We start from the raw sequence: 57,384 nt of genomic DNA, 5'->3' as shown, positions 1-57,384 counted from the left end.
CCAGTCCCGTTCCCGCCTCCAGCCGGGCACGGTCCGCCGCCGCGCGCAACTGCTCTACCCCGCAGGTGACGCATTCGATCAGCACCTGCTCTTTGTTGCCCAGATAATGGTAGATGGTGGGCTTGCTCACCCCAAGGCTGGCGGCGACATCCTCCAGCGCCGTTGCGTGGAACCCGTTCTCGTTGAACCGTCGCACCGCTGCCAGAAGCAGGGCCTGGCGCTTTTCCTCACGATCGGCAAGGCGCTCCTCCGCCGTGCGAAAAGGCGATACCATGCTGCCCAAATCCTTCTTGCCGTAATGATTGACGCGATGCGCAGCCTGCGCAATATACCCGCCAGTAGATATCCGACTCCTGGGTTTTAACAATCCCCGGAGCGCTAACAAGAGCCGTCCCCTGATCGGGCCTGACGGACGCAGCACAGGAGCAGAACCATGCCGGTAGCCGATCCCGTCGTTATCGCCAGCTATGCCCGCACGCCGATGGGCGGCTTCATGGGTGAGCTGGCGCCGCTAAAGGCCACGGAACTGGGTGCCACCGCCGTCAAAGCGGCGGTCGCGCGCGCGGGTGCGGCACCCGATCTGGTCGAATCGATCGTGATGGGCTGCGTCCTGTCAGCCGGGCTGGGCCAGGCGCCCGCGCGGCAGGCGGCGCTGGGCGCGGGGCTTCCGCTTCATGTCGAGGCAACGACGATCAACAAGATGTGCGGATCGGGCATGCAGGCCGCGATCCTGGCGCATGACGCGCTTGCGGCGGGCAGTGCCGATGTGATCATCGCGGGCGGCATGGAAAGCATGTCCAACGCGCCTTATGCCATGCTCAAGCATCGGGGCGGTGCCCGCATCGGTCATGATCGCGTGTTCGATACGATGATGCTCGATGGCCTGGAAGACGCCTATATGCCCGGCAAGCCGATGGGCTTTTTCGCGGAAGAGGCCGTGCGGCTCTATGGCTTCACGCGCGAGGCGCAGGACGCCTTTGCACTGCGGTCGCTGGAGCGGGCGCGGGCCGCGATTGCAAGCGGCGCATTCGTCGATGAAATCGTGCCTGTCGAGGTGCCGGGCCGCGCGGGCAGCGTCACGATCGCGATCGACGAGCAGCCCGGCAAGGCGCGCCCGGAAAAGATTCCCGCGCTGAAACCAGCCTTTGTCGAGGATGGGACGATCACTGCGGCGAACGCATCCTCGATTTCGGATGGCGCGGCGGCGCTGGTGATGACGCGCGAAAGCGTGGCGCGCGCGCGCGGCATGACGGTGTGCGCACGGGTGATCGGCCATGCGGCCCATGCCCATGAACCCGGCATGTTCACCACCGCGCCCGTACCCGCGCTGCGCAAGCTGATGGCGCGGATCGGCTGGACGGTGGAGGATGTCGACCTGTTCGAAGTGAACGAAGCCTTTGCGGTGGTGGCGATGATCGCGGCGCGCGAGATCGGCATCCCGGATGCGAAGCTGAACGTAAATGGCGGTGCCTGTGCGCTGGGTCATCCGATCGGGGCGTCCGGCGCGCGAATTCTGGCGACCCTGCTGGCCGCGCTGAAGGCGCGCGGGCTGAAGCGCGGCATGGCGAGCCTGTGCATCGGCGGCGGCGAGGCGACCGCCATGGCCGTCGAGCTGGTCTGAGCGCGGCTCATGGCCTTGCCAGCGCTGTTCGATCGGCTGCGCCTGCCGGTGATCGCATCGCCGATGTTCATCATTTCGGTTCCCGAACTGGTGATCGCACAATGTATTTCGGGGATTGTCGGTGCGTTTCCAGCGCTTAACGCGCGGCCGCAGAGCCAGCTTGACGAGTGGCTCCACCAGATCACCGAAGCGCTCGCCGCCTGGGATCGCGATCATCCCGATACGCCGTCCGCGCCCTATGCGGTCAACCAGATCGTTCACCGTTCCAACCCCAGGCTGGACGAGGATGTCGCGACCTGTGCCAAATGGAAGGTGCCAATCGTCATCACCTCGCTGGGCGCGCGGCCTGAACTGAACGTTGCCGTGCAGGGCTGGGGCGGCATTACGCTGCACGACGTGATCGACGATGGTTTCGCGCACAAGGCCATTGAGAAGGGAGCCGACGGCCTGATCCTGGTGGCGGCGGGTGCCGGTGGCCATGCCGGGCGGCTGAGCCCATTCGCGCTGGTGCAGGAAGTGCGCCAATGGTTTGACGGGCCGGTTGCGCTATCCGGCGCGATCGCCGCGGGCAGCTCGATCCTTGCCGCGCAGGCAATGGGCGCCGATCTCGCTTATATCGGATCCCCGTTCATCGCGACGACCGAGGCGAATGCGGCGGCGGCGTATAAACAGGCGATCGTCGATGGGCGCGCGGCGGACATCGTATATTCCAGCCTCTTCACCGGCGTTCACGGCAATTACCTGCGCCAATCCATCCGCGCCGCCGGGCTCGATCCCGAAAATCTGCCGGAAGGCGACGCCAGCGCGATGGATTTCGGCAAGGCGTGGAAGGATATCTGGGGGTCGGGGCAGGGCATCGGCGTGGTCGATGCCGTCGAACCGGCTGCAGCGCGCATTGAACGCCTTGCCCGTGAATATGCGGCGGCGCGCGCGCGATTGCTGAATCACGAACCATAGGGCGCATCCCGGCGCAGGGGGAAGGGCGCCAGGAGATCGCCGGGATTGCGAAAAGGAAATGGGATGACCGAAAACCCTGTGCTGCTCACGCGCGACGGCGATGTCGCCATCGTCACGTTGAACCGACCGGATCGGCTGAACGCCATGTCGGGCGCGTTGCTCAGCGGCGCGCTGGCCGCCGTGAACGAAGCCGCCAGAGATGCGCGCGCGCTGGTGCTTACCGGGGCGGGGCGGGCCTTTTGTAGTGGGGCGGACTTGCAGGGCGATGCCCTGGTCAATGCCGCCGGCGACGCCGGGCAGGTCGTTGAGGCCGGGCTCAATCCATTGCTGGAGCGGCTTGCGGGATTGCCGATTCCGGTGATTGTCGCCGTCAACGGCGCGGCTGCGGGGGCGGGCGCGGGGCTTGCGCTGGCGGGCGACCTGACGCTGATGGCACGATCGGCCTATTTCCTGCTGGCCTTTGCCAAGGTGGGGCTGGTGCCCGATGCCGGGTTGAGCTTTCACCTTCCCCGCCTGATCGGCCGCCAGCGCGCCATGGCGCTCATGCTGCTGGCGGAGCGGCTGCCCGCCGAGACGGCGGCGCAATGGGGCCTGGTGCACCGGATGGTGGAGGATGCGGCGCTGCTCGACGAAGCGCTGATCCTGGCCCGGCAATTGGCCGCCGGGCCGACCCGCGCCTATGCCCTTATCCGCGAAACCATGCGGCGCTCGCTCGACGCGACCTTCACCGAAGCATTGCGCTTCGAACGCGAAGGCCAGCGCGCCGCCGGGCTGACCGAGGATTTCGCCGAAGGCGTCGCCGCCTTCACCGAAAAACGCAAACCCGCTTTTCGGGGGCGCTGAACCCGGACGGACGACGCATTCCGCAAGAGGGAGAGAAACACCGTGGCCGAAGCATATATCGTCGAAGCGATCCGCACTGCGGGCGGCAGGCGCAACGGCCGGCTGTCCGGCATCCACGCCAATGACCTGGGCGGGCTGATCCTGAGCGGTGTCGTGGCACGCACGGGGATCGATCCGCGCGCGATCGACGATGTCATCATGGGCTGTGTCACCCAGGCGGGGGAACAGTCGGCGCATATCGCGCGCAATGCCGTCCTGGCCTCCACCCTGCCGGTGAGCGTTCCGGCGGTGTCGATCGATCGCCAGTGCGGCAGTTCGCAACAGGCGCTGCACTTCGCCGCTCAGGCGGTGATGTCCGGCACGCAGGACGTGGTGATCGCCAGCGGCGTGGAAAGCATGAGCCGCGTGCCGATGGGCAGCGCGACGCTGGCCGAAACCGGGGCGGCCCCCTTTTCCGTCAAGGTGCTCGAACGGTTTGGCGTCCCCGGCTTCAGCCAGTTTCACGGCGCGGAAGCGATTGCGCAGAAGCATGGCTTCACCCGTGAGCAGCTCGACGCCTTCGCGCTCAACAGCCATCGCCGCGCCGCCGCCGCCGCTGCGGCTGGCGCGTTCGACCGCGAGATCGAGCCGGTCGAGACGATCACCGCCGACGGCACCCCGATCACCCACCGTGCCGATGAAGGCGTGCGCGCCGATGCCAGCATGGAAGCGCTTGCCGGGCTGAAGACGCTGATGCCCGGCGGCGCCGTCACCGCCGGCAATGCCAGCCAGATCTGCGACGGCGCATCGGCGGTGATGGTGGTTTCCGAACAGGCGCTGAAGGATCATGGCCTGACCCCGCTGGCGCGGATCGTGGGGCTTACCGTCACCGCTGGCGATCCCGTAATTATGCTCGAAGAGCCGCTTTATGCGACCCTGCGGGCGCTGGCGCGGGCAGGGCTCAAGATCGACGACATCGATCTTTATGAGGTCAACGAAGCCTTTGCCTCGGTCCCGCTGGCCTGGCTGAAACATGTCGGTGCCGATCCGGCGCGGATGAACGTGCAGGGCGGCGCAATCGCGCTGGGGCACCCGCTGGGCGCCAGCGGCACCAAGCTGATGGCGACGCTGGTCCATGCCCTGCGCGTACGCGGCGCGAAATACGGGCTGCAGACGATGTGCGAAGGCGGCGGCATCGCCAATGTGACGATTATCGAGGCGCTGTAGCGCGACGAAATGCGGGCCGTGCCTGTGGCGCTGGCCGATCAACGACAGAGCAATGCAGGAGGGCCGCAGGATGGGCGACACAGGGCAGTTTTCGATCGAGAACGGGATCGGCATCATCATGATCGATTCGCCGCCGGTGAACGCCCTGGGCCATGCCGTGCGGCAGGCGCTGGCGGCGGGATTTGACGGTTTCGCGGCGGACGACGCGGTCCGGGCGATCGTGGTGCTGTGCGCAGGGCGCACCTTCTTCGCCGGGGCGGACATCACCGAATTCGGCAAGCCCTTTGCGCAACCGGACTTTGACGCGCTGTTTTCGCGTATCGACGCCAGTGCCAAGCCGGTGGTGGCGGCGCTGCACGGCACCGCGCTGGGCGGCGGTTTCGAACTGGCGCTGGCCTGTCACTATCGCGTCGCGGTAGCCTCGGCACGGGTTGGGCTGCCGGAGGTCCATCTGGGGCTGTTGCCCGGCGCAGGCGGCACCCAGCGCCTGCCGCGCATCGTCGGCGCCGATAGCGCGCTGGATCTGATGACATCGGGGCGGGCGATTCCCGCCGCCCAGGCCCATGCGCTGGGCCTGATCGATGCGATCGTCGCCGAAGGCGAATTACGCGCCGGCGCGATTGCGTTCGCGCAGGATCTGGTCGCGGCGGGGAAGCCGCTGGTCTGTGCCCGTGACCGCGAGGACAAGCTGGCGGCCGACCGGCAGCGCCCGGACCTGTTCGACACGTTCCGCCAGAAGAATGCCCGCGCCTTTCGCGGATTTCGCGCGCCCGAAAGCATCGTGTGCGCAGTCGAAGCGGCGGTTACCTTGCCGTTCGAAGAGGGGCTGGCGCGCGAGCGGACGTTGTTCGAGGCATTGATGGCCTCCACCGAATCGGCGGCGCAGCGCCACATGTTCTTTGCGGAGCGCGAAGCGTCGAAAATTCCCGACATTCCCAAATCGGTGCCGACGCTGCCCATCGCCTCTGTCGGGGTGATCGGCGCGGGCACGATGGGCGGCGGCATCGCGATGTGCTTCCTCAACATCGGAATCCCCGTCACCCTGGTCGAACTGCGGCAGGAGGCGCTGGATCGCGGCATCGCCGTCATTCGCCGCAACTATGAAGGGTCCGCGAAGAAGGGCCGCATGACGGCGGAACAGGTGGAGCAACGCATGGCGCTGCTCACCCCCGCCTTGTCGCTCGATGCGCTGGCGCGCGCCGATCTGGTGATCGAGGCGGTGTTCGAGAGCATGGCCGTGAAGCAGGATATTTTCGGCACGCTGGACCGGCTGTGCAAGCCGGGCGCGATCCTGGCATCGAACACGTCCTTCCTGGATCTCAACACCATTGCGGCGGCAACCACGCGCCCCGAATGGGTGGTGGGAATGCATTTCTTCTCGCCCGCCAATGTGATGCGGCTGCTGGAAGTGGTGCGCGGCGCCCATACGGCCGCCGATGTGGTGGCGACGGCGATGGAATTGGGGCGCCGGATCGGCAAGGTGAGCGTGCTGGCGGGCGTGTGCCATGGCTTTATCGCCAATCGGCTGATGGAGCCCTATATGAAGCGCGGCGACCTGCTGGCAATGGCCGGGCCAAGTCCGGCGGAAATCGACAAGGCGCTGTTCGATTATGGTTTCGCGATGGGGCCGTTCCAGATGGTGGATCTGGTCGGGCTGGACGTGATCGGCCGTGACAATGCGGAGCGGACGCTGAGCGGCGATCTGGTGGCGCTGGGCCGGTTGGGCCAGAAAAGCGGCGGCGGCTTTTACGATTATGACGAAAACCGCCGTGCCGTGCCGTCGCCGGTTGCCGCGCAGGTCATTGCCGAACTGGGCCGGGCAAAGGATATTGCGCCGGCTGGCCCGCTGACTGCCGACGCGATTGTCGCGCGGCTGCTCTATCCGGTGGTGAATGCGGGCGCCCGCATCCTGGAGGAGGGCATCGCCCTGCGCGCGTCCGACATCGATGTGGCCGCGATCCTGGGCTATAACTGGCCGGTCTATACCGGCGGGCCGATGTTCTGGGCGGACACGATCGGCCTGGAAACGCTGGTGGAGGGGCTGCGTACGATGGGGATCGAGCCTGCCCCGCTGCTGGTGCGGACGGCACAGGCGGGCGGGCGGCTGAGCGCGCTCTGATCGGCTATTTACGGGCTCCGATATACAAGTTAGACAGGTTGCAAATCGGTTGCCAACGAATGCTGGCGGGCGTGCATTTTCGATGCCGCAGAAACCGAACAGGATGCAGGAGAGCCGATCATGGCAGCGCCCCACCACTATGATTTCGTCGTTGCGGGCAGCGGCGGGGGCGGGTTGGTCGCCGCCATCACCGCGCGGATGCGGGGGCTTTCGGTGCTGTTGCTCGAAAAGGAGGCGCTGCTGGGCGGTTCTTCTGCGATTTCGGGCGGGATCGTGTGGATTCCCGACAATCCGGTGATGAAGCGCGAAGGCCAGCGCGACTCAGTGGCGGAGGCGATGCGCTATGTGGAGAATTTCACGCAGGACAACGGCCATGTCTCGCCGCCTACGCGCCGCCGCGCCTTTCTGGAAGCAGGCCCCCGGATGGTGACACTGCTGGAAGACTGCGGGATGCAGTTTGAATATTGCGCCGAATATGCGGATTATTATGCGCATCTCCCCGGCGGTCATCAAAGCGGGCGATCGCTGCAGGGGGCATTGTTCGACCTGAACGATCTGGGGCCGTGGAAGGCGCGGTTCCGCATCAACCCGAGCGCGCTGCCGGTACGCACCTCCGAAGGGCGGCATCTGTTCCTGATGAAACGGACGCTGAAGGGCGCGGAAACCGCGACCCGGCTGGCGACGCGCGTGGCCAAGGAAAAGGTTCGCGGCACCAAGGTGGTCGGCTCGGGCGGATCGCTGATCGGGCGGCTGTTGCAGATCGCCATCGAACGGGGTGTCGATATTCGGGTGGACGCCCCGCTGACCGACTTCGTGATCGAAGACGGTCGCGTGGCGGGCGTGCAGACGGTGCTGGACGGCGCGCCGGCCGAGGTGCGCGCGGGCCATGGCGTGCTGGTCGCAGCGGGCGGCTTTGCCCGCAATGCCCAGATGCGGGCGCGCTACCAGCCGCAACCTTCGTCGGTCGACTGGACCAAGGCCAATCCCGGCGATACCGGCGAGGCCATCGAACGGATGGAGGCGCTGGGCGCCGAACTCGCCTGCATGGATCAGGCCTGGTGGATTCCCACCTCGATCCCGCCGGGAATCGGGCCGGTGCATAATGTCGCCGATATTTCCAAGCCGTTCGGCATATTGGTGGATGCGGCGGGCAATCGCTTTGCGAATGAATCGGCGTCCTACATGGAAATCGGCCATGCGATCTATGCCCGCAACGCGACGGCATCGACGATGCCCGCCTGGTATGTGATGGATGCGCGGCACCGCAGCCACTATCCGTGGTTCCGCACCCCGCCGGGCATGACTCCGTCCGAATGGACCGAAAGCGGCTGGATGAAGCAGGGCCGCACGATCGAGGAACTGGCGCTTGCCTGCGGCATCGATCCGGCGGGATTGCAGGCGACGGTCGCCCGGTTCAACGGCTTTTGCAAGACCGGCGTGGACCTGGACTATCATCGCGGCGAAAATGCCTATGCGCGCTATTTTGCCGATCCCACGGTGAAGCCCAACGGCAATCTCGGCCCGATCGAAAAGGCGCCGTTTCAGGCGATTCCGATCTGGCCGGGGGACGGCGGCACGGCGGGGGGCGTGATCGCCGATCCGGCGGCGCGGGTGCTGCGCGCCGATGGGACGGCGATCGACGGCCTGTATGCGACCGGCAATTGCACCGCGCCGGTTTATGGCCCGCATTATACCGGGGCCGGATGCAGCATCGGTGCGTCGTTCGTCGGCGGCTATCTGGCCGCGATGGACGCTGCGGATCGGGCACAGGGCGCAGCGGAATAGCGCTGAGCCCACGCTTCATCGCGCCGGGCCGGGCGTGCCGGGGGGCACCCCAGCCCGCAACTTCAGCGCAGCAGATCGCGGGCGATGACCAGGCGCATCACTTCGTTGGTGCCCTCCAAAATGCGGTGTACCCGCAGATCGCGCCAGAACCGTTCGATCGGATAGTCGCGCAGATAGCCATAGCCGCCGAAGAGTTGGAGCGCCTTGTCGACGATGACCGAGCCATTGTCGGAGGCAAGCCGCTTTGCCATGGCGGAAAAGCGCGTTTTGTCCGGCGCGTTCGCCGTGACCTTTGCCGCCGCCAGATAGAGCAGCGCGCGGGCGGCTTCGAGATCGGTTGCCATATCGGCCAGCGTGAACTGGGTATTCTGGAAATCGGCGATGGCGCTGCCGAACTGGCGGCGATCCTTCACATAGCCGATCGCCTCGTCCAGGCAGCGCTGCGCCCCGCCCAGCGAGCAGGCGCCGATATTGATGCGGCCGCCATCCAGCCCGGCCATCGCAAAGCGGAAACCGGCGCCCTCTTCGCCAACCCGGTTGGCGACGGGCACCCGGACATTGTCGAACATCACCTGCCCCGTCGGCGAAGCGTTCCAGCCCAGCTTGCGCTCCGGCACGCCGAACGAGACGCCGGGCATGTCCTTGTCCACCACCAGGCAGCTAATGCCCTTCGCGCCTGCGTCGCCGGTGCGGACCATCACCAGATAGACGTCATTATATCCGGCGCCCGAAATGAACTGCTTCGTCCCGTTGACGATATAGGCATCGCCGTCGCGGCGGGCGCTGGTCTTGAGCGCAGCGGCATCGGAGCCGCTTCCCGGTTCGGTGAGGCAATAGCCCGCCAGCCGGTCCATCGTCACCAGGCTGGGCAGATAGCGCGCCTTCAACGCGGCATCGCCGAAGCTGTCGATCATCCATGATGCCATGTTGTGGATCGAGATAAAGGCGCTGGTCGCGGGGCAGCCATAGGCCATGGCCTCCATGATGAGCGCCGCCTCCAGCCGCCCCAGCCCGCTGCCGCCGCTTTCGGGGGAGACATAGATCGCGCCGAAGCCGAGCTGCCCCGCCGCCTTCCACACATCGACCGGATAGTGGTGCTTCTCGTCCCATTCCGCCGCGAACGGCGTGATCGCGTCGGCGGTGAAGCGGCGCGCGGCGTCCTGGATGGCGATCTGATCTTCGGTGAGGTCGAATTGTGCGGTCATGCGTCCTGTTCCTTCTTTCGGGCGGTGCGCGGCACCCCCGAAACGCGCGTCAGCAAAGCAGCGAAGATCCCGCCGCGACGATGCACGCCGCCGTTTCCGCGTGGCTGGGGCCGATGGTGCTGCACAACATCGCGCGCTTGAGCAGGCGGTGGCCGATATTCTCGCACGTCACGCCGATCGCTCCGTGATTGACGATGTTGACCTTGGCATTTTCGACGGCGGCCTTGTCGGTCAGCCAGCGTGCGCTTGCCGTCTGCAATTCCCAGCCGGGCCGGCCATCGCGCAGGCAGATCGCGGCGAAGAACAGCACCGAACGTGCCGCTTCGCACCGCACGGCCATATCGACGCAGCGATGGCGGACCACCTGGAAGCTGCCGATCGGCTTGCCGAACTGCTCGCGCTCACGGGCGAAGGCGAGGCTTTGTTGCAGCGCCGCCTCCGCCAGCCCCAGCCGATAGGCGGACAGGAGAAGCTCGAATTGCGCCAGGGTTGCGGCCGATAGGGTATCGGCTTCCAGCGTCAGCGCGGACGTGCGGCGCACCGGCGTTGCCGGGTCCAGGCCGGGATGCTCCGGGGCAGGGCCGGACAGGCGCAGGAGCTGCAACCGGCCCTGCGCAGGCGCCAGAACGATGTCGCCGCGCCCCATCAGGCTGCGCGTGCCGTCCGCATCGTCGCCAAAGCCGATCGCTACCTGTTCGGTGCCCGCCACCAGCGCGTGCGCCAGCGCTTCGTTGCCCGCATCCATCGCCACCAGTGCCGCTGCGGCTGCGAGCGGCACCGACAGCGGCAGGATATACCGCCCCGCCTCGCGCTGGACCAGCAGCGTATCGTCGAGCGCGGCGCCCGATCCGCCCGCCGTGGCGGGCACGCCGAAACCGATCAGCCCCATCTCCGCCGAAAACGCGATCAGCCGCGCCTCGTCGGCGGCCTCGTCAAAATCATGCGGGAACAGCCGGTCATAGGCGGCTTCCTGCGCCAGCATGGACCCGATCGAATCGAGGATCTGCTGCTGGTCGTCGCTGATTGAAAAATCCATGAGACCCTACCGGCTGCGGGGGAGTTCGAGAACGCGATCGGCAACCACTTCGCGCTGAATATCCGTCGTGCCGCCACCGATGGCGTTGATGATCGCCTTTTGGAAATCATAGGCCCAATGGGCGTGTGCGCCGTGCAGGTCGAAGAGCTGATGGCCCAGGATTTCGTTCGCCAGATCATAGAGATGCTTGGCGCATTCGGTGGTCATCAGCTTGGTGATCGATGATTCCGCCCCCGGCTGCGTGCCCTTGGCATAGCGCGAGAGATTGGCATAGTTCAGCGCGCGCAGCCCCGCCAGTTCGGCGCGCACGGCGGCGATCTTTTCGACAATCGCATCACCGTGGAGCGCGGCCCGATTGCTGCCCGGCAACGGGTGATCGCGCGCGTGATCGATCAGTTTTTCCAGCGCGACCGTCATCTTCATCGCATCGGCGACGAACGTGGTGCCGCGTTCAAAGCCCAGCGTCGCCATCGCCGTGGCCCAGCCACCGTCGATCCCGCCGACCACATTGGCCAGCGGAATGCGCGCGGAATCATAGAATACCGTCGCGAAATCATTTTCGCCGGTCATCTTGCGGATAGGCTGAATCTCGATGCCGGGCGTCGCCATGTCGCAGATCACCCAGGTCAGCCCCCGGTGACGCCCGCCCGGTTCCCCGGTGCGGACGAGCAGTTCCTGTTGCTGCGCGACCTGTGCAAAGCTGGTCCAGATCTTTTGCCCGGTGACCACCAGATCCTCGCCGTCGATCACCGCACGGGTGCGCAGCGCGGCCAGGTCCGATCCGGCCGACGGCTCTGAAAAGCCCTGGCACCACAAAGATTCCCCCGTGAGAATCGCTTTCAGATGCGCCTGTTTCTGCGCATCGGTGCCGCAGGCGATCAGCGTGGGGCCGGCATGGTTCACCGCGACGAACATCGCGCCGGGCGCGGGCGCCCCGGCCATGGCGTGTTCTTCATGCCAGATAAGCTGCTGGATCAGTCCCAGCCCGCGCCCGCCATATTCGACGGGCCAGTTGATCCCGGCCCATCCCCCGTCAAACTGGGTACGTTGCCACGCGCGATCAAAGGCTGCGGCCTCGCCAGTTGCCGAAGGGCGGCGTTCCGACGGTTTATGGGCGTGCAACCACTCCCGCACTTCCTGCCGGAACTGTAGATCCGCGAGTGTCCAATCCAGGTCCATGATCCGCTACTTTGCCTGCTTTGCCTTCACAAGATCACCGTGGCGCTGCAGCATCTGCGTGGCGCGAAGCTGCAATTCCGCCGGCACATCGGGCAGGATAACCGGCCCGTTCGCGCGGCTGGGAAGGGCGATTGTCGCGCGGCAGATGGTGCAGACCACGTCGCGCTGGCTCTTGCTCTCGATTTCGACGTCCACCAGCCAGCGGCCCTGCTCCTCGCGCTTGTCCACCACCTTGCCGGTGAAGATCTGCACGTCGCCCATATAATTGAACTTCCGCACCTCGTCATACATCCGCACGATGAACCCGTCATCGCCGGTCCAGTCCGACAGGAAGTGATAAAGCCAGGTTTCCCGCATCACGCCATAATCATAGGGCAGGGGATTGCCGGTGGTCTGCTGGGACAGTTCGGTATCCCAATGCACGCGCTGTGCGGTATCGGGCACGCCCATCGCATTCTTCATGTAAAAGGCGGGGATGCGCTGCCGGTTCCGCCAGCCCAGCCGATGGCTGAGCAGTCCATAGGGCACAAAGCCATAGCCGCCGGCATGAAAGACGATGATGTCGGTGACGGTCAGCGGACCCTTTGCCATCGTGCCCATCGCGTCACCGATGGCGACATCCTCGAAATAGCGCGGTTCGGCGCCGCGCGGACCTTCCTGTTCGAAGATCGTGTCGATTGCGGCGATAGCATCGTCGGTCCATTGCGCGGACTCGATCGCGCCATATTTGCTCTTTTCCTTGGCTGCCTTGCGCTCGGTAAGGATCGAACGCTTGCGATAGGTGGCAACCACTTCGCCATTCTGGTTGAGCTTTACCGTGCGCAGGAACTTATTGACCGTCCGTCCGGCAAATTCAGAGGGCTTTACCTCGATACCATCCTCGCCTTCGAAGCTGTAGATCTTGTCGCCGGGGCGGATCGGGCGATACCATTGCCATTCGCTGCCCGACACGAAGACGTGAATGCCGCGAAACAGCCCCTTTTTCATGGCCCGGAGTTCGGGCGGCAGCGGATCGCCCAGCATCGGGCGGTTCATCACCGCCGCCATGATGCCGGGCGCGACCTGGCCACCCCAGCGCGTTGTGGCGGCATAGTCGGGATCGGCATAGAGCGGGTTGTCGTCGCCGGCCGACTGGGCGAAATTGCGGATCGAATCCTCGGTCGCCTCGGTGATATACTGGCGATCACGCACCGCGACATCGGCGCCGATCAGCGCGCGGGCGCGATCCAGATCGTCATCGGTGATGACTGCCAGCGTGTGCTCGGCTGCCTCTTCAGGCGCGGTTGTAGCCATTTTAGGATCCTTCGGCGAACATGGTCAGCGGTTGGCAAACAGGGCGCGCACATCGGGCCGACTGACCTTCAGCGACACGGTGCGCGGCAATTTGGCGACGATCAGGAATTGTGCGGGCACCTGATAGGCAATCAGGTGCTTGCGGGCGAATGCCTCCAATTCCTCGGGCGTGGGGGGCTCTACGCCTTCCTTGGGCTCGATTGCGGCCACCGGCACTTCGCCCAGCCGCGCGTCCGGCACGCCGATCACGGCGGCTTCATGGACCCGATCATGCTGGTTGAGCACCTCCACGACCTGGCTCGCCAGGATCTTGAAACCGCCCCGGATGATCGCATCGTCGGCGCGGCCCGCGATGAAGAGGAACCGATCGGTATCGATCCGGGCGAGATCGGTGGTCTTCAGCCAATCGTGCGATTGCACGCGCGCGCCGCGAACCTCCAATATGCCGATTTCGCCCGGCGCCACGGGCTCGCCCGTTGCGGCATCGACCACGCGCATATCGGTATCGGGGCTGATCCGGCCCACGCTGCCGCGCTTCGTGTCGATGAACGTCTTATGATCGTTGAGCGTCCAGCGGGCGAGCGCGCCCATGAATTCGGTGGCGCCATAGGTGATGAGCACGGGAATGCCGAAGCGATCCTCGAACTGCTTCTGCGTCGCCGGGGCCAGCGGCGCCGTTCCGCATCGCACCGCCAACAGGCTCGACAGTTCTTCGCGGGTCATGTCGCTTTCCAGCACCATGCGCAGCATCGGCGGCGGCAGGCTGAGGAAACGGGGCCGGTGTTCGGCCATCGCCGCGCGAAATTCGGGAATGCGGAACTTGTCGAACAGGATCGTCGGGCGCGCCTCAAAGGCCGACAGCAACAGCGCGAACGTTCCGCCCGCATGACCCAGCGGCGCGAACAACAAGGTGGGCGAACGCTTCACCCGCAAATGGGCGACGGCATAGGCGCTGGCGCCTTCCTTCATGCTGCCCATGATAAGGTCGGCGCGCAATACGATCCGCTTTGGCGTGCCCGTCGTGCCGCTGGTCTGGATTTCGATCGCGGAGCCGGGGGCGACGCGGTGGTAATCCCCAGCCCGGACCACCGTTTCTGTATTCGCCGTCATGTCGCCGCTGGCGGATACCCGCGCCGCGACGACGCCCAGCCGATCCAGTGCGGATTGCAGGCCGTCGGTAAAATCCTCAGCGGCACCCAGCAGGATCGCCGGGCGGACGCCAGTGATATCCGACACCAGCTTGTCGATCGGCTGGAGCCCGTTGAAATAGACGGCGCAGCGTCCGCTCGACAGCGTGGCGAGGATCGCCAGCGCATTGGGCACGGCGTTGCGCACCAGGATGCCGATCGCCGAACCTTCGGGCAGATCCAGCGCGGCAAAGATCCGTTCGGCTTCCTGTGTCGCGTGGCGCAATTCGGACCACCGCGCCCGATCGCGCCCGTCCGCGACGAGCAGCGCGTCGCCGCCGATCCGGGCGACGGCCTGAAGATGCTGTTGCAAGGCATTGCTCAAGGGCGTGGCTCCCCGTGAAGAAACTGCGACCTGGACTGAAAGGGGGCGCCGCCGATCACCATCCCACCGCATCGGCATAATGGCTGCGCAGTGCATCGGGATGGCCGCCCCAGGCGAAATCGACCATCGCGCGCTTCAGCCAGATGTGGAGATCATATTCCCAGGTATAGCCGATGCCGCCGTGCAGCTCGACGCAGTCGCGCGCCGCCTGGAGGAAGCGATCACCCAGATGCGCCTTGGCCAGCGCCGCCATTGCAGAGGATTCCGCCGGAACCTTGTCAAACGCATAGGCGGCGTACCAGTACAGACCCCGACATGGCTCGATCTGGGTGACGACATTCGCGATCTGATGCTTGACGCCCTGGAACTGGCCGATGACCGTGCCGAATTGCGACCGGGTCTTCAGATACTCGACGGTCATGTCGATCACCCGGCTCGCGCCGCCAAAGGCATCGGCTGCGAGCAGGACCAGCGCGGCATCGAAGGCCCGGCGCATCGCCTGTTGCGGGATATCCAGCCCGGCGGCATCGTCGAACTGCACGTTGTACATCGGCCGGGTACGATCGACGCCGTCGACCTGCTCGATCCGTACCCCAGCGCCGCGTGCATCGACCAGCGCGCCGCCGCCGCCGGCGCCGCCCACCAGGAGGACATCGGCGGTCGCGGCCCCCGGCACGAAGATCTTGGTGCCGTTCACCCGGCCCCCCTCGATCCGCACCTGCCACGCCTCTGGCAACCAGCGCGTGCCGGCTTCGCCAAAGGCAACGGTGGCGATCTGGGTGCCAGCCGCCAGCGCCGCCAGCATATCGGGCGCGACACCCGGTTCCTGCCCGGCCAGCGCGGCGGTTGCGGCCCAATGGCCGAACAACGGCGTGGGGAGGGCGGCATAGCCGATCCGTTCGGCGACCAGCGCCGCCTCGATCATCCCCAGGCCCGATCCGCCCGCCGTTTCGGGCAGCAACAGGCCCGCCAGCCCCAGCGCCTTCAACTCGGGCCAGGCCGCGTCGGCAGCGCCGGGATGGCCATCGACGATCGCCTGCAGCCGGTCATGGCTGGCATGGCTGTCCAGCAGCCGCCCCGCCTGATCCTGGAGCATCGCCTGGAGTTCGTTGAGCGCGAACCTCATGCGACGGCCTCCACCTGCGAATCGCGCGGCAGGCCCAGCCCGCGCTCGGTAATGATGTTGCGCTGAATATTGGAGGTTCCCCCCGCAATGGCCACGCCGAGCGAGCCCATATATTGGTTGTTGAAGCGTTCTGGGCCGCTGCCGCGCGTACCTTCGGGCGGCGGGGCGAGCAGGAACGCATCGCCCATCACATCGCGCGCGGCATGGGCGATGGCATGGCCGATTTCGGTGGCGTAGAGCTTTGCCATCATCTCGACGATGCCTGCGCTTTCGCCTTGCGCGTTCATCGAAAGCTGCCGGTAGCTTGAATATTTCAGCGCGGTGAGCGCGCCGGAAATCTCCGCGAGCCGGATGCGCAGATCGGGATGCTCGATCACCGGCCTGCCGTCGATCCTCGTGGTCCGCGCCAGATGCAGCAGCCGATCGAAACGCTGCTGGGTACGATCCGCGCCGCCGATCGACGAGCGTTCATGCTTGAGCGTCGCTTTTGACACCGCCCAGCCTTCGCCGCGCGCGCCGACGATCCAGTCGGCGGGGGTGCGGGCATCGTCGAAAAACACTTCGCAGAATTCGGCACCGCCGTTCATCTGCTTGAGCGGTCGCACGGTGACCCCCGGCTGCTTCAGGTCGATCAGCAGATAGCTGATGCCCTGATGCTTGGTGGGTGCATCGGGTTCGGTGCGGATGAGCGCGAACATATAATCCGCCTGGCCCGCAAAGCTGCTCCAGATCTTTTGGCCGTTCAGGATCCATTCGCCGCCGACCAGCTCGCCGCGCGTCCGTAACGATGCCAGGTCACTGCCCGATGCGGGCTCGCTATATCCCTGGGTCCAGGCGATATCGCCGTTGATCGTCGCCGGGATGAAACGCTGCTTCTGCGCTTCGGTGCCGCGCTCCAGCAAGGTCGGGACGAGCATGTTGACGCCCGGTTTCTGAATTTCCATCGGCGCGCTCGCGCGGGCGAATTCCTCGCGGATGATCTGTGCGCGCAGCAGATCGACGGGCTGTTCCGAACCGCCATAGGCGCGGGGCACGCTGCGATAGAGATAGCCCGCCTCGATCGCCTTCAGCCGGAACGCGCGTTCCAACGCCTTGCGCGCTTCCCGCGAGGGGCGTTCGGACGGCCATTCGCGCGACAAAAAGGTGCGAACCGCCTGCCGATAGCCGTCATATTCGGGGTTATAGCCTAGGTCCATGGGTTCCTCGACGTCAGAATTGCGGGTGCCGGGCCTCGGCCATCGCGGCCATTGCCTCCGCAAAGTCGGGGCCGGTCAGCAAATGGCTTTGCGCCTGGATGTTGAATTCCCATTCCGCCGCCAGGCTGGATTCGGCACCGCGCCGAAGCCCCTGTTTCGCAAGGGCGAGCGCGCGCGGCGAACGGCGGGCGAGCGACAGGGCGAATTTATGGACGGCGGGATCGAACGGCCCTTCGACCACTTCGCTAACCAGGCCCCAGGCCAGCGCCAGTTGCGCATCCACTTTTCGCGCGCGCAGGATCATGTCGGCGGCGCGTTCATAGCCGATCAGCCGGGGGAGCATGAACATGCCGCCCAGCGGAGGAATGATCCCCAGATCGATCCAGTTTTCCCAGAACAGCGCATCCGGCGCGGCGATCCGGAAATCGCAGGCCACGGCAAATTCGCATCCGGCACCCACAGCGGCGCCGCGCACTGCCGCGATCGTCGGCTTGGGACACAGCTTGAGCGCGCGCGCGACGCCCATGAAGCGGCGATAGATATCGTCCTGGATCTCAGCCACGCTCTTATGCGGCAGCGGCTGGAGGAACTTGACGCGATCGGCCCCGGCGCAGAACGCCTGCCCCGCGCCGGTCAGCACGATCACGCGCACCTCCGGATCGGCGGTATGTGTCTCAATCGCCTCGATTACCGGATCGAGCATTTCCGGATATACCGCATTCCTGGCGTCGGGCCGGTTCAGGATGACATATCCGACGCGATCCTCGACTTTTGCCATCACCTCGTCGGCCACGTCCTGCCCCTCCTGCCTTATGCTTTCTTGTCCTATGATCCATTGGGGCAAACAAAGTCAACTACGATATAGAGGACGGTGGGCGGGTTCTCGGTAGCGGGCCGTCCGCCTGCGGGGTGGGGGGCGTCGGGATGTGCGGGCAGAATGCGCGCCTCTTGCTGGCAAAGGGCTGAAAGGCTGCGAGCATTTCATCGAAATGCTTTACAAAGCCGGACTTTATTACATATGTACCCAATTTAGTCTATTTTAACCTGTGCCGCCTCCAAATCAGGTGGCGATGCAGGAGGGGTACAGGATGAATTTGGCCGCGTCGCAGACCGTGAGGATACCCAAGACCGCAGAACTGGTCGCCGGGCGTATCCGAAAAGCGATTATAACCGGGGAATTGCAGGCGGGGGACAATCTGCCGCCCGAGGCGCAGTTGATCACGAAGTTCGAGGTTTCGCGGCCGACGTTGCGCGAAGCGATCCGAATTCTGGAATCCGAGAACCTCATCCTGATCTCGCGCGGGGCGCGGCGGGGCGCGACGATCCTGCAACCGACGGCGGATATGATCTCGCGATCGGCGGGGGTGGCGTTGCAGGCGCATGGCGCGACGATCGGCGATGTCTATCAGGCCCGCACGCTGCTGGAGCCGCAGGCGGCGCGGCTGGCGGCGGAGATTAATCCGGTCGAAGCCGGGAAGGCGCTGCACGCGCAGGTCGCGGTCGAACTGGCGCTGGCGGACAAGCGCGACGCTGCCGGCCTGCAACACGCCACCGGCCGTTTTCACCGTATTCTGCTGGAAAAGTCCGGGAATATCACGCTGGCGATGTTCGCCTATGCGCTGGACGATATTGTCAGCCGCCATCAGGAAATGGTCTATCGGCGGCGGCCCGTCGATGATAGCGAGCCGCGCTGGGCGCAAATGCGCTATGGCATCAAGTCGCACGAGCGGCTTGCCGGCCTTATCAGCCGGGGCGAGGCCGCCGCCGCTGAGCAACATTGGTCGCGCCACATGGTGAATGCCGGGAAGTTCTGGCTGGACGAAGTTGCGCAGACGGCGGTCATCGACATTCTCGAATAGCCCTGCTCAACATAGTCAACCTAGATAGATTGATTTGGCAATGGCCAGCAATCGGCTATGGGTTCTGCCACGCCACGCCGCGTTGATCGGCATGCGCGACTAAATCCAGGGGATGAGGCGAGGATGGCGGAACAGGCGTGTAAGGGCGGGCAGAGCGATCGTGTCGCGCTGGTATTGGGCGGCGGTTCGGCGGGCGAAGGCTGGAGCAACGGCCAGGCATCGGCGGTGCAATTGGCGGTGGACGGCTATCACGTTGTTGTCGCCGATAGGTCGGAAGCAGCGGCCCGGCAGAGCTGCGACCTTATCCACGCGCGCGGCGGCGCGGCGATCGCCGTTACCTGCAATGTGGGGGATACCCGCCAGCTTGTCGATGCGATTGGCGCTGCCCATGGTTGGCGGGGCAGACTTGACGCGCTGCTGTTCAATGTGGGGTTGAGCGGATCGGGTGCGGGGCTCGACGCCTATGGCGAGGACGAGTGGGACCGCGCCTTTGCCGTCAACGCCCGCGCCGCGTTCACGGCCTATCGTACCTGCGTCCCGCTGATGCGCGAGAACGGCTTTGGCCGGCTGATCGCCATCACCTCGATCGCCGCCAAGCTTACGAGCGGGCGGCGCCCGAACCACGCCTATGCCGCGTCAAAGGCGGCGCTCACCACACTCACTCGAAGCGTGGCGGTGGAAGTGGGGCAATATGGCATTACCGCGAACTGCGTGGTGCCGGGGATGATCGACACCCCCCATGCCTCGCTCGCGATCCGGCGCAGCCGCCCGCCCGAAGAAGCCGAGGCGATGCTTGCCAAGCGGGCGCTCTTGTCCCCCACCAACAGCCAGGGATCGCCCTGGGACATCGCACGGGCCGTCGCCTTTGTCGCGCATCCCGACAATGGCTATGTCAACGGCACCGAGATCGTCGTCGATGGCGGCGTGACCAATTTGATGCCGGCAATGGCCTGATCCGATCAATCGCCCTGCGTCGCATTCTGGCGGCGGGGGCGCATCACCGCCTCTTGCGCCAGCGATGCTATCACCGTTCCCGCGCGATCGAACACCGTCGCCCGCGCCAGGGTGCGCCCGCCCTGCGCGACGGGGCTATCGGCATCGACCAGCATCCACTGCGTCGGATCGAAGGAGCGGTGGAACCAGATGCTGTGATCCAGGCTGGCCATCATCAACTGGATCACGGGCGGGGTGGGCGCATGAGGCATCGCCCCCACGCCTACCAGCCAGAAATCGGAGATAAACGCAAAGGCGGCCTTGTCGCCCGCATCGCGGCTCAATCCCGGTAGCGCGCCAACAGGTTCGCATGACAGCCAATATTGGCGGTGCGAATCGGCCCCCGGATGCAGCCATTCTGCCGTGCTGACCGGCTTCACCTCCATCGCGCGCGACTGGGTGAAAAAACGATAGGCGATCGGATTGAGCGCGCCCTCCATCCGCCGGGCATGGGTCGTGACCGTATCGAGCAAGTCCGGGTCCGGCGCGGGCGCGGATGGGGGGCGCTGATGCTCGAAATGGGCTTCGTCGGCATGGAAGGACGCCGTCATGGTGAACACGGCACCGCGCGATTGCATGGCGATCACCTGACGCGCAGCGAAGCTGCGGCCCGCGTGCAAGGTCGTCACGACATAGCGAATCGGTTCGGTGAGCGACGCGCCGGTCAGGAAATTGCAATGCACCGAATGCAGCGCCTTGTCCTCCACGCCGTGGCTCGCCGCCACCACCGCCTGGCCGACGATCTGCCCGCCAAAGGCCACGCCATTGGCATTGGGCACATTGGCGATATTGCGGAATACGCCGGGTTCCAGCGGCTCCAGCGTCAGCAATTCGGTGAGCGTGGCGCGCATTTTCAGGCGTTGCGGGGGGATATCGCGGTGATCATCCGACGATCGTCTCGCGCCGGACATTTTCCCCGGCCAGTTCCCGATCCCAGGTGTCGCTGGTCACGCCCGCATCGCGCAGCAGGTGTTTTTGCACGCGAAGGCTGGGCGTCTTGGGCAATTCGCCGACGAAGCGGATATAGCGGGGCAGCATGAAATGGGCCATGCGCGGGCGCAGATGATCGAACAGCAGCTTTGCATCCAGCGTTTCGCCGGGTTCCAGCGCGACGACGATCATCAGATCATCCTCGCTCACCGGACTGGGAACGCCGATGGCCGCCGCCTCGCGCACGGCGGGATGGGCCAGCGCCTCGACCTCGACTTCATAGGACGAGATGTTTTCGCCGCGCCGCCGGATGGCGTCCTTCTTGCGGTCCACGAAGAAGTAATTGCCGTCCGGATCGCGACGGAAACTGTCGCCGGTGTGGAACCAGCCATTGCGCCACACCTCTGCGGTCGCTTCGGGCATCCGCCAATAGCCGGGAGAAATCGTCCAGGGACGGTCGGCGCGCAGGATCAGTTCGCCGATGCCGCCTTCCGGCACGTCGCAATCGAAATCATCGACGATCCGCGCCTGGTAGCCGGGCCGGAGTTTCCCACAGCTATCCGCGATCGCCGGATTACGATCCGACAGGATCGGCACCGATAATTCGGACATGCCATAAGCGGTGACGACATCGACGCCGAAGCGCGCGCCCCAGGCCCCAGGGTCTCGGACCAGCGGGACCATCGACACAAGCTTCATCGGATTGTCGGCATCGTCGGGGCGGGGCGGGCGCCCTTCCAGAAAGCTGGCGGCGGCGCCGAGCAGAACGCAGGCCGTGGTGCCGTGCTGGCGGGCAATGTCCCAGAAGCTGTCGGTCTTGAAATGCCCGACCAGCGTGATCGCGCCGCCCAGCATCAGCATTCCATAGGCGGCGCGCGTACCGCTGATATGAAAGAGCGGCATGTTGAGCAGGTAATTATCATCGGCGCCCAGCCGTCCGCCAAAGGTGGCGCGTGCCAGATCGTGCATCTGCACATAGGTGACGATGGCACCCTTGGACGGCCCGGTCGTCCCCGATGTGAACAGGATGAATTGCGGCGTCCAGGGGTGGATCATGGCCCGTGGCGCGGCATCGGCGGGATGGCCGGTCAGCACGGCATCGGCCGCCAGCACCGGCAGGCCCAGGTCCAGGCCACTTGCCGGCCCCGCCTCGACCAGGGTGGTCAGGCTGCCCAGCGCGATATCGCCCAGCCTGTCCATCACGCCGCCATGGACAATGGCGATCCGCGCCCCCGAAAGCGCGATCAGATGCTCCAGCACCGTGCCGCGCAGCGCCAGATTGGGCGCCGCGACGGCAGCGCCCAGAAAGTTGACGCCAAACCACGCCCGCAGAAAACCCGGCCCGTTGGGGAGCCACAGGAACACGACATCGCCCGCCGTGACGCCCAGCGCCGCCAACCCTGCGGCGGCCTGCCGCGCTGCCGTCAGCGTTTCGCCATAGGTCCAGGATGAACCATCCTCGAACCGTACATAGGGCTTGTCCGGCGTGTCGCGCGCGCGCTGTTCGAGCATGTCCCTGAGGACGCACTCTGCGGCGTGTGGCACGTGCGCGGTGACCCAGCTCCAGTCCGGCATGTTGCTCCCCTGATCGCTGTCGAACGTAGCAGCTTCGACCCGGCATAGGTTTCAGCTATAAACTAGTCAACCAGGTTGCCGCGCACCATTGCGATGACCCCGATACGCCCCGGCGGCCCGTCCCTGCGCTTGCGCAAACTCCCCGACAGTGGCGGCTTTACAAAGAAAGGTAGACAGGTTAGGCGACAGGCAAAGTTGGATCATATGCCTCTGTCCGAGGCATGATTAGGAGGGATTGTTTTCCATGGCACCCAGCGCGCCTGAGCGTTCCCGCTATCTCGATATCTACACCCGCATGACGCGGATACACCGGTCTGACGAGCGGTTTCGCCGCATGCTGCTGGGCGGCCAGCTTGCCATCGCCTATTATTCGCCGCGCGGTCAGGAATTGCTCTCCGCCGCGCTGATGGCGGCGGTGCGCCAGGACGATTATCTCGTCACCACCTATCGCGGGATCCACGATCAGCTTGCCAAGGGGATTCCGGTGCGGGATCTCTGGGCCGAATTTGCGGGCAAGGCGACGGGCACCTGCAAGGGCAAGGGCGGTCCGATGCACATCACCCATCCCGAAACCGGCGTGATGGTGACGACGGGCATCGTCGGTTCGGGGCTGCCGATCGCCAACGGGCTGGCCTGGGCGTCGATGCTGAAGGGCGAAGACCGGGTGACAGTGTGCTGTTTCGGCGACGGGGCAACCAATATCGGTGCATTTCACGAGGCGCTGAACATGGCATCGGTGTGGAAATTGCCGGTGGTTTTCGTGTGCCAGAACAACCGCTATGCCGAAAAGACCAAGTTCGCGGACGGCACCGCGTGCGCCACGATTTCGGACCGCGCGATCGGCTATGGTCTGGAGGCGATCCGGATCGACGGCAACGACGCCGATGCGATGTACGATGCCGCCGCCCGCGCAGTGGCCAAGGCCCGCGCCGGCGATGGGCCGAGCCTGATCGAGGCGATGACGTTTCGTTTCATGGGGCATTCGTTCGGCGATCCCGGCGAATATATTCCCAAGGAGGAATATGCCGCCTTCCTGGCGATCGATCCGGTCCCGGCCTATCGCCAGAAGCTGCTCGACCTGCAGATCGGCGAGCAGGAACTGGGGGCCATTGACGCGCAGATCCTGGCCGAGCTGGAAGACGCCGTCACCTATGCGCTGGAAAGCCCCTATGCGGGCGAGGACGAGATCCTGAAGGATGTCCTCGACGTGGAGATTACCCCCGCCATCAGCGGTGAGACGCCATTCCAGATCGAGGAAGTCGCATGAGCACGGGTACAACGACCGAAGCGCCCAAGATGATCAGCACGCTCCAGGCCGTGAACCAGGCGCTGGACGAGGCGATGGCCAATGACGAGCGCGTCATCGTGTTCGGCGAGGACGTGGCCGATCCGCAGGGCGGGGGCGTGTTCAAGACGAGCAAGGGCCTGTCGACGAAATATGGCGACCATCGCGTGCGCTCCACGCCGATCGCCGAACAGGCGATCGTCGGCGCCGCCGTGGGCGCGGCGCTGGCTGGAATGCGGCCCGTGGCCGAGATCATGTTGATGAACTTCATCACCGTCGCGATGGACCAGCTTGTCAACCATGCGGCAAAGCTGCGGTTCATGTCCGGCGGCCAATCCAGCGTCCCGCTGACGATCCGTACCATCGCGGGCGCCGGGCGCGGCAATGGTGGCCAGCATTCGGACATGCTGGAAGCATGGCTGGCGCATGTGCCGGGGTTGAAGGTGGTCACCGCCTCCAATCCGGCGGACGCCAAGGGCCTGTTGCTGTCGTGCATCGAGGATGACAATCCGTGCATCTTCATCGAACATATCATGGGATTCCAGCAGAAGGGCGTGGCACCGCCCCCCGGCCACCGCGTCCCGCTGGGCAAGGCGGCGATCGCGCGCGAGGGGCATGACATCACCGTGGTCAGCTATGGCAAGGCCGTGAACGACGTGCTGGCGGTTGCCGCCGCGCTGGACCCGGCAATATCGGTGGAAGTCATCGATTTGCGGACGATCGCGCCGTTCGACGAACAGGCGATCCTGGAATCGGTCGGCAAGACCGGGCGCTGCCTGATCGTGCATGAAGCGATCAAGGCATTCGGCGTCGGCGCCGAAATCGCCGCGCGGGTGCAGGAAAAACTATGGGGCCGGCTCAAGGCGCCGGTCGGCCGGGTCGGGTCCAAATATGCGGCGGTGCCGTTTGCCCCCCCGCTCGAAAAGGCGTTTCTGTACAGCCAGCTTGAAATTCAGGGCGCGATTCAGCGCCTGATGGCCGCATAATCAGGGGATCTATCGATGAGTACCGAAATTCGCGTCCCGAAGCTGGGCATGAGCATGACCGAGGGGGTATTGGTTGAATGGCTGGTGGCCGATGGCGCCAGCGTCGAGATCGGCACTCCGATCTATTCGCTGGAGACCGACAAATCGGTTCAGGAAATAGAATCGTCCGCAGCTGGCACGCTCAAGATCGTCGGCGAGGTGGGCGAAACCTATGAACCCGGCGCGCTGATCGGATCGATCGACTGACCGGCGCGGCAGGGCCGGACCGATCCATGTTGGAACATTATTCGACGCTGAAACTGGAACGCCGGGGTCTGGCGCTGTGGGTGTGCATCGACAATCCGCCGGTCAACGCTGCAACCCCGGCGATGAAGGCGGAACTGAACCGCCTGTTCCGCGATCTTTCCAACGATTCGGAAACGCGCTGCGTCGTGTTCACCGGGGCGGGCACCAGCTTCTCAGCGGGCGGCGATATTCAGCGCATGGCGCGGATGATCGAGAATCGCGCCTTGTGGATGGAAAGCATGGCGGAGGCGCGGCAACTCGTCACCGACATGCTGGACTGCGACAAGCCGATCATCGCCCGGATCAACGGCCCGGCGCTTGGCCTGGGCGCCACCATCGCGCTGTGTTGCGATATCACCGTGATGGCCGAAAGCGCCCGGATCGGCGACACCCATGTCCGCATGGGACTGGCGGCGGGGGATGGCGGGGCGCTGCTATGGCCTCCGCTGGTCGGCATCGTCGCAGCGCGGCGCTATCTGCTGACCGGCGATTTGCTGAACGGGCGCGAAGCGGCGGATATCGGGCTGGTGACGGTGGCGGTGCCCGATGCGCTGCTCGATGACGAGGTGCAACGCTGGGTGGACAAGCTGGGCTCTGGCGCGACCCAGGCGATCGGCGCGACGAAGCGGGCGTTGAACATGCGGCTGCGGCAGGAAGCGGCGGCGTATATGGACGCGCATCTGGGGCTGGAGACATTGTCGCAGCTCAGCCAGGATCATGAAGAGGGCGTTCGCGCCTTCCTCGAAAAGCGCAAGCCGGACTTTACGGGGCGCTGATCGGTGCCGGGCAAGGCGGTGGCAGGCGCATGGCGCTGACCCTATTTTTCCGTGATCCCGATGGCAGTGTCCGGGAAGTGCGGGCACATGCGGGGCAGAGCCTGATGATGGCGGCGCTGAATGCGGGGATTCGCCGGATCGAAGCGCAATGCGGCGGGGCGATGGCGTGCGGCACCTGTGCGGTGCGGATCGGCGCAGCCTGGCGCGCGCAGGTCGGCGAACCCTTGTTCCTGGAAGAGGCGATGCTCGAACTCACCGGCAAGCAGGCGGCAGGCACCCGGCTTTCGTGCCAGGTCCAGCTTAGCGCGGCGCTGGACGGACTGGAAGTGGACCTGCCGGAATCGCAGTGATGCGCCGGGTACATCCTATATTACTACGTAGACTTGGTTGTGCGGGCGCTCTAGGATCGGGCCAGCACAGGCTGGCCCGATCACGATGGCCGCCATGAAGGTGAGGACGCAAGGACCATGGACGCACAGACCAGCACGTTCCCCGAGACCATCGCCATGCGGATCGGCGAAGACCAGGTCGTGACCGATCGCACATCGCCGGTGCGCGATCCGGCGACCGGCGAGACGATCGCCACGGCGGCCTATGGCGGTGCCGAAGAGGTGGAGCGCGCCGTCGCCGCCGCGCGCGCAAGCTTTGATAGCCGGGTGTGGCGCGGCAGAACGGCGGACGAAAAGTCGCGCATCCTGTGGCGGGTGGCCGAACTGATCGACGCGAACGCCGCCGAATTTGCCGAGATCGAACGCCGCACGCTGGGCGCGAACCGCATGTTCTGTGCCTATCAGGCGAGCAATGCCGCCGAGTGTTTCCGCTATCACGCAGGCTGGATTTCGAAGATCCATGGCCGCACGTCGGACGTGGCCAATCCCGGTGCCAATTTCGCCTTTACCCGCCGGGAGCCGGTGGGCGTGGTGGGGCTTATCACGCCCTGGAATTTCGGGCTGATGGCCGCCGCGTGGAAGATCGCGCCCGCACTTGCCGCCGGCTGTTCGGCGGTGGTGAAGCCGGCGCTGGAAACCCCGCTGTCCACGGTGCGGCTGGGTGCATTGCTGGCGGAGGCCGGGGTTCCGGCGGGCGTCGTCAATATCGTGCTGGGCGGTGCAGAGGCGGGGGCGGCGATTGCCGGGCACCGGCTGGTGCGCAAAGTATCGTTCACCGGCTCCGGCGCGACGGCGAAGCACATCATCGCGGCGGCAGCATCCAATCTGAAGCGCCTCACGCTCGAACTGGGGGGCAAATCGCCCTATGTCATCTGTGAGGATGCCGATCTGGCACGCGCGATCCCCGCCGCCGCATCGGTGATGTTCGTCAACAGCGGCCAGGCCTGCGTCGCCGGATCGCGGCTGTTCGTGCATCGTTCGATCTATGACCGGGTGATCGAGGGTATCGAGCAGGTGATCGCCAACATCAAGATCGGCGAAACGAGCGATCCGTCGGTAATGATGGGGCCGCTGATCTCGCAGGCGCAGCGCGCGCGCGTCACCGAACTGGTCGATAGCGGCGTGGCGGAGGGTGCGCGGCTGGTGTTTGGCGGCGCGCCGCTGGATCGGCCCGGCTTCTTCTTCGCGCCGACGCTGTTCACCGATGTCACGCCCTCCATGCGGGTGATGCGCGAGGAGATTTTCGGGCCGGTCGTCTGCGCCACGCCCTATGACGATCTGGACGCATTGATGCCCGAACTGAACGATACCGAATATGGCCTTGCCGCCTATGTCTGGACCCGCGACCTGACGCGCGCGCACCGTTTTGCCGCCAATGTGGAAGCGGGCACCGTGCTGGTGAATGGCGGGCGGGCCGATTTCAGCGTGCCGTTCGGCGGGTTCAAACAATCCGGCTGGGGCCAGGAACATGGCCAGGAAGGCATTGACAGCTATCTGGAGACCAAGACGGTCGCACTGGGGCTGGCCGGCTGAACGGGCGAGGTGCCGGGCCTCCCCCCGGCGTCAGGCCGGGAGGATCGCCATGCGCCAGTCAGGATTTTCCACCAGCGCGCGAAGGGCGAATGCGCGTGCGGCGCGGACGTGGCGAAGCGAGGCGGCGGTTGCGCGGCGGACCGATCGTGCTTCGATGGCCGTGATCAGTTCTTCGATTTCCTGCCGTGCGGCAACATGGCGCGCTGCGGACCGGCCCGCAAAGGATCGCAGCAGGATGATACGGGAATAGAGCGGCTCGGCGACTTTCAGCATCACCGGATTGCCGCATCGGCTGAAGAACACGGTATCGAACCGGCTGAGAATGGTGCCAACGCGCGGTTTGCCTTCCAGATCCTCGTCGAACGCGGCGCGCAGCGCGGCCACGGCATCGTCGGTGGCGCGTTCGCACAACAGCCGGGCGACGGCAGGTTCCAGGATCGAGCGGATTTCATAGATATGCTCGGCCTCTTCCAGCGTGGGCATGGCGACGCGGACGCCCCGGCTGGACGAGTTTTCGAGCAGCCGTTCGGCCTGCAGCACCCGAACCGCTTCGCGCACCGAGGTTCGGCTCACGCCGACCAGTTCGATGAGGAAATGTTCGGTTAGGCGCTGGCCCGGCTTGAGCGTGCCGTCCAGGATCGCGCTGCGCAGCGCGTGCGCCACCTGGTCCCGTAACAGTGGCCCACCCTCGCCATCGGGCATGTTCAGCGCTTGGGCATTCTCGTTCGACAGCGTCCACTCTCCCAATATCCCGTCCCTGCATCGGGCAGTATTTCGATAGATGCCCGGTTCGTCGGGACAGAAATAGTGCCCCGTCACTCCACCGACCAGACCGGCGCCGATGCCCCCGCCGCCTCATAGGGGCGTTCCCAGAACAAGGGACAGCCCTGGATCGCCACCGGCTGCGCAAGCTGGCGCACCGCGCCTCTCGGGCTGGCGCGGATCAGCGGATCATAGGGGCCGTCCAGCGGCAGCGTGATCGGCGCCTGCGCGGCGACGAAGCCGGTGTCGATCAAGATCTGCGCGGTCTTTGCCAGCGACAAATGCGCGATCGAGCCGCGCCCGGTTTGCACCCGGTGCGTAAGCCCGCGCAGGGCGGCGGCGGCAAGCTGATATGCCGTGCCGAAATCAATCGCTTCCACCGGCAGATGGCGCGGGCGGCTGGCGTCCATCGCATGGCCCAGCACCATCAGCGGAAGGCGGTGTTGCGGATCTTCGAGCGCCCAGGCGCTGGTGGCATCGCAAATGCCCGTGCTGAACTGGACCAGCGTATCGAAGCCGCGCCGATCGCGCCACGGGCCGGTCCAGCCATAGGCGTTCAGCCGCACCTCGACCAGATCGGGGCGCGCTTCGTCTAGCATCGCGCGATGGATGCCCAGCGCCTCCAGGCTGCCGGGGCGATAGCCATGGACGAGGACATCCGCCTTTGCCACCAGTTCCAGAAAGCGGTCCCGCCCGCCGGGTGCGCGAAGATCGAGAAACGCCCAGCGCTTGCCGAGCATCAGGTCGCTGCCTTGGCCCATCATGCCGCTGCTTTCGTCCGAACCCGGCACATCGAGGCGCAGCACTTCGGCGCCGCAGCTTGCGAGGAAGCGGGTTGCGATTGGCCCGGCGATGACGCGCGTCATGTCGAGCACGCGGATACCCGCAAGCGGCCGCGCAGGATCGGGTGACCAGCCGCGTTCGGGGGATGCCAGCGGAGCGCGTTCGTCAAAGTGCCGGATCGGCTCTTGCGCCACTGCCTGCCCCTGGGGATGGGCGCGCCATTCGGCGATGCTGCGATTGGCGGCGACGGCGGCGCCCGCCGCGATCAACTGCGCCTCCACTGCGTCCGCCGTGCCGCCACGAATCACTTCGGCAAAGGCCTCTGGCGTCGGCGCCACGCCCAGCGCTTCGGCAACGCGGCGGCGCAGCGTGGGAAACGTCGCCTGAAGGCGCAGCCAGCGCCCGTCCGCAGTGGCGAATTCGGTCATCCACGGCGTGGCGTGCACTGTTTTTGGCGGCCCGGCGACCCGTTCGGATGGCCCCACCGGCAAGCGGAACCAGCCGCTCGCCATCGTGCGATCGACGGTGAGCGGGGGCGCGGGCGCGCCCGTGGTCGCGATCAGTTCGCTGACCGCCAGCCCCGCCGCGCCGATGCTCGCGGCGGCCAGATCGGTTACGGCAAAGGGGGAGGGGAGTGCCCGATCACCGGTGATCGTGACCCGCGCGAGATCGCCATCGGCGCCGCCCAGCCCGCGCCACAGCGTAGCGAGCATCGCCTGCGCCCCCGCCACCATATCAGGATTTCCGACCGAAGCTCTGCCGCACCGCGCCGTTGTTGATCCATACCGATTTGGTTTCGGTATAGGGATCGAGCGCATCCGGCCCCAGCTCACGACCCAGGCCGCTTTCCTTGAAGCCGCCGAACGGCATCGTATAATGCGCGACGCGATAGGCGTTGATCCACACCGTCCCGGCGCGCAGCCGCTTCACCATGCGGTGTGCGCGGCCCACATTCTGGGTCCATGCCGCCGCCGCCAGCCCCAGGCTGATATCGTTGGCGATCCGCACCGCATCGTCTTCATCCTCGAACCGGATCACGCTACATACCGGCCCGAAAATCTCTTCCTGTGCCAGCCTGCTCCTGGGGGCGACGCCGGTGAAGATCGTGGGCGGCACGAAAAGCCCGGTATCGGGCAGCGCGTCGGCCAGTTCGGGGTTGGCCAGGGTCGCGCCCTCGGCCTTGCCGATTGCGATATACTCCTGAACCTTGGCATATTGGTTGCGGCACGCGACCGGCCCCATATCGGTATCGGCCGCCAGCGGATCGCCCAGTTTCAGCTTCGCTGCTGCCGCGCAGAGCCGTTCGACAAAGGCGTCATGGATGCTCGCCTCCACCAATACGCGCGATCCCGCCATGCAGGATTGGCCGGTGGCGGCGAAGATCCCGGCCATCACGCCGTGAATCGCATCGTCCAGATCGGCATCGGCGAACACGATGTTGGGCGATTTGCCGCCGAGTTCGAGCGTCGTGCGCCCGACGCGATGGACCGATGCCGCCATCATCGCCTTGCCCCCGCCGGTCGATCCGGTGAAGGCGATCTTGTCCACGCCGGGATGGTTGGCCAGCGCCGCCCCGGTCGGCTGGCCATGGCCGGTGACGACATTCACCACGCCGCGCGGAAAGCCCACCTCCTGGCACAGTTCGGCCAGGCGCAGCGTCGATGCTGACGTGACTTCGGACGGCTTGATGACAATCGTGCACCCCGCCGCCAGCGCCGGGAACAGCTTCCACGACAATAGCCCCAGCGGGGTGTTCCACGGCAGAATCGCCGCGACCACGCCCAGCGCTTCCTTCACGGTATAGCTGGTGAAACCGGGCAGCGCCTCGACCGAATGGCCCATGGCGTTTTCCGCAAGCCCCGCGACATAGCGGGCATGGGGCACCATCGCCCGTGCCCCGCCGAACATCTCCGACATCAGCTTGCCGTTTTCATGCACCTGCATCCGCGCGAGTTCGTCGCAATGCGCCTCGATGCGATCGGCGAGCTTGCGCAGCAGCGCGGCGCGCTCTTGCGGGGTGCGTTGCGGCCAGCCATCCTGATCGAAGGCGCGGCGCGCGGCGGCGACGGCGCGATCGACATCTTCGGCAGAGGCGGCGGGAATCTGTGCCCATTCGTGCAGATCGAACGGATCGACGCATCGCAGCGTTTCGCCGGTGCTGCTGCCAGTCCATTCGCCGTCGATCAGCATCTGATAATCGCGATCGAACGCGGCGGGCACACGGTTCGCCATGGATGCCATCTCCGAAATTTCCTCTTCTGACGATACTGCGCCGGGGGCACGGGCGTCCGCGTTCATGCGTCGGGCACGTGCAGGATCAGCCCGTCCAGCGCGGGATCGAGCACGATCTGGCAGCACAGGCGGCTCGTCGCGCTGGGCTCTGCCGCCGTGACGTCGAACATGTCGGTTTCGGTGTGGGTCGGCGCCTCCAGGCGTGGATACCAGGCGTCATCGACGATGACGTGGCAGGTGGCACAGCTCAACTGTCCGCCGCATTGCCCTTCGATGCCCGGAATATCATTCTCAAGCGCAGCCTGCATCACCGACTGGCCAGCCTGGCCCTCCACTTCGGTACGCTGCCCGCCGGCATCGACAAACACGATCCTTACCATCCACTTTCCTTCCGCTTTCGCGTGATCTTCATTGCGGCACCTGGGCCGGCATGGGCATTGCGTCGTCCGTGCCACCCGGCCCGACATCCTCGCCCAGTTCGGGCGGGGGAGCGGGGACGGACGGGGCATAGCGATGGAGGATCAGGGGAAAGCCCTTGATCCAGTCGGTATCGACCAATGCCAGGCGGCGGTCCCGATAGCGGGGGTCGCGTGCCCGATCCGCCGCAGTGCGGACCGGCATGGCGGGCACCCCGGCTTCGTTCAGCAGCGCAACCGCCGCATCGCGCCCGTGCCGCTGCGCCCATGCTGCGATCACCGCGTCGCTCGCATCGGCATTGTCGTGCCACCATTGCCCCGTCGCATCCTGGGGCAGACCGCCGATCAGCCGGGCCAGCGCCGCGCGCTCCGCGTCCGTCGTGCAGACCAGCGCCAGCCAGCCGTCGCCATCGGTGCGATAGCTGTTATGCGGCGCGCCCCATGGCCTGCGGTTTCCGGTGCGCTGCGGCACGGCACCGGTGAAGGCAAATTCAGCCATCACATCGGCCAGCGTCCAGGTGACGAGTTCGCGTTGCGACACATCCAGGTGCAGGCCGCGCGCGCCGATCACCAGCGAATGGGCGATCAGCGCGGCGCCCGCCATGGATACGACCTGATCGGGATAGTTCACCGCGCCCGACGACCAGATCGGATCGCCCCCGGCATAGCCGGTCATCGAGCCAAGCCCGGTGAGCATGTCGAGCGTCGAGCCATAAGAGCTATAGCGGGCCTCCGGCCCTTCCTGGCCCTGGCTGGAAAGCGAGAGGTAGATCAGCTCCGCATTCTCTGCCTTCAGCGTCGGAAAGTCGATCCCTAGCCGCGCGGTCACGCCCACCCGGAAATTTTCCAGCACGATATCGGCGCTGCGGCATTTCCGCCGGACCAGGGCGCGGCCATGCGGCGTCTTCATGTCGGCAAACAGCCCGCGCTTGCCCGAATTATTCGATGCGAACAGCGGCGATACCCGAGGCTGCTCTGCCTGCGGCTCTTCGACCGGATTTTGCCATTTGCGGAAAGGATCGGGGCGATCGTGCGATTCGACCTTGAGCACATCGGCGCCGTAATCGGCCAGCAGCCGCCCGGTGCCCGCACCCGCCGTGATGACGCCGAAATCGATCACCGACACCCCGGCAAGCGGGGCGACATCGGCGCGGGTGATGGGGAAATCCGGGCGCAGCGGCCATTGCGCCAGCGCGGAAAGATCGGGCTGGGGCAGCACCGGCTGGGCCTGATCGAGCCCCGGCATCGGCAGCGGCAGCGCGACGATCGGCGCATCCTTGCGTCGCGCGGCGGGCGGCAGGACGAAGCCCCGGCTCTGGAACTGCGGATCGGCGAGCAGATCGGCAACCGTCGCGGCATAGCCAAAGGGCAGCCCCAGCGCTTGTGCCGACAGATAGAGTTCATGGGCGGTGCGCGCCGCAAAGACATCGCCCATCACCGCCCAGGCGCGATCGACATGCTTCAGCCGCTGCACCGGATCGGCCAGTTCGGGGACGCGCATTCGCGGATCATCGACCAGTTCGACAAGCTGGTGCCATTGATCGGGCGTGAACACCACCGCGACGAATCCGTCGGCGGCCTTCACGATCCGCCACCACCCGCTATGCGCGCCGGTGCGGTTCGGGGCCTTGCCCGAATGGAAGACCATGACGTCGCTCTTCCAGTCCATATAAGCGGCGACGTCGCTTTGGCTCACTTCCACCAGATCGCCGCCCGCGCCCTTGTCGCGTCGCAGCACGGCAAGCATCGCTCCGAAGAATGCGGTCCAGGCCGTGGCATAGGCGGATTGCTCGCCGCCCAGCATCAAGGGCGCCCGATCGGGTTCGCCGATCATCGTCATGAAGCCGCTATGCGCTTCGGCGAGCAGGCTGTGATTGGGCATCCCGGCGCATGCGCCCGAAAGCCCGAACGCCGTGACAGATACGGTTATCAGCCCCGACGATCGCGCGGCAAGGATGGCTGCATCGGGGAAACCCGCCTGGCCCGCAGGCGCATCGAGCAGCAGGATATCGGCGCGTTGTGCGACATGTTCCAGCAACGCCTGGGGGATCGACGGCCCGGCGGGCAAGCACCGCTTGCCGCCGTTCAGTGCCGCGCGGGTGAACGGGCGATCCGTGGTGCCCGCCACGGCATCGGTTTCCAGCCGGATCACATCATGGCCCAGCGCCGCGAAAATGCGCCCACAGGCCATCCCCGCCGTCGTCGTCGTGATCTCGGCGATGCGTAGGCGACGCCGAGCCTGGGTCATGCGGTGCCCTGACCCGGATTGCGCTGCCCTTGGGCAAAGGCGGCGCGCCCGGCATCCGCGTCTGCCTTGCGCGCGCGGATACGGTCTGTCGTCGCCGCGCCCAGCGCAATCGCGGCGGACCATTCGGACGCTTCCGACGGCACCTTCCAGAGCAGTTCCTTGCTGACTTCCAGCCCGACATCGCTGAAGGCGGCGATGCGCTCGGCCAGGGCGTCCGCCTCGGCATCCAGTTGGTCGAGCGGAACCGATTTGTTGACCAGGCCCCATTGCTCCGCCGTCTTGCCGTCGATCCGGTCGGAGGTGAGGACGAGCCAGGCGGCGCGCTTCTGGTTGATCCGCAACTGGGTGGAAGGGCCAGCAAAGGCCGGATACATGCCGAAACCGATTTCGGGCAGGCCGAACGACGCTTCGTCGGCGGCAATCGCCAGATCGGCGGTGTTGACCAGGGTAAGACCGCCGCCCAGCGCGAAACCGCCGACGGCGGCAATCACGATCGCCGGGTGGCGCCGCAACTCCTCCTGCACTTCGCCCCATTCGCTGCGGCGGTCCAGTTCGGCATCGCCGGTGCTGACCGGTCCCTCCTTGATATCCACCCCGGCGCAGAAGGACGGGCCGCTGCCCTTCAACACCACCACCCGCGATGTGCCCCGGCACGCATCCAGCGCGCGGATGATGCCGACGCGCGCGGCGCGGTTCATCGCGTTGCGCTGTTTCGGCCGGTTGAAGGTGATGGTGGTGACGCCGTTGGTGCCATGCGAAACGAGCACGGCGTCCTGATCGATGCTATCCATGGTCAGCCCACCACCTTGAATTTCGGAATCGAGCGTTCGTCGTCGATCTTGTCGAAAACGACTTCGAGCTTTGCGCCGCACTGGAGTTCCGCCGGGGGATCGATGATCGTCGACATCATGAACGGCCCTTCCTCCAGCTCGACATAGGCGACCAGATACGGCGTCTCGTCGGCAAAGGCGGGGAAGTAGTTCTGGTGCATCACCACCCACGACCATAATGTGCCCCGGCCACTGACCTTGCGCCATTCGAGCGGGCCATCCAGCGATACGCGATCGACCGGATAATCGGGATATTGCGCCACGCCCGACGGGCCATATTGCAGGCGAAGCTCGCCGTGCGCCGCGCCCTCCCAAAAGCCGCGATTACCCTCGGTGATCGCCGGCAGCATGGCGAGATATTTGTCGATAACCATGCGCTTATTCTCCCACCAGGATGTGCGAGGTGATGATCGGCGACGCGCACATATATTGGACGGCATCGCACGTCTTGAGCTGGCGCGCGCCCGCCTCGCCGCGGATCTGGCGGACCGCCTCGATATGATGGCCCCAGCCCTGCATATAGCTTTCGGCGGTGTGGCCCCCGGCGGTGTTGACCGGCATCTCGCCTTCGCGGCCGATGCGATCCAGCGTCGCCCATTGCCATCCCTCGCCCTGGGGCGCGTAGTTGAAACCTTCGAGGCTGAACACGACGGTGGGCGTGAAATTATCGTAGACCTGCGCCGAATCCATGTCGCTCGGCCTCAGTCCGGTCTGCTGGTACAGATCGTCGGCGACGCGCTGGCAGCCTTCGTAGAAAAAGTCGTTGCGCGTATAATAATTATTGGCGGTGGCGATGCAGGATTTTGCCGCGACGCGCACCGGGCGCTTCTGAAGATCCTTGGCGCGATCCATCGAGGTGAGGATGATTGCGCAGCCACCGTCATTGATGATGCAATAATCATAAAGCCGCAGCGGATCGGCGATGTAGCGGCTGCTGAGATATTGTTCCTCGGTGATCTCTTCGCGCATCACCGCCACCGGGTTCAGCACGGCATTGCGGCGATTGTTGATCGCGATCGCCGCCAGTGCATTGTCCGGCGCGCCATAGAGGTGCTGATAGCGGCGGTGCATCAGCGCCAGATAGGCACCGGGCGACGTCATGCCGTATATCGCGTCATGCGCCATGGTGGGCGTGCCGGAGCCGCCGCCATATTTCATCTGCACCGATCGGCCATTATTGCCATAGACGCATGCGACGACATCGGCCTGGCCGGTTTCGATCAGCGTCACGGCGGTCTGGAACGATACCCCGCTCATCCGGCCAGAGCCTTCCAGCCCGTTGATATAGCGCAGTGATGTCAGCCCCGCCGCATTGGCGGTATGTTCATAGGCGATGCGCGACGTGATAAGGCCGTCAATCTCGCTCTTGTCGATGCCTGCGTCCTCGATCGCCATCTTCAGCGCTTCGAGGCCCAATGCGGTTTCGTTGCGTCGGGCGTCGCGATTCGCGTACAGCGCGCCGAAATCGGTTTGGCCGACGCCGACTACGGCTACCTGTCTCTTTCCGGACATGTCGTTCTCCATGGTGTTGCGGGGGCCTGGCGGAACCAGGCCGTCATTCGGGCGCCACGCCGACGGGCAGGGCGCGCGTGATCTCGGCTTTCAGATGCTCCAGCCGGGCCAGCGCGAATGCGCGGCTGGCGGGATGGGTGACGATGATCTCGGCACCGGCGAGCAGCCCGTCAAAGGCGGCACGGGCGACATCGCCCGGCTCCTGACCAAAGGGCTCGATCGCCGCAGCCATCGCCTCGCTTGCGCCCATGTAACCCCGGATCATCGGCGTCAGAACCCAACTGGGCGCAAGCAGCGACACGGCGACGCCGTCCCCGCCCAGATCGCGCCGGGCGGTTTCGGCCAGACCGAGTTGGGCGAATTTGGTGACGGTATAGATGCTGAGCGGGCCGACATGCGGCGGCACTCCCAGGGAATGTTCCGAACCGACGATCATCAGCGCGGCGGGGCCGCCCGCGCCTGCCGCCGCGCGCAAGGCGGGAGCGGCGGCGTGGACAACATGGACATAGCCGAGCAAATTGACGTCGATCACCGCGCGGGCCTGCGCCGGGTCCACCGTATCGAGCCCCCCGGATGCGCCGATTCCGGCGTTGTTGCAGACGATATTGATGCCCCCAAATGCCGCCAGCGCCGCAGCGATCGCGGCCGCAACGGAAGCATAATCGGTCACATCGGCGGCAATGCCGTCAGCAACATGCCCCGCCGCGCGCAGCCGCTGGACCACGGGAGCAGGATCGGTGCGATCGATGAGGAACAGCCGCGCGCCGCGCCGCGCCGCCTCTTCAGCCAGAGCCAGGCCAACACCCGATGCGCCGCCGGTGACAAGGACGACGGCACCGTCCAGCGATGCACTACCGCTCATGGTCGCGGCGCCGAAAAAACGGGTCCGGGCATCGGTTCTCTCTCCCTCACGGCGGCGTATCCCCGCACTATTGTATGATAGTAAACTATGTTCTGTATGACGAACTTGTCAAGCGCAGATCGCCATGAAGCCGGGATCGCGCGCCCGCTTATTCGCCGATGAACACCGGCTGGGATTTCGTCGCAAAGGCCTGCATCCCGATCCGGTTGTCTTTCGAGCGAAAGGTGCGGACCAGCGCGCGCGATTCGGCCTCCAACTGCGCCTCGAATGCACGGTCGGGGCTGTCCTGGAGCAGGCGGCGCATCTCGCTGAGCGCAACGGTTGGTCCCACTGCCAGCGCGGCGGCGGTGGCCCGCGCCTGGGCGGCGAATCCGTCGGCGGGGAGCAATTCGCTCACCAATCCCCATTGCTCCATTACGGGGGCGCTCACCTTTTCGGCGCGGAGCAGCATATGGCGGGCGCGGCCCGGCCCGATGACGCGCGGCAAACCCCAAGTAAGCCCGCAATCGGGGCCGCTGCCCAGCTTGGCGAAGGGCGCCGAGAAATAGGCATCCTGCGACGCGATGACATAATCGGCCTGCAACGCCATCGCCAGGCCGATGCCCACGCACGCGCCGTTGACGCCAATGATGATGGGCCGGTCAAATCCGCGCAATTTGCGTATCAGCGGGTGATATATCCCGTCGGCGGGCAGCAGCACGGGGAGGTTGGCATTGCCTTCGCTGCCCCGCCCCGCGATGTTGACGCCCGCGCAAAAGCCGCGCCCCTCGCCGGTGAGGTAGAGCGCGCGGACGCCGTGACGGGGCTTGGCGCATTCCTGCAGCGCGCGCATCATCGACGTGGCCATCGCCGCCGTAATCGCATTCAGCCGCTGAGGATCATCGAGTGTCAGTACGGCCAGGCCGTCTTCGATTTCCAGCCTGACATTTTCGAGTTCGAGGTCCGCCATCAGCCGAAATCGGCCTGGCGCAGCATCGTCACCTGATCGCCGTCCAGCGCCGCCAAAAGCTTCAGGCCGAGCGGCGATTGTTCCAGCAATTCCGCCCGCGACATGCGGCGCCCGCGATTTTCGCCGGTGCGGATGAAGGTGGCCTCGCTGATCCCGAAGGGGCGAAGTGTGCCGTCCGCCAGTTCCAGTGCAATCGACTCGGCGGACAGGGCGCGCAGCGTGCCCACGATCGTCGCCGGATGCGCCGCCGATTGCACCCGCGTGTCGATCGACAGGCGCAGATGGCCCGACGTGTTGGGCAGGCCGACATGCGGCGTATAGGGATGCAGGACCACCACATCGCCTGCGCGATATTCGGCGCGTGCCCAATCTTCCTCTGGGATCACGCCTTGCGGGACCGGAAATCGCGGCGGCTGGCCGATATTGTGGAAAAACCCTTCGCGCGTGTGGTTCGGGGCAAGCACCAGCCCCCCCATTGCGGGTTCCATATCGACCAGAGCGATCCATAGCGGGCGATAGCCGTGGATGCCGGGGCTGTGAAAGCCGTCCTGATGGACGCCGCCCAGCTTGTTGTTGGGCTTATAGGCGCGATATTGCACCATCGGCACGGTGGTTGCCGGCTCACCCAGTATCTTTTCCAGCAGCGGCAGGACGCGCGGATCGGTGACAAGCTCGTCGACGATGCCGGCATAGGCCGGGCTTACTTCGGGCAAGGTCGGGCGATCGCCGCCGGTCCACACCGCCTGGTCGCCATCGGCGATCGCAAGCCCTTCGCGTTCCAGCGCGGCGATCATCCGCGCACGGGCGCGGCGGAGGACCTCGTCATGGATCAGGCCACGAAAATAGAGGTAACCCTCTTCCTCATAGCGGCGGTTGAGTTCGGCATGATCGTCCATCGCATCGCTGCTGTCGCGCAGGATTTTGGCGGGCATGATCGCGGCGGCGCTGAGTTCCACCGCATGTTCCATATTGATCGTCATTCACCTCTCCTGGGTGGCATCACATTCGGCCAGCGCCTGTGGCTTTCGAGACAACTATATCAAAGTTGAAGATGTTTCAATGGCCGCCTCGCCGTGCCGCTGCTCAGAGCGATTTTTGCGGCTGAATTGGTGCGGGATGAAGCGCGCATCGAATAGTAGACTAACTAGGTTGGCTGCTATAGGCTATGCCCCGATGATTGCAGGAATGAACGTCGGCGCGGCGCTGTTTGTGCGACGATTCAGGAGGTGGAGTGGAGATGCTGCGAATCCCGTTGATTTCGGTGGGCGCGCTGGACGGCACGCTGGCGGAGGACGCGCGCGGCCCCGCCGGGAAATCCGACTTTTTTCGGCTTCAGGCGCATGCCCCCACCGCCTATGCCGCGTACCGCCCCTTTGCGAAGGCGATCTTTGCCGCGCTGGAGCTCAACGAAATCGATCGCGAGCTTGTCGTGCTGCTCACCGCTGAGCTCGAAAAGGGCGCGTATGAATGGGCGCAGCATGAGAAAATCGCAGCCGCGCTGGGCGCCACCCGCGCCCAGATCGACGCGATCGCGCTGCGCGATATCGCAGCCGAGGTATTCAGCGCGCGGCAACAGGCGCTGCTCGCCTTTGCCCGGCAGGTGGTGGAGGAGGTGCGGGTGAGCGATGCCGTCTTCGCGGCGGTCGCGGGGCATTATTCGCACCGCGAGATTGTCGAGACGCTCTACACGATCGGCAATTACATGATGCTGGCCCGGATCAGTGAAGTCGCCCGCCTGCCGCTGGACGATCTGAACGGGTTGGATGTGCTGCGCGAAGCCCAGAAAGAGGCTGCCGCCGCCCGCGCGTGACGCCTGCCGTCACAATCGCGCATAATATTGGAAGAGGATTTCGGAACGATGCTTGAGACTTCAGTCGCCTCGGAGGCGGTTCGCCAGGGGCATACGATCTGCTATTCGGAACTGCTGGCGCTGGACCCCCAGCCCGCACCCGATATCCTGAAGGTCAACATGCCGGGTGCCATGCCGCTGCTGCCGATCCCGGCAGACCGCTATACCAGCCAGGCGTTTTTCGATCTGGAGGTGGAAAAGGTCTTTCGCAAGACATGGCAATTCGCCTGCCGCGAAGAGGATATTCCCACGCCGGGCGACACCCATGTCTTTGACCTGATCGATCATTCGGTGCTGATCGTGCGCCAGCAGGACGGTTCGATCCGGGCGTTCCAGAATGTCTGCCTGCACCGGGGCCGCAAGCTGATGCTTGCCAATGGCACCCGCCAGGAATTTCGCTGCCCCTATCACGGCTTTGCCTGGGAGCGCGACGGATCGTTCAAATCCTGCCCGCTGCCCTGGGATTTCCCGCAGATCGATCCCGACAATTTCGCGCTGCCCGAAATCCGGCTGGACCGCTGGGCAGGTTTTGTCTTCATCAATTTCGATGATGGCGCGCCGCCGCTTCTGGAACAGCTCGATCCCATTCCGCACCATTTCGATCGCTGGAACATGGCCGATTGCTACAAGGTGGCGCATGTCGGCAAGCTGGTGCCCGCAAACTGGAAAGCGGTTGCCGAGGCCTTTTTGGAAGCGGCGCATGTCGCCACCACCCATCCCCAGGTGGCGATGTTCACCTGCGATGCGAACACGCAATATGACCGGCTTTCGGATCATGTCGATCGAATGATGACGCCGATCGGTCTGCCGTCGCCTCAGGTCGATTTCGGCGAGCTGAGCGAGGACAAGGTGTTTCAGGCGATGGTGCGGGTGGGGTCGCGCGCGGGCATAAACCGCAGCGATGTCTCGCTGGAAGAAGGGCTGACCGCGCGCCATTATGGCGCAGAACTGTCGCGTCAGAGCCTGCTCAAGGACACCGGCTATGATTATGGCTATGCTGCCGATGCCGAGGTGTTGGATGGCATATCCTATCAATTCTTTCCGAACTTCGCGATCTGGGGCGGCATGGGCACCAAGACCAGCTATCGCTGGCGGCCCGTGGGACGGCGCACCGATCTGACGCTGATGGAAGTGATGCTGTACAAACGCCATCCAAAGGGCGGCAAGGGCGAGGGCGTTCCCCTGCGGATGCTGGGCGAGGATGAAAGCTGGGCAAGCGCCACCGAACTGGGCTTCCTGGCGGGAGTCTATGACCAGGACCAAACGAATCTGGGGCCGCTCCAGGCGGGGTTGCGCGATCTGGGCAGCAAGGCGATCCATTTTGGCCGCTACACCGAACTACGCTGTCGCCACCTGCACGAGATGATCGACCGTTATATGGAGGCGTGAGGCGGCCCGGAGCATTCTCCCACCGCCCCGGACGTGCGCAGGGGCGGTGGGATGGTGGGATCAGCCATGGGCACCGGCGAGGTCGTCCAGCGCGGTGCCGATCCGGCGGACGAAGCGTGCGGCATCGGCGCCGTTGATGACACGGTGGTCATAGCTTAGCGACAACGGCAGCATCTGCCGGGGGATAAAGCCGGTGCCGTCCCATACCGGTTTTGTCACAGCGCGGGTGATGCCCAGGATCGCGACTTCGGGGGCGTTGATGATCGGGGTGAACGCCGTGCCGCCGATCCCGCCCAGCGAACTGATCGAGAAGCAGCCGCCCATCATCCTTTCATAGCCCAATCCCTTGTTCCGCGCCTCGCTGCTCACCGCCGCGAGTTCGGCGGCCAATGCGGTCACGTCCTTGCTGTCGCAATCGCGCAGGACCGGGACCAGCAGCCCGAGCGGGCCATCGACCGCGACGCCGATATGGAAATATTGCTTCAGGATCAGCGTGCCGCCGTCCGGCGACAGCGAGGCATTGAACTGCGGATAGTCCTGCAGCGCCGCGACCACCGCCTTCAGCACATAAGCGAGCGTCGTTACCTTCACATCGCCGGTCAGCGCCTTGCGGGCCTGTTCGATGCGGGTGATGTCGATATCGTCATGGTGGGTGACGTGCGGAATGGTGCTGGCGTTTTCGGCCAGCCGCTTGGCCACGATCTTTTGGAAGCGCGTGAGCGGGCGGGTTTCGACCGCGCCGAATTCGGCGAAGATCGCCTCTGGGCCGGGGGCGGCGGGTTCGGCGGTCATGATGTCTCTCTCCTGTGGATCACCGTCTGCGGCACCTATCGGCGCACCGATGGCCGCTGTCGGTAGACGGCATTTCTAGGAACGGGCCGGAACCAAGTCAACATAGCTAGACAGGATGTGAATTGACGCTATCCCGGAGGCGAAATGAGCAACGAGGACATCCCATGGCGCTGCCGCACGCGATCAAGAACCGGCTGACTCTTCCCGCATTCTGCGCCCCGATGTTCCTGGTATCGACACCGGAACTGGCGCGCGAAGCGTGCAAGGCGGGGATGATCGGTGGGCTGCCCCGCGCCAACGCGCGCTCGATCGAGCAGTTCGAGGCGTGGCTCGCCGCGATTCGCGCCGATCTGGACCGCCATGCCGGCCAGAATCCCGGCGCGCGTATCGGCCCGCTGGCGGTGAACCTGGCGACTCGCATGGCGTCTGAGGAGCTGGGTGCCAACCTGGCGATTTGCGGGCGCTATGGCGTGGATATCATCGTCAGCGCGACCGGCGACCCTTCCGAGCTCACCCGGCAGGTCCATGATTGGGGCGGCATCGTCTTTCACGATGCGATCAGCGTGCGCTTCGCCGAAAAGGCGATCCGGGCGGGGGTGGACGGAATCACTGCGATCGGCTCTGGCGGCGGCGGCCATTCGGGCACGATAAGCCATCTGACGCTGATTCCCCAGATACGCGCGATGTTCGATGGCGTGATCGTGATGGCGGGCGCGGTGGCGAATGGTGCCGCGATCCGTGCTGCCGAAGTGCTGGGTGCCGATCTCGCTTATCTGGGAACGCGCTTCATCGCGACGCAGGAATCGGGTGCATCGGAAGCGTATAAGGCCATGCTGATCGCCGAAAGCAGCGCGGGCCTGCTGTACACGGACCGGATTGCCGGGGTCCACGCCAATTGGCTGACGGCGTCGATGATCGCCTGCGGGCTCGATCCCATAGCCCTGCCGGAGCCGGTGGCGAAGATGCGATACGACCATCTTCCCGCTGGCGCGAAGCCGTGGAAGAGCCTGTGGAGCGCGGGGCAGGGGATTGATCTGGTGCACGATATACCCCCCGTCGCCGAACTCGTCCGCCGATTGCGTTCGGAATATGTTGCGGCGTGCCGGGTGCCGGATATGGCGGCGGAGGCGGAGGCGGAGGCGGCGGCTTAGTCGGGCAGGGGTCAGGCCCGTCAACATAGTAAGCGTAGATTACTGCGATCGCCGGAAATCCTGCTCAGCTAGGGTGCTGCGGATTCAAGTTGACGCTATTCGGTGGACAAGATATTAAACTACGTCATACAAATATAAATAAGCCGTCCGACGAAACAGCGTTGTGCACGGATCAGGAGAGCAGTGCGATGGGTCAGATGACGCAACCCCGTGAAGTGACCGACATCCCCAATCTGGCGGACCCCGCCACCTTTGCCCAGGGCGTCCCCCACGACGCATTCGACACCATCCGCGCACTGCCGGGCTTGTACTGGAACCCCGCGCCGGTGGGTACACACACGGGGGGATTCTGGGCCGTCACCCGCCCGCAGGACATCGTCAAGATCGAGGCGGACACCGTCACCTTCACCTCCTCGCAGGGCGGGGCGTTTCCCCTGCCCCTGAAGCGGCCCGTGGAATTTGATTTCCACCTGATGACCAACGATCCCCCCAACCATAGCCGGATTCGCCGTGCGGCGGCGCGTTCCTTCGGTCCCCGGATCGTGGCGCATTTCGATGGCTGGGTGCGCGAGATCGTCGTGGAGGTTCTCGACGCCGCCTGTGCAAAGGGCCAATTCGACTGGGTCACCGATGTCGCAGCGATCATTCCGGCGCGAGTCATCGCCCGCGTCGTCGGCACGCCGCCGGAAAAGCGCGAATATGTGGTGGGGCTCGTGCTCGACCTGTTCCGCGCGCTGGCCGTCACCGAGGATAGTGGTGCCGGCGCGCGTGAAATCAGCAAGATCCTCTATGCCTTTATGGACGATCTCTGGCGCAAGAAGGTGCTGGCCCCCGAAGAGGACATGGCTACCGTGCTGGGGCAATGCGTGGAACGCGGCGAACTGAACGCGCAGGAGTGCAACGCATTTCTCGCCTTGCTGGCAATTGCCGGGTTCGAGACGACGCATACCATGATGGGCCATGCGATGCGGATGATATTGGAGGATCAGGGCGTCCAGGATGCGACGATGGACGCCGTGCGCGACGGGCGCACGCTGGTGGCGATCGACGAATTCCTGCGGATGATAACCCCGGCGATGGACATGGCCCGCGTCGCGACGAAGCCGGTCGATTTCAACGGTACGCAAATCCGCGAGGGCGACATGGTGCAGTTGTTCTTCATCGCCGCAAATCGCGATCCGATGACGTTCGACGAGCCGCACAAATTCAAGCTCGATCGCCCCAACAGCGCGGGTCATCTGGCATTCGGATCGGGTCCTCATGCGTGCATGGGGGCCAATCTCGCCAAGCTTGAACTGCGTATTCTGTTCGAGGAACTGGCCTCACGCAACATCAAGCTTCGCCTGAACGGCGAACCGAAGCGCGGCTGGAGCATGTTCGTCAATCAGTTGACGGCGCTGCCCGTAGCGGTCGTCGAATAAGGCGAACGATATAGTTGGCACAAGCGGAATGCCCTGCGGCGCGATCGGGATGGTCGCGCCGGTGTCCCCTGACGCGCTCTCAAGATCGGAATGATCCGGCAGGAGCGAGAATGAACAAAAACAAGTAAAACATATTAGGGAGGATCTTAATGAAAGGCCGGTATTACTCTGCGTTACTGACCAGTGTTGCCCTGTCGTCGTTTTTCGCGGCGGGCGTTCAGGCTCAGGAGGCACCGCCAGCCGTGGCTGCTCCCGAGCTCAACGAAAGCGCCATTCAGGACATCATCGTCACGGCGCGGCGCTCGACCGAGCGTGCGCAGGACGTCCCGGTGGCCGTTTCCGTCATTTCGCCCAGCGCGCTGGAAGCGACCGGCGTGTTCCGCCCGGAGGATCTGCGGGTATTGGTGCCCGCTTTGGCAATCGCGCCCCAGGTCGGTACGGGCGATCGCAACGCGCTTGTCTTCACCATTCGCGGCCAGGGCCAGGCCTTTGGCAGCCTCTTTCCCGCCGTCATTACCTATTTCAACGAAGTGCCGGTCAGCCAATATACCGCTGGCCAGTTCTTCGATCTTGAAAACGTCCAGATTCTGCGCGGACCCCAGGGGGTGTTGTTCGGGCGCGTTACCGACGGCGGCAACGTCATGATCGCGTCGGCAACGCCCAAAAACCGGATCGAAGGCTATGTCGAGACGCGGTTGGGCAGCAACAATCTGCGCGGCGTCGGGGGGATGCTGAACATTCCCATCATTGATGAAAAGGTGCTGCTGCGCGGCGCGTTCGAGCTTACCCGCCGTGACGGCTATACGATGAACATCGCGACGGGCCAGGATCTGGATAGCGTCGCTTATGAATCGTACCGCCTCAGCCTGTCGTTGCGGCCCGTGTCGTGGCTGCAGAATGATACGACCTTCGCGCTACAGAGCACCCATGACAATGGCAGCAGCGCGCTGATCACTGCGGTCAATCCGGCGGGCGTCCGCAACAGCACGCAGGGCATCTTTGCGTTGCTCGGCGGTGCCTATGGGCTTGATCCGCGAGGCAATGTCGTGGCCGCCGGGCCGGGCGTCACGCCGCTTACCGTGGATAATTATCTCAATTCGATCCAGCGCCAGTTTGCCAACCAGCAACAGCTTGGCCCGCGCACGGTGGACCTTGATTACCAGAGCTTTTCCAGGCGGCGCAGCATCTATCTGGTCAACAAGACGACGATCGACATCACCGATTCGCTAAGTTTGATCAACATCTTGGGCTATACCGATCTGCGCGACGACAATGCGTCCAACCTGATGGGCGTGAACGGCAGCCTCGTGAATTCCTGTCACAGTGCGTGCCCCGGAGACCCTGGGCTCCCCTATAACTCGCAGGAGCAGTTCAGCGAGGAGGTCCGGCTGGCGGGCAAGTCGTTTGGCGATGATCTGAGCTGGTCGCTGGGGTTCTACACCGATCGCCAGCAACCGGGCGTGCCGTTTCAGAATCACGGGATCAACCTGGGCATTCTGGATAGCGTGACCTTCCAGTCATCGCGGACCACCAGCGTCGCCGGTTTCGGCTATGCGGAATGGAATGCCTCGAAGCTGCTGCCCGGTCTGAAGTTCAATGGCGGCGTTCGCTATACGCGCGACACGGTGCGTTCCGATATCGTACGCTATCTCCGCCCGGTTCAGGTCGCCGGGCTGAGCGATTATCTGAACGCCGTGTTGCCCTTTGTCCTCCAGGCGCAGGGGCTGACGCCCGCACAGGCCGCCGCCGTGGCGCCCGGCGTGGTTGCCGCCACGATCGGCCAGCCGACGCCGTTTGGACAATGTACGTCCTTTGGCACCGGCGGGCTGTTTCCGGTCGACTGCACCAGCTATCAAAGCGCCTTCAATGCCTTTACCTGGAGCGGCGGCGTTTCCTATCAGCTGGCCACCGACAAGCTGGTCTATGCCAAGCTCAGTCGCGGCTATCGCCCCGGCGGTGTGAACGCAACGCCGCCGCCCGGACGGTCCGCAGCCTATAACCCCGAATATGTCCGTTCGCTGGAAATCGGGCTGAAGGCCACCTGGGACCTGGGCGGTGATGCGCAACTGCGTACCAACATCGCCGGATTCTACGATAAATATCAGAAGATCCAGAAGCTGGTCGTCGGAATGGGGCCATCGGGAACGCCGACGACGTTCATCGACAATGTTGGCCAGGCGACGATCCAGGGTATCGAACTGGAAGCGACGCTCGTGCCTGTCCGTGGCTTAAGCCTTGGCGTCAACGGCTCCTACACAGATGCCCGTTACGACGTGAATGGTGCGCCCACCGATGCTGCCTGCGATGCCACGCTCGCGCTCAATCCGGGCTTCTGCCTGCTCAATCGTTTCACCAACGTGCCGGATTGGCAGGGATCGTTCACGGCCAATTATGTCTTGCCTTTGCCTTCGAACATCGGGCGCATTTCGCTTGGCGGCAGCTATTTCATGCAGTCGGACATGGCGCTGGTTGATCAGAACTATGTCAGCCCGACCTCGATCGAACCGGGCTATGGCCTGTTGTCGTTCAATTTGACCTGGTCGGACATCGGCGGCAAACCGCTCGATCTGACGCTCTTTGCGACCAATGTGACCGACAAGGTCTATCGCCTGGGATCGAACGATCTGGCGCAGGCATCTTCGGTGGGCGTGGCGTCCAGCGTATATGGCGAACCCCGGATGGTCGGCGCGTCCCTGCGCTATCGCTTTAGCGGCGCGCAATAGGGGGATGGTCTGGCGCGCGATTCGGGGCTCCCCGGTCGCGCGCTGATCCTTTACCGTTTGACGCAGCGGAAGCCGATATGGCTGGTCGAGGTGTCGATCATTTCGGGGTGGCGCGCGGCCGGGCGAAATCGCTGGCAATGGTTGAGCGCGCACAAATGAGAGCCGCCCTTCAGCACCTTGCGCCCGATCCTGATATCGGGCTGTAGCGGGTCATAGCTTCGCTTTACCGTGCCGCCACGCGGGTTGGCGAGGGTGCAGCAGGCCTCCGGACTGGGCTTTTCGGGCGTGGCGCGCCGTTCTTCCCACCAGTCGCGCGTCCATTCCCACACATTGCCGATCATGTCGTACAGGCCATAGCCATTGGCGGGAAAGCTGCGCACGGGTGAGGTGCGTTCCCACCCGTCCTCGCGCGTGTTGGCGAAGGGGAACAGCCCCTGCCAGTAATTGGCCATCATCCGCCCGTCCGGTGCCAATGCATCGCCCCAGGCAAAGTCGCACCCGTCGAGCCCACCGCGCGCGGCATATTCATGCTCGGCCTCGGTTGGCAGGTCTTTGCCCGCCCATCGGGCATAGGCGGCTGCATCCTCCCACGCCACATGCACCACCGGATGATCCCATAGATCGTCGCGGTCGAGATCGCTTTCCGCGCCCCAGGGATGCCGCCAGTCCGCGCCGAACGCAAAGCGCCACCAGAGCTGATAGGCATCAAGCGGCACCGGCCCGGCAGTCTTGGTAAAGACGAGCGATCCGGGCTGGGCCATTTCGGGTGCCATGCCGGGATAGAGGGCGGGGTCCGGGGCGATTTCCGCCAGGGTTACATGCCCCGTCGCCGCGACGAAGCGGGCAAAGTCGCGGTTCGTCACGGGCGCTTCGTCGATCCAGAAGCTGTCGACGCGCACCTGGCGCAGCGGCGCTTCCTCTGGATAGCCGCGCAGCGAACCCATAGTGAAGACGCCGCCGGGAATGCGCTGCATCCCCGGCTCGGCTGGCTGTTCCGTCATGACGCGGCGTATTCCTTCTCTTCCCTTGTTTATCGAATGGTGAATTCGACCTTGCCGATCGTGCCCGGAAAGGCGCGTTCGGCGGGATAGGCCGGGCTGACGGCGCTGCCCCAATCGATGCCGATATCGAAGGGTTCGGAAATGCCATAGACGATCGGGATCGCCGCTTCGACCTGCTGGCGCACCAGCGTCTGGCCCCCGGCGGCGATTGTCACGATCACCGGCTCGGGCGTCATCGGGCGGAGGGCGGGGCGTTCGATCGTCAACGTCAGATCGGTTTCTCCGGCCGCCAGCGGTGCAGGCGCCTTTACCGTGATCTGGTTGCCCGCAAGATCGCGCAAGGCAAAGGTCGGCACGCCCTTCTCCAGATACAGCCCCATGCCGCCCATCGAACCGCCCAGCGCGAAAATCGGCCCGGTTTCGGTCCCCGTGGCGATTCCGACATGCGCGGTCATCGCATAGGGCCGAACCGACAGCGGCGGTGTCGCGCCATAGCCGATATGGCTGACCGGCACCGGATAGGTCCATTTGCCCTTCCGGCGCATCATCTCACCCTGCATCTCCTTCATTGCAAAGGCGCGGGAATCGCCGAAATTGGAGAGGGGATAGACATTATACTGCCGGGCCTGCGCATCGAATGCCGCCGCCATCGCCGTGACCCTGTCTGGATATTGGCCGGCGAGGTTCACCGTCTGGCCGGGATCGCGCGTCAGATCATAGAGTTCCCAGGCTTCGGTGATCGGCCCGGTCTGGTCCATCCGCCACGGGTCCATCCGATGCGCGGTGACGATCGACCAGCCATCGGACCATAGGCCCTTATTGCCGTACATCTCGAAATACTGGGCACCCTTGCGGTCCGCAGCATCGGCGGCGGCCAGGCTGTAGCGGAAACTCATTCCCTCCATCGGCGTCTGGGGCACGTCGTTGATGACCGGCGCCAGCGTGACACCAGTCAGGTCGAGCAGGGTCGGGGCCACATCATCGACATTGACGAACTGCCGGCGCAGTTCGCCGCGCGCCGCGATGCCCTTTGGCCAGGACAGGATCAGGGGAACGCGGATGCCGCCTTCATAGGTGGTCTGCTTGAAATAGCGGAACGGGGTGTTCCCGGCCACGGCCCAGCCAAAGGCATAATGGGGCTGGGTTTCCGGCCCGCCCCAGCGATCGAGGAAGGGCCGGTTCTCGTCGGCGGTGGGATAGTGGCCGGCCATGAACAGCGTCTCGTTATAGGTGCCGTTATGGGCGCCCTCTGCGCTGGCGCCATTGTCGGACGTGACGACAACTATGGTGTTGTCGAGTTCGCCGGACTGCTCCAGCGCATCTAATACCCGGCCAAACTCCGCATCGGCATAGCTCAACGAGGCGGCGAACACCTCCATCTGCCGCGCATAGAGGCGCATGTCCTCCGCGGACAGGCTGTCCCAGGCGGGCATTCCTTCCGGGCGCGGTGCCAGCTTCGTGCCCTTGGGGATCAGCCCCTGGGCGATTTCGCGCTTCAGCACCGCTTCGCGCACCTTGTCCCAGCCCATGTCGAACTTGCCCTGGTAGCGATCAATCCACGCCTGGGGCGCGTGATGGGGGGCGTGGGCGGTTCCAGTGGCGAAATAGAGGAAGAACGGGGCAAGCGGTTCGCGCGCATTGCGGGCGCCGATCATGTCGATCGCCCGGTTCGCCAGATCATGGTTGAGGTGATAGGCCGGGTCATCGGGCCGGGGCACCGCCTGGGTTCCGCTGATGAGCGCGGGCGTCCAATTATCGGTGTCGGCGCCGATAAAGCCATAGAATTTGTCAAAGCCCTGGCCGGTCGGCCAGCGTGTGAACGGCCCGGCCGGGGTCATGTCGCCATTGGGCAGATGATCCCATTTGCCGAGCGCAAAGGTGCGATAGCCCGCTTGCTTCAGATTGGCGGCGATGGTGCCGTCTTCTGCGGGAACAATGCCGTCATAGCCGGGGAAGGGCAGCGGCGCGCCGGAATGACCGCCGACATGCACGCTGTGCGGATTGCGCCCGGTCAGCAGTGCCGCGCGGCTGGCCGAGCAGATCGGCGCGGTGTGATAATTGGTATAGCGCAAGCCGCTCTGCGCAACCCGATCGATATTGGGCGTCTCGACCAGCCCGCCATAGCTGGAAAGCTGGGCAAAGCCGACATCGTCGAGCATCCAGACCAGCACATTGGGGCGCGGTGCGGCCATTACGGGCGGGGTTGCGGTGGCCACCGGGGCTGCTGTCTGCTGGGCACGGGCGGGGGCGGTCATTCCGCCCATGCCGGCCAGTGCGATGGCGAACAATGAAGCTCCAAAGCGCGGGGTATCCATTACTCAATTCCTCTCCAACGATTATGATCGGTTCTGATAGGGCGGGGCGGCGAGCGCGGCGCAGGCGGTGCACAGCACGTCCTCAAAGCGAAGCGCGGCGTCTGTCAGGCCGGGGTGGTCGAGCCGACGGATCGCGGCGAAGATCATGGCGGAGACAAGCTCGATTCGCGGATGAAACCGGGCAGCGGCGCCGGGGTCCAGCAACGCCGTGATGCGCTGCGCCACATCGCGTGTGACCGGATAATCGGCACTCAGCGCCTGGCGGACTTCGATCAGATCGGCGCGGAACAGCGCGCCCATGAACGCGGCATAGCTGTGCTGACCCGCGGCATCGACCTGTTCGAAAAAAGGCAGGTACAAAATCTCCATCAAATCCCGCAGGTCGAGCGCCCGACCGCTCGTCTCTGCGCGTGCGAACAATTCCCTGCGGCGCGCCTCGATCGCGGGCAGGCGATGTTCGATCACGGCCTGCAACAGCGCCTGTTTCGTGCCGAAATGATAGGCGACGACACCGGTATTTGCCGATCCGCTGGCCGCGCCGATCTGCCGCAGCGACACGCCCTCCACGCCATGCGCGCCGAACAGCGATTCGGCGCATTCGATCAGCGCCGTCCGGGTGTTCTGGCTCCGGGAAGCCGGGGCCTGTGCAGTGGCTTTCATCGACATCGGTAGCCTCATCGGCGCGCTCTTCCCGAACCTTTGGGCGATTTTCTGGCGGCAGAATTAAAGCATATGCGTTAAAATGATATGCTGCAATCCCGATTAACGGCACACGGACCGGGTATCCGCGGTTCCCAGTTGACGAAGATAGATAAGTTTGCCTAGTCTTGCATGAAGGAGAGGTTCGCGTGAAACCTGAATTTGATTTCATCGTCGTCGGGGCGGGTTCCGCTGGCTCGGTGCTTGCAGAGCGGCTGTCTAAGGATGGGCGCGCTTCGGTGCTGCTGCTGGAGGAAGGTCCGAAGCCGAATTGGCTCAGCGCCATGCCGAAGGGTTTTGGCAAGCTGCTCAGCGATCCGAAGTTCGCGCATTTCTTTCCCGTTGCCAACGATGCCGCGTCGCCGCGTGTCGGGGAAACCTGGGTGCGGGGCAAGATGTTCGGCGGCTCCAGCGGCATCAACGGGATGGTGTGGATACGCGGCGCGCGCGAGGATTATGATGCTCTGGCCGAGGCGGGCAACACCGGCTGGAACTGGGAGGAGATGCTCCGCATCTTCCGGTCGATCGAGGACCATCATCTGGGTGCGGACGAAAGCCGTGGCGAAGCTGGCCCGGTTGCGATCACCACCAACCCCAACCGCACTGCGCTCGCCGATGCCTTTATCGCTGCGGGCGGGCAGGCGGGACTGGCGGAAAAGGATGACCAGAACGGCCCTGTCCAGGAAGGCGTGGGCTATGCGCAATGGAATATCGATGCGCGCGGACGGCGGGTAAGCGCTGCGCGCGCCTTTCTCGATCCGGCGCGCGGGCGCAGCAACCTGGAATGCGTCGGTGGGCTGCGCATTGATCGCGTGCTGTTCGAAGATAAAAAGGCAGTGGGCGTGCTGGCATCGGCAGGCGGGGAGACGCGGACGTTCAAGGCCCGCCGCGCCGTCATCCTGTGCGCGGGGGCGCTTGGCACGCCGCGTCTGCTGCAGTTATCGGGAATCGGCGATGCCGCGCGGCTGGCCGCGCTCGGCATCGACGTCGTCCACCACAGCCCCTTTGTCGGCGAGCGGATGCGTGAACATATCGTGCTGCCAGTGAATTTCCGGTTGCGGCGCTGGCGCGACAGCGACAACCGCGACTATGGTGGCCCGCGGCTGATGGCGAATGTGCTGCGGTATCTGCTGGCGGGCAAAGGGCCGATGGCGCGCGGCGCGGCAGAGGCCATTGCCTTTGTGCGGGCATCGGCGGGGGCCAATCGCCCGGATACCCAGATCATGTTCAACCCCTATTCGCTGGCGGCGGGCAATGGTCCGATCCGGTTCGAAGACGCACCGGGAATGCATTGCTATTCCTATATCCTGCGGCCCGACAGCGAAGGCCATGTCCGCCTGACCTCTGCGCAACCGGAAGCGCCGCTGACGATCGATCCCAATTACCTCCACACCGACTATGATCGCCGAACCGCCGTGGCGGGTACGCGCGCGGTGCGCCACATCATGACCCAGCCCGCGCTGAACGCGCTGGTGGTGGGCGAAACCGATGCAACGGCGGCCGCACAGAGCGATGACGAGATTCTCGATCTCTACGCGCGGCTGGGCCGCTGCGGCTATCATGCCGTGGGCACCGCCGCGATGGGGACGAGCGAAACCGATGTCGTCGATCCCCAGCTTCAGGTGCGCGGCGTTTCGGGCCTGTTCGTGGCGGACTGTTCGGTCTTTCCGCGCATTCCCTCTGGAAACACCAACGCGCCCGCAATGGCGGTCGGCTGGCGCGCCAGCGAAATCCTCCTGGGCCAGCGCTGAAGCGCCGCGCCCGGCTCCTTCCCGATCCAACACCGGAGAATACATCATGAACGGTCTGCGTGAGCGCCATGCCGAAGCTGCCCATATCCTGCCCAAGGTCGGTTCGATCATTGCGGGCGATCTCTCGACCGATGGGGCGGGGGGCACGCATCTGCATGTGAACCCGGCAACCGGGGAAGTGCAGGCATCGATCCCGCTTTCCGGAGCCGATGCCGTGGATGCCGCCGTCGCGGCGGCGCGGGCGGCGGCGCCGATGTGGCGCGACACGCCGGGTGCGAAGCGGCGCGAAATCCTGGAGCGGCTGGCCGAACTGATCCAGGCCGATGCCGAGCATCTGGCGACGCTATCCACGCTCGAAAACGGCGTGACGCGCGGGTTTGGCGCGACGCGCTTCGTCAGCTTCGCAGTTGCGTGGACGCGCTATTATGCGGGCTGGGCCGATCGGCTGGAGGGTCTGGTGGTCGATACCACACAGGACGAGGCCTTTGTCTACACGATCCCCGAACCCTTTGGCGTCGTGGCGATGGTAATCACCTGGAACGCGCCGCTATTGTCGCTCGCGATGAAGCTGCCGCCGGCGCTGGCGGCGGGCAATACCATCGTGCTGAAGCCTGCCGAGTTCACTCCGTTCACGTCGATCCGCTTCATGGAACTGGCGCACCAGGCGGGGCTGCCCGACGGCGTCATCAATCTGGTGATCGGCGGCGCGGACACCGGCGCCGCGCTGGTGGCGCACAAGGGCATCGACAAGATCAGCTTCACCGGCGGCCCGATCACCGCCGGGCGGATCATGCAGGCAGCTTCGACGCATCTGACGCCGCTGGTGTTCGAACTGGGCGGCAAGGGGGCCAATCTGATCTTCGACGATGCCGATCTTGCCGAGGCGATTCCCTTTTCGACCGGCTTTGCGTTGGCCAATTCGGGGCAAGGATGCGCGCTGCCCACCCGGATGCTGGTGCAGCGCGGCGTCTATGACCATGTCGTCGCCGGCGTTCAGGCGATGGTCGAGCATTTGGTGACCGGCGATCCGCTGTTGGAAGCGACGTTCACCGGCCCGCTGGTGAACCAGGCCGCGTTGGAGCGTGTCACCGCCATCATCGAAAAGGCCAAGGCGGAAAAGGCCGGGCGGCTGATCCTGGGCGGCGAGCGCGCGGGCGGCGAGCTTTCGGGGGGATTCTTCGTTCCGCCGACGGTGTTCGTGGATGTCGATCCCGATAGCAGCCTGGCGCAGAATGAAGTGTTCGGCCCGGTCCTGTCGATCATCCCGTTCGACACCGAGGAAGAGGGCGTCGCGATCGCCAACGGCACCGAATATGGACTGACCAACTATGTCCAGACGCGCGACATGCGGCGTGCGCGGCGGCTGGCCCGCGCGCTGCGTTCGGGTACGGTCGGGTTCAACACGGCGGGCAACATGCACCTTGCGGCGCCCTTTGGCGGCGTTGGCGTCTCCGGCTTCGGGCGCGAAGGCGGCAAGGAAGGCATTATGGAGTTTGTCAGCACCAAAACCGTGTTGCTCGGCTGAGGGCGACCGGCGGCACAGAAAGACGCGGCGTAGCGATGCCGGAACGCTACGCCGCGCGATTGTTACCGCGCGCGGCGGCTCCACAGCGTCAGGCCCGCCGCTATGAAGGCGATCTGCACGATCACCCGCACGGCGGCGGCGCCGGGGGGCGGAAACACCGGGTCCGGGCGGAAAAAGTCCCAAAGGTGCAGCGGCATATAGGCCGCACACAACAGCGCGAAGGCGAGCCCCGCCAGCGCCCGGCTGCGCGGCCATAAGGCGGCCAGGCCGATGGCGATCTGCACCACCGCAGTTGCCTTCAGCACCAGCGCTGCGGGCAGGAAATGCGGCACCAGCACCGCGAAATATTCGGGCCTGGTCAAATGGCCGAATGCTCCGGCGAGCATCACTACCGCCACCAGAAGCGCCAATCCCCAGCCGGCGACGGCCCCGAGGGGCCGCCGTTTCGCGTTCGTCACGGGCTCAGTCACGGCGCACCTTGGTCGCGGCGACTGCCACGTCCTTCCAGGCTTCCCAGGTTTCCAGCCGGGCGGCATAGGCGTCGGGCACGACCATCGTCGGCAGGACGCCCAGGAACATCCGCAGCGGCGGCGCATCGGAATCGACGAGTGCGAGGATCGCCGGGCCGGTGGCTTCGGGTTCGCCATACAGCGCCGGTGGCATCTGCGCCTGCCGCGCCTGCATCGCTTCCCGCACGGGGGCATAGGCGTCGATCGGTGTGGTGTGGACCGCCGAGCTTCCCGCCCAATCGGTCTGGTACGGGCCGGGCTCGACCAGGGTCAGCGTGATCCCCGTTCCAGCGATTTCCTGCGACAGCGCTTCGGACAAACCCTCAACCGCCCATTTCGAGGCGTGATAGGCGCCCAGGCCCGCGAACGACACGATCCCGCCCACGGTGGACATTTGCAGGATATGCCCATGCCCCTGCGCGCGCAGGATCGGAAGAACCGCCTGCGTCATATGGAACAGGCCGAAGAAATTGACTTCCATCTGCGCACGCATCTGCTGTTCGGTGACTTCTTCGACCATGCCGAACAGGCCATAGCCCGCATTGTTCACGACCACGTCGAGCGTGCCGAGCGCCTGCGCGGCTTGCGCGACTATGGCCAGGCACTGCGCCCGGTCGGTCACGTCCAGCCGCAGCGGGACGATGCGGTCGCCATATTGCTCGACCAGATCGGCCAGCGCGTCGGGATTGCGCGCGGTAGCCGCCACGCGATCGCCCCGTTCGAGCGCGGCGGTGGCGAAAACGCGACCGAAGCCGCGATTGGCGCCGGTAATAAGCCAGGTCTTGGACATAAGCCCTCCTTGCGGGTTAATCTGAACAGCGATAAGGTCACTTGTAACGCCCTATTTGAACACTGTATAGATGCAAGAAGATCCCTTACCGGCGCGCGCCGGGTATCACCATGGCAGTTTGCGCCAGGCCATGATCGAAGCTGCGGATTCGCTTATCCGCGACAAGGGGCTGGAGGGATTTTCCTTGCGCAAGGCCGCGCATCTTGCCGGGGTGTCGATTGGTGCCCCGGCGCATCATTTCGGCAGTATCAAGGGGCTGCTGACCGAAGTTGCGCTGCTCGGCTATGACAGCCTGAGGAATTATCTCAACGCCGTGCCCGATGGCATCGCCCCGGACGCGGCAATGCGCGGACTGGCGCGCGCCTATGTCGATTTTGCGCTGGCCCATCCTGGGCGCTTCCGCCTGATGTTCCGCCCGGACCTGATTGATCGCGAAGACCCGCGCTATCCCGAGGCGAGCCGGCGGGCGCTGGCCGGGTTTGCGGCGGCAATCGGGCGGCGCGATGGGGCGGGGCCGGATCGCATGGCGGATCTGTTCCTTGTCTGGTCCTCGATCCACGGGATGGCCAGCCTGGTTCTGGACGGCAAGACGCACTATCTGTTCGACGGCGTGGACGCGCAGGAATTTGCGGAGCGAATCCTGCCCGATCTGCTGGAATACGCCTGGCCCTATGGGGCGGCTCGCCGCTGATGTGCCCTGCCGCTAGAAACTGATCCGCGCGGTTTGAGAAGCGCCCAACGCCGGAACTATTCGATCTGGCTTCGGAAATGTTCCGTGATCTTTGAAACGCCCGCATGGCCTCCGAACAGTCGGAAGCCAAAGGTATGCGGAGCGAAGTGATCCTGAACCGCACCGGATTTCTCGGAGGCAGTTTGGTTTGGCTTGCGCTGCCAGAGGGGTTTGAACTGCACCGGGATCGCCGGAGGCCATTTGGTTTAAGTTACGCTGCCATGGGGACGTCGTCCATCATGGCATAGTATCGTTGCTCGGCATCGGCAGGTGGGATGTTGCCGCTGGGCTCCAGCAATCGGCGATGGTTGAACCAGTCGACCCATTCGAGCGTGGCGAACTCGACGGCTTCGAAGTTGCGCCACGGGCCCCGCCTGTGGATCACCTCGGCCTTATAAAGGCCATTGATCGTCTCGGCCAAGGCGTTGAGGCTCCTATATTTGTCAAGCGGGCGTC

General features: G+C 65.0%; 51 protein-coding genes (1 of these 51 only partly in view). 22 read left to right on the top strand and 29 right to left on the bottom strand.

Going from position 1 to position 57,384, the window contains the following annotated elements; genetic code table 11:
* A protein-coding gene (locus QU44_RS09355; protein ID WP_033921757.1) for a TetR/AcrR family transcriptional regulator crosses the window boundary here: on the bottom strand, nt 1-274 show its 5' portion. It extends 341 nt beyond the left edge of the window; only the first 274 of its 615 coding nucleotides appear in the window; its start codon is at nt 272-274; the stop codon falls past the left edge of the window.
* 159 nt (nt 275-433) lie between these two features.
* Here QU44_RS09355 and QU44_RS09350 point away from each other — a divergent pair, with 159 nt between their 5' ends.
* The 6 genes from QU44_RS09350 to QU44_RS09325 all read left to right on the top strand — a co-directional run bounded on the left by QU44_RS09350 (nt 434) and on the right by QU44_RS09325 (nt 8,531).
* Nucleotides 434-1,621, top strand: a complete 1,188-nt coding sequence (locus QU44_RS09350) for an acetyl-CoA C-acyltransferase (protein ID WP_033921755.1) — start codon at nt 434-436, stop codon at nt 1,619-1,621.
* Nucleotides 1,622-1,630: 9 nt separating this feature from the next.
* The gene (locus tag QU44_RS09345; protein ID WP_033921754.1) at nt 1,631-2,578 is read left to right on the top strand and encodes an NAD(P)H-dependent flavin oxidoreductase; all 948 of its coding nucleotides are present in this window, start codon (nt 1,631-1,633) and stop codon (nt 2,576-2,578) included.
* 63 nt (nt 2,579-2,641) lie between these two features.
* Nucleotides 2,642-3,421 carry an enoyl-CoA hydratase-related protein gene (locus tag QU44_RS09340; RefSeq protein WP_033921753.1) on the top strand — a complete coding sequence of 260 codons (780 nt, stop codon included), beginning with the start codon at nt 2,642-2,644 and terminating at the stop codon, nt 3,419-3,421.
* 42 nt (nt 3,422-3,463) lie between these two features.
* Nucleotides 3,464-4,627, top strand: a complete 1,164-nt coding sequence (locus tag QU44_RS09335) for an acetyl-CoA C-acetyltransferase (RefSeq protein ID WP_033921752.1) — start codon at nt 3,464-3,466, stop codon at nt 4,625-4,627.
* 70 nt (nt 4,628-4,697) lie between these two features.
* Complete coding sequence (locus QU44_RS09330) at nt 4,698-6,746, top strand: 3-hydroxyacyl-CoA dehydrogenase NAD-binding domain-containing protein (RefSeq protein ID WP_033921750.1); 2,049 nt, start codon at nt 4,698-4,700, stop codon at nt 6,744-6,746.
* A gap of 120 nt (nt 6,747-6,866) precedes the next feature.
* Entirely contained in the window at nt 6,867-8,531 is a 1,665-nt protein-coding gene (locus QU44_RS09325; RefSeq protein WP_033921749.1) for an FAD-dependent oxidoreductase, read from the top strand.
* A gap of 62 nt (nt 8,532-8,593) precedes the next feature.
* Here the strand turns inward: QU44_RS09325 and QU44_RS09320 are convergent, their stop codons facing one another.
* Genes QU44_RS09320 through QU44_RS09285 form a run of 8 tightly spaced genes read right to left on the bottom strand, consistent with a single transcriptional unit; the run spans nt 8,594 to nt 17,871 of the window.
* A complete protein-coding gene (locus QU44_RS09320) occupies nt 8,594-9,736 on the bottom strand; it encodes an acyl-CoA dehydrogenase family protein (protein ID WP_033921747.1) in 1,143 nt (380 codons plus the stop codon).
* Between the two features lie 49 nt (nt 9,737-9,785).
* A complete protein-coding gene (locus QU44_RS09315; protein WP_033921746.1) occupies nt 9,786-10,772 on the bottom strand; it encodes an acyl-CoA dehydrogenase in 987 nt (328 codons plus the stop codon).
* Nucleotides 10,773-10,778: 6 nt separating this feature from the next.
* Nucleotides 10,779-11,951 (bottom strand): acyl-CoA dehydrogenase family protein, encoded by a 1,173-nt coding sequence (locus QU44_RS09310; RefSeq protein ID WP_033921744.1) that lies wholly within the window; start codon nt 11,949-11,951, stop codon nt 10,779-10,781.
* Nucleotides 11,952-11,957: 6 nt separating this feature from the next.
* Entirely contained in the window at nt 11,958-13,244 is a 1,287-nt protein-coding gene (locus QU44_RS09305) for an FAS1-like dehydratase domain-containing protein (RefSeq protein ID WP_033921743.1), read from the bottom strand.
* Nucleotides 13,245-13,268: 24 nt separating this feature from the next.
* Entirely contained in the window at nt 13,269-14,756 is a 1,488-nt protein-coding gene (locus QU44_RS09300; protein WP_052134569.1) for a class I adenylate-forming enzyme family protein, read from the bottom strand.
* Nucleotides 14,757-14,811: 55 nt separating this feature from the next.
* On the bottom strand, nt 14,812-15,882 hold the full coding sequence (locus tag QU44_RS17445) for an acyl-CoA dehydrogenase family protein (protein WP_052134567.1): 1,071 nt from the start codon (nt 15,880-15,882) through the stop codon (nt 14,812-14,814).
* Nucleotides 15,879-17,078, bottom strand: a complete 1,200-nt coding sequence (locus QU44_RS09290; protein ID WP_033921742.1) for an acyl-CoA dehydrogenase family protein — start codon at nt 17,076-17,078, stop codon at nt 15,879-15,881. The genes QU44_RS17445 and QU44_RS09290 overlap by 4 nt, the downstream gene beginning before the upstream one ends.
* Nucleotides 17,079-17,091: 13 nt before the next feature.
* A complete protein-coding gene (locus QU44_RS09285; protein ID WP_052134565.1) occupies nt 17,092-17,871 on the bottom strand; it encodes an enoyl-CoA hydratase/isomerase family protein in 780 nt (259 codons plus the stop codon).
* Between the two features lie 295 nt (nt 17,872-18,166).
* On the opposite strand from QU44_RS09285, the gene QU44_RS09280 reads away from it, so the two are divergent.
* Together QU44_RS09280 and QU44_RS09275 are read left to right on the top strand one after the other, a co-directional pair.
* A complete protein-coding gene (locus tag QU44_RS09280) occupies nt 18,167-18,937 on the top strand; it encodes a FadR/GntR family transcriptional regulator (protein WP_052134560.1) in 771 nt (256 codons plus the stop codon).
* Between the two features lie 123 nt (nt 18,938-19,060).
* The gene (locus QU44_RS09275; protein WP_033921738.1) at nt 19,061-19,891 is read left to right on the top strand and encodes an SDR family NAD(P)-dependent oxidoreductase; all 831 of its coding nucleotides are present in this window, start codon (nt 19,061-19,063) and stop codon (nt 19,889-19,891) included.
* Nucleotides 19,892-19,896: 5 nt separating this feature from the next.
* On the opposite strand, the gene QU44_RS09270 is transcribed toward QU44_RS09275, so the two are convergent.
* Both QU44_RS09270 and QU44_RS09265 read right to left on the bottom strand, forming a co-directional pair.
* Nucleotides 19,897-20,781 carry an acyl-CoA thioesterase gene (locus QU44_RS09270; RefSeq protein ID WP_033921737.1) on the bottom strand — a complete coding sequence of 295 codons (885 nt, stop codon included), beginning with the start codon at nt 20,779-20,781 and terminating at the stop codon, nt 19,897-19,899.
* A gap of 31 nt (nt 20,782-20,812) precedes the next feature.
* Nucleotides 20,813-22,435 carry an AMP-binding protein gene (locus QU44_RS09265; protein WP_052134559.1) on the bottom strand — a complete coding sequence of 541 codons (1,623 nt, stop codon included), beginning with the start codon at nt 22,433-22,435 and terminating at the stop codon, nt 20,813-20,815.
* Nucleotides 22,436-22,679: 244 nt separating this feature from the next.
* On the opposite strand from QU44_RS09265, the gene QU44_RS09260 reads away from it, so the two are divergent.
* The 6 genes from QU44_RS09260 (at nt 22,680) to QU44_RS09235 (ending at nt 27,689) form a co-directional block, all read left to right on the top strand.
* Nucleotides 22,680-23,702, top strand: a complete 1,023-nt coding sequence (locus QU44_RS09260; protein ID WP_052134557.1) for a thiamine pyrophosphate-dependent dehydrogenase E1 component subunit alpha — start codon at nt 22,680-22,682, stop codon at nt 23,700-23,702.
* A complete protein-coding gene (locus tag QU44_RS09255) occupies nt 23,699-24,706 on the top strand; it encodes an alpha-ketoacid dehydrogenase subunit beta (RefSeq protein ID WP_052134556.1) in 1,008 nt (335 codons plus the stop codon). The genes QU44_RS09260 and QU44_RS09255 overlap by 4 nt, the downstream gene beginning before the upstream one ends.
* A 15-nt stretch (nt 24,707-24,721) precedes the next feature.
* Nucleotides 24,722-24,952, top strand: coding sequence for a biotin/lipoyl-containing protein (locus QU44_RS09250; RefSeq protein ID WP_033921736.1), 231 nt, complete (start codon nt 24,722-24,724; stop codon nt 24,950-24,952).
* A 26-nt stretch (nt 24,953-24,978) separates the two neighbouring features.
* Nucleotides 24,979-25,767 (top strand): enoyl-CoA hydratase-related protein, encoded by a 789-nt coding sequence (locus QU44_RS09245; protein WP_033921734.1) that lies wholly within the window; start codon nt 24,979-24,981, stop codon nt 25,765-25,767.
* Between the two features lie 29 nt (nt 25,768-25,796).
* Entirely contained in the window at nt 25,797-26,117 is a 321-nt protein-coding gene (locus tag QU44_RS09240; protein ID WP_033921733.1) for a 2Fe-2S iron-sulfur cluster-binding protein, read from the top strand.
* A 117-nt stretch (nt 26,118-26,234) separates the two neighbouring features.
* Nucleotides 26,235-27,689: an aldehyde dehydrogenase family protein gene (locus QU44_RS09235; RefSeq protein WP_052134555.1), complete on the top strand. Its 1,455-nt coding sequence runs from the start codon at nt 26,235-26,237 to the stop codon at nt 27,687-27,689.
* 30 nt (nt 27,690-27,719) lie between these two features.
* Here the strand turns inward: QU44_RS09235 and QU44_RS17440 are convergent, their stop codons facing one another.
* The 11 genes from QU44_RS17440 to QU44_RS09180 all read right to left on the bottom strand — a co-directional run bounded on the left by QU44_RS17440 (nt 27,720) and on the right by QU44_RS09180 (nt 39,263).
* Complete coding sequence (locus QU44_RS17440) at nt 27,720-28,436, bottom strand: GntR family transcriptional regulator (RefSeq protein WP_052134553.1); 717 nt, start codon at nt 28,434-28,436, stop codon at nt 27,720-27,722.
* Between the two features lie 68 nt (nt 28,437-28,504).
* A complete protein-coding gene (locus QU44_RS09225) occupies nt 28,505-29,947 on the bottom strand; it encodes a CoA transferase (RefSeq protein ID WP_197054281.1) in 1,443 nt (480 codons plus the stop codon).
* Between the two features lie 22 nt (nt 29,948-29,969).
* Nucleotides 29,970-31,475 (bottom strand): aldehyde dehydrogenase family protein, encoded by a 1,506-nt coding sequence (locus tag QU44_RS09220; RefSeq protein WP_197054280.1) that lies wholly within the window; start codon nt 31,473-31,475, stop codon nt 29,970-29,972.
* A 53-nt stretch (nt 31,476-31,528) separates the two neighbouring features.
* Complete coding sequence (locus QU44_RS09215) at nt 31,529-31,846, bottom strand: 2Fe-2S iron-sulfur cluster-binding protein (RefSeq protein ID WP_033921731.1); 318 nt, start codon at nt 31,844-31,846, stop codon at nt 31,529-31,531.
* 28 nt (nt 31,847-31,874) lie between these two features.
* Nucleotides 31,875-34,130: a CaiB/BaiF CoA-transferase family protein gene (locus QU44_RS09210; protein ID WP_033921729.1), complete on the bottom strand. Its 2,256-nt coding sequence runs from the start codon at nt 34,128-34,130 to the stop codon at nt 31,875-31,877.
* On the bottom strand, nt 34,127-34,921 hold the full coding sequence (locus tag QU44_RS09205) for an enoyl-CoA hydratase/isomerase family protein (RefSeq protein ID WP_052134549.1): 795 nt from the start codon (nt 34,919-34,921) through the stop codon (nt 34,127-34,129). The genes QU44_RS09210 and QU44_RS09205 overlap by 4 nt, the downstream gene beginning before the upstream one ends.
* Nucleotides 34,922-34,923: 2 nt before the next feature.
* Nucleotides 34,924-35,334, bottom strand: a complete 411-nt coding sequence (locus tag QU44_RS09200; RefSeq protein WP_052134548.1) for a Zn-ribbon domain-containing OB-fold protein — start codon at nt 35,332-35,334, stop codon at nt 34,924-34,926.
* A gap of 4 nt (nt 35,335-35,338) precedes the next feature.
* Nucleotides 35,339-36,472 carry a thiolase family protein gene (locus tag QU44_RS09195; RefSeq protein WP_033921787.1) on the bottom strand — a complete coding sequence of 378 codons (1,134 nt, stop codon included), beginning with the start codon at nt 36,470-36,472 and terminating at the stop codon, nt 35,339-35,341.
* A gap of 43 nt (nt 36,473-36,515) precedes the next feature.
* The gene (locus QU44_RS09190) at nt 36,516-37,334 is read right to left on the bottom strand and encodes an SDR family NAD(P)-dependent oxidoreductase (protein ID WP_052134543.1); all 819 of its coding nucleotides are present in this window, start codon (nt 37,332-37,334) and stop codon (nt 36,516-36,518) included.
* A 148-nt stretch (nt 37,335-37,482) separates the two neighbouring features.
* Nucleotides 37,483-38,283, bottom strand: a complete 801-nt coding sequence (locus QU44_RS09185; RefSeq protein ID WP_033921727.1) for an enoyl-CoA hydratase-related protein — start codon at nt 38,281-38,283, stop codon at nt 37,483-37,485.
* A complete protein-coding gene (locus tag QU44_RS09180) occupies nt 38,283-39,263 on the bottom strand; it encodes a phytanoyl-CoA dioxygenase family protein (protein WP_033921725.1) in 981 nt (326 codons plus the stop codon). Before QU44_RS09180 ends, QU44_RS09185 begins: the two co-directional genes overlap by 1 nt.
* Before the next feature lie 257 nt (nt 39,264-39,520).
* On the opposite strand from QU44_RS09180, the gene QU44_RS09175 reads away from it, so the two are divergent.
* Together QU44_RS09175 and QU44_RS09170 are read left to right on the top strand one after the other, a co-directional pair.
* On the top strand, nt 39,521-40,093 hold the full coding sequence (locus QU44_RS09175) for a carboxymuconolactone decarboxylase family protein (protein ID WP_052134541.1): 573 nt from the start codon (nt 39,521-39,523) through the stop codon (nt 40,091-40,093).
* Between the two features lie 48 nt (nt 40,094-40,141).
* The gene (locus QU44_RS09170) at nt 40,142-41,521 is read left to right on the top strand and encodes an aromatic ring-hydroxylating oxygenase subunit alpha (protein ID WP_052134539.1); all 1,380 of its coding nucleotides are present in this window, start codon (nt 40,142-40,144) and stop codon (nt 41,519-41,521) included.
* A 60-nt stretch (nt 41,522-41,581) separates the two neighbouring features.
* Here the strand turns inward: QU44_RS09170 and QU44_RS09165 are convergent, their stop codons facing one another.
* Nucleotides 41,582-42,313, bottom strand: a complete 732-nt coding sequence (locus tag QU44_RS09165) for a 2-oxo acid dehydrogenase subunit E2 (RefSeq protein ID WP_052134538.1) — start codon at nt 42,311-42,313, stop codon at nt 41,582-41,584.
* A gap of 164 nt (nt 42,314-42,477) precedes the next feature.
* On the opposite strand from QU44_RS09165, the gene QU44_RS09160 reads away from it, so the two are divergent.
* From QU44_RS09160 to QU44_RS17180, 3 genes are all read left to right on the top strand, one after another.
* Nucleotides 42,478-43,464, top strand: coding sequence for an NAD(P)H-dependent flavin oxidoreductase (locus QU44_RS09160; protein ID WP_033921723.1), 987 nt, complete (start codon nt 42,478-42,480; stop codon nt 43,462-43,464).
* Between the two features lie 197 nt (nt 43,465-43,661).
* A complete protein-coding gene (locus QU44_RS09155) occupies nt 43,662-44,885 on the top strand; it encodes a cytochrome P450 (RefSeq protein ID WP_197054279.1) in 1,224 nt (407 codons plus the stop codon).
* A gap of 149 nt (nt 44,886-45,034) precedes the next feature.
* Nucleotides 45,035-47,608, top strand: coding sequence for a TonB-dependent receptor (locus tag QU44_RS17180; RefSeq protein WP_081987946.1), 2,574 nt, complete (start codon nt 45,035-45,037; stop codon nt 47,606-47,608).
* 50 nt (nt 47,609-47,658) lie between these two features.
* On the opposite strand, the gene QU44_RS09145 is transcribed toward QU44_RS17180, so the two are convergent.
* Genes QU44_RS09145 through QU44_RS17435 form a run of 3 tightly spaced genes read right to left on the bottom strand, consistent with a single transcriptional unit; the run spans nt 47,659 to nt 51,590 of the window.
* Nucleotides 47,659-48,582 (bottom strand): formylglycine-generating enzyme family protein, encoded by a 924-nt coding sequence (locus QU44_RS09145; RefSeq protein WP_033921777.1) that lies wholly within the window; start codon nt 48,580-48,582, stop codon nt 47,659-47,661.
* Between the two features lie 56 nt (nt 48,583-48,638).
* Nucleotides 48,639-50,924, bottom strand: coding sequence for an arylsulfatase (locus QU44_RS09140; protein WP_052134536.1), 2,286 nt, complete (start codon nt 50,922-50,924; stop codon nt 48,639-48,641).
* Nucleotides 50,925-50,945: 21 nt separating this feature from the next.
* Nucleotides 50,946-51,590 (bottom strand): TetR/AcrR family transcriptional regulator, encoded by a 645-nt coding sequence (locus tag QU44_RS17435; RefSeq protein WP_052134533.1) that lies wholly within the window; start codon nt 51,588-51,590, stop codon nt 50,946-50,948.
* A 182-nt stretch (nt 51,591-51,772) separates the two neighbouring features.
* Between QU44_RS17435 and QU44_RS09130 the strand changes: the two genes are divergently transcribed.
* Both QU44_RS09130 and QU44_RS09125 read left to right on the top strand, forming a co-directional pair.
* A complete protein-coding gene (locus QU44_RS09130) occupies nt 51,773-53,374 on the top strand; it encodes a GMC family oxidoreductase (protein WP_033921720.1) in 1,602 nt (533 codons plus the stop codon).
* 46 nt (nt 53,375-53,420) lie between these two features.
* Nucleotides 53,421-54,899, top strand: coding sequence for an aldehyde dehydrogenase family protein (locus tag QU44_RS09125; protein ID WP_052134531.1), 1,479 nt, complete (start codon nt 53,421-53,423; stop codon nt 54,897-54,899).
* A gap of 62 nt (nt 54,900-54,961) precedes the next feature.
* Here the strand turns inward: QU44_RS09125 and QU44_RS09120 are convergent, their stop codons facing one another.
* Nucleotides 54,962-55,357, bottom strand: a complete 396-nt coding sequence (locus QU44_RS09120; RefSeq protein WP_131603282.1) for a hypothetical protein — start codon at nt 55,355-55,357, stop codon at nt 54,962-54,964.
* A gap of 4 nt (nt 55,358-55,361) precedes the next feature.
* On the bottom strand, nt 55,362-56,198 hold the full coding sequence (locus tag QU44_RS09115) for an SDR family NAD(P)-dependent oxidoreductase (protein ID WP_033921717.1): 837 nt from the start codon (nt 56,196-56,198) through the stop codon (nt 55,362-55,364).
* 130 nt (nt 56,199-56,328) lie between these two features.
* Between QU44_RS09115 and QU44_RS17430 the strand changes: the two genes are divergently transcribed.
* Nucleotides 56,329-56,889, top strand: coding sequence for a TetR/AcrR family transcriptional regulator (locus QU44_RS17430; protein ID WP_052134529.1), 561 nt, complete (start codon nt 56,329-56,331; stop codon nt 56,887-56,889).
* 250 nt (nt 56,890-57,139) lie between these two features.
* Here QU44_RS17430 and QU44_RS09105 read toward each other — a convergent pair.
* On the bottom strand, nt 57,140-57,384 hold a 245-nt coding region (locus tag QU44_RS09105; protein WP_033921716.1), incomplete at its 5' end, for an integrase core domain-containing protein.

Source organism: Sphingomonas sp. 37zxx, assembly GCF_000786205.1.
In the GTDB taxonomy this organism is placed as follows: Bacteria; Pseudomonadota; Alphaproteobacteria; order Sphingomonadales; family Sphingomonadaceae; genus Sphingomonas.
The sequence above is the reverse complement of the archived record's forward strand: the minus strand, read 5'-3'. Positions and strand labels throughout refer to the sequence as shown.

Excerpts from the sequence above, each read along its gene's own strand:
- QU44_RS09350 (WP_033921755.1), top strand. The coding sequence starts at position 434 with ATGCCGGTAGCCGATCCCGTCGTTATCGCCAGCTATGCCCGCACGCCG.
- QU44_RS09345 (WP_033921754.1), top strand. The coding sequence starts at position 1,631 with ATGGCCTTGCCAGCGCTGTTCGATCGGCTGCGCCTGCCGGTGATCGCA.
- QU44_RS09340 (WP_033921753.1), top strand. The coding sequence starts at position 2,642 with ATGACCGAAAACCCTGTGCTGCTCACGCGCGACGGCGATGTCGCCATC.
- QU44_RS09330 (WP_033921750.1), top strand. The coding sequence starts at position 4,698 with ATGGGCGACACAGGGCAGTTTTCGATCGAGAACGGGATCGGCATCATC.
- QU44_RS09325 (WP_033921749.1), top strand. The coding sequence starts at position 6,867 with ATGGCAGCGCCCCACCACTATGATTTCGTCGTTGCGGGCAGCGGCGGG.
- QU44_RS09320 (WP_033921747.1), bottom strand. The coding sequence starts at position 9,736 with ATGACCGCACAATTCGACCTCACCGAAGATCAGATCGCCATCCAGGAC.
- QU44_RS09315 (WP_033921746.1), bottom strand. The coding sequence starts at position 10,772 with ATGGATTTTTCAATCAGCGACGACCAGCAGCAGATCCTCGATTCGATC.
- QU44_RS09310 (WP_033921744.1), bottom strand. The coding sequence starts at position 11,951 with ATGGACCTGGATTGGACACTCGCGGATCTACAGTTCCGGCAGGAAGTG.
- QU44_RS09305 (WP_033921743.1), bottom strand. The coding sequence starts at position 13,244 with ATGGCTACAACCGCGCCTGAAGAGGCAGCCGAGCACACGCTGGCAGTC.
- QU44_RS17445 (WP_052134567.1), bottom strand. The coding sequence starts at position 15,882 with ATGAGGTTCGCGCTCAACGAACTCCAGGCGATGCTCCAGGATCAGGCG.
- QU44_RS09290 (WP_033921742.1), bottom strand. The coding sequence starts at position 17,078 with ATGGACCTAGGCTATAACCCCGAATATGACGGCTATCGGCAGGCGGTT.
- QU44_RS09280 (WP_052134560.1), top strand. The coding sequence starts at position 18,167 with ATGAATTTGGCCGCGTCGCAGACCGTGAGGATACCCAAGACCGCAGAA.
- QU44_RS09275 (WP_033921738.1), top strand. The coding sequence starts at position 19,061 with ATGGCGGAACAGGCGTGTAAGGGCGGGCAGAGCGATCGTGTCGCGCTG.
- QU44_RS09270 (WP_033921737.1), bottom strand. The coding sequence starts at position 20,781 with ATGCGCGCCACGCTCACCGAATTGCTGACGCTGGAGCCGCTGGAACCC.
- QU44_RS09265 (WP_052134559.1), bottom strand. The coding sequence starts at position 22,435 with ATGCCGGACTGGAGCTGGGTCACCGCGCACGTGCCACACGCCGCAGAG.
- QU44_RS09260 (WP_052134557.1), top strand. The coding sequence starts at position 22,680 with ATGGCACCCAGCGCGCCTGAGCGTTCCCGCTATCTCGATATCTACACC.
- QU44_RS09255 (WP_052134556.1), top strand. The coding sequence starts at position 23,699 with ATGAGCACGGGTACAACGACCGAAGCGCCCAAGATGATCAGCACGCTC.
- QU44_RS09250 (WP_033921736.1), top strand. The coding sequence starts at position 24,722 with ATGAGTACCGAAATTCGCGTCCCGAAGCTGGGCATGAGCATGACCGAG.
- QU44_RS09245 (WP_033921734.1), top strand. The coding sequence starts at position 24,979 with ATGTTGGAACATTATTCGACGCTGAAACTGGAACGCCGGGGTCTGGCG.
- QU44_RS09240 (WP_033921733.1), top strand. The coding sequence starts at position 25,797 with ATGGCGCTGACCCTATTTTTCCGTGATCCCGATGGCAGTGTCCGGGAA.
- QU44_RS09235 (WP_052134555.1), top strand. The coding sequence starts at position 26,235 with ATGGACGCACAGACCAGCACGTTCCCCGAGACCATCGCCATGCGGATC.
- QU44_RS09225 (WP_197054281.1), bottom strand. The coding sequence starts at position 29,947 with ATGCTCGCTACGCTGTGGCGCGGGCTGGGCGGCGCCGATGGCGATCTC.
- QU44_RS09220 (WP_197054280.1), bottom strand. The coding sequence starts at position 31,475 with ATGGCATCCATGGCGAACCGTGTGCCCGCCGCGTTCGATCGCGATTAT.
- QU44_RS09215 (WP_033921731.1), bottom strand. The coding sequence starts at position 31,846 with ATGGTAAGGATCGTGTTTGTCGATGCCGGCGGGCAGCGTACCGAAGTG.
- QU44_RS09210 (WP_033921729.1), bottom strand. The coding sequence starts at position 34,130 with ATGACCCAGGCTCGGCGTCGCCTACGCATCGCCGAGATCACGACGACG.
- QU44_RS09205 (WP_052134549.1), bottom strand. The coding sequence starts at position 34,921 with ATGGATAGCATCGATCAGGACGCCGTGCTCGTTTCGCATGGCACCAAC.
- QU44_RS09200 (WP_052134548.1), bottom strand. The coding sequence starts at position 35,334 with ATGGTTATCGACAAATATCTCGCCATGCTGCCGGCGATCACCGAGGGT.
- QU44_RS09195 (WP_033921787.1), bottom strand. The coding sequence starts at position 36,472 with ATGTCCGGAAAGAGACAGGTAGCCGTAGTCGGCGTCGGCCAAACCGAT.
- QU44_RS09190 (WP_052134543.1), bottom strand. The coding sequence starts at position 37,334 with ATGAGCGGTAGTGCATCGCTGGACGGTGCCGTCGTCCTTGTCACCGGC.
- QU44_RS09185 (WP_033921727.1), bottom strand. The coding sequence starts at position 38,283 with ATGGCGGACCTCGAACTCGAAAATGTCAGGCTGGAAATCGAAGACGGC.
- QU44_RS09180 (WP_033921725.1), bottom strand. The coding sequence starts at position 39,263 with ATGACGATCAATATGGAACATGCGGTGGAACTCAGCGCCGCCGCGATC.
- QU44_RS09175 (WP_052134541.1), top strand. The coding sequence starts at position 39,521 with ATGCTGCGAATCCCGTTGATTTCGGTGGGCGCGCTGGACGGCACGCTG.
- QU44_RS09170 (WP_052134539.1), top strand. The coding sequence starts at position 40,142 with ATGCTTGAGACTTCAGTCGCCTCGGAGGCGGTTCGCCAGGGGCATACG.
- QU44_RS09165 (WP_052134538.1), bottom strand. The coding sequence starts at position 42,313 with ATGACCGCCGAACCCGCCGCCCCCGGCCCAGAGGCGATCTTCGCCGAA.
- QU44_RS09160 (WP_033921723.1), top strand. The coding sequence starts at position 42,478 with ATGGCGCTGCCGCACGCGATCAAGAACCGGCTGACTCTTCCCGCATTC.
- QU44_RS09155 (WP_197054279.1), top strand. The coding sequence starts at position 43,662 with ATGACGCAACCCCGTGAAGTGACCGACATCCCCAATCTGGCGGACCCC.
- QU44_RS17180 (WP_081987946.1), top strand. The coding sequence starts at position 45,035 with ATGAAAGGCCGGTATTACTCTGCGTTACTGACCAGTGTTGCCCTGTCG.
- QU44_RS09145 (WP_033921777.1), bottom strand. The coding sequence starts at position 48,582 with ATGCAGCGCATTCCCGGCGGCGTCTTCACTATGGGTTCGCTGCGCGGC.
- QU44_RS09140 (WP_052134536.1), bottom strand. The coding sequence starts at position 50,924 with ATGGATACCCCGCGCTTTGGAGCTTCATTGTTCGCCATCGCACTGGCC.
- QU44_RS17435 (WP_052134533.1), bottom strand. The coding sequence starts at position 51,590 with ATGTCGATGAAAGCCACTGCACAGGCCCCGGCTTCCCGGAGCCAGAAC.
- QU44_RS09125 (WP_052134531.1), top strand. The coding sequence starts at position 53,421 with ATGAACGGTCTGCGTGAGCGCCATGCCGAAGCTGCCCATATCCTGCCC.
- QU44_RS09115 (WP_033921717.1), bottom strand. The coding sequence starts at position 56,198 with ATGTCCAAGACCTGGCTTATTACCGGCGCCAATCGCGGCTTCGGTCGC.
- QU44_RS17430 (WP_052134529.1), top strand. The coding sequence starts at position 56,329 with ATGATCGAAGCTGCGGATTCGCTTATCCGCGACAAGGGGCTGGAGGGA.